This window comes from Pseudomonas sp. FME51 (assembly GCF_014897305.1).
In genome coordinates, this window is sequence record NZ_JABUYN010000003.1 from 229913 (window position 1) to 286083 (window position 56171).

Genomic DNA, 56171 nt, shown 5'->3' on the forward strand with positions numbered 1-56171 from the left:
ATCGAATGTCCGCAGCTGGATCGACAGATCTATCTGGGCCACGGTGTCACCACCCGCGCCGAGAACAAGAGCGCGATGTACGCTCTGCGTCCGGAAAAGGTCTTCGTCAGCACCGAGCAGCCCGAGCAGGCATACAACTGGGCCCACGGCCAGGTGCACGACATCGCCTATCTGGGCGGCCACTCGGTGTACTACATCAAGCTCGACAGCGGCAAGATGGTGCAGGCATTCTTCGCCAACTCCGAACGCCGCCTGCCGCGCCCAACCTGGGAAGACAAGGTCTACGTCAGCTGGGATGACGACGGCGGCGTGGTGCTGCAGTCATGAACTTCCTGCGTCGCCCCAGTGGCAAGGCGCTGGTGATCAGCATCCCCTACCTGTGGATGTTCCTGTTCTTCCTGCTGCCCTTTGTCATCGTCCTGAAGATCAGCTTCTCCCAAGCGGCGATCGCCATTCCGCCCTACGAGCGGGTGTTCCAGTATGCCGACCAGGCGCTGACCATTGCCCTGAACATGGGCAACTACATCTTCCTGAGCCAGGACAGCCTGTATTACGCGGCCTACCTGAGTTCACTGAAAATTGCTCTGGTCACCACCCTGGTCTGCCTCGGGCTGGGCTATCCGATGGCGCTGGCCATCGCCCGTGCACCCCGCGAGCGCCAGCTGGTCTACCTGTTGCTGATCATGATGCCGACCTGGACCGCATTGCTGATCCGCGTATACGCCTGGATGGGCATCCTCAGCGCCAACGGCCTGCTCAACAATGCCCTGCAGACGCTGGGCATCATCGACGTGCCGCTGCAGATCCTGAATACCAATACGGCGGTATACATCGGGCTGGTGTATGCCTACCTGCCATTCATGGTGCTGCCGCTGTACGCCAATCTGGTCAAGCATGATTCGGCCCTGCTGGAGGCCGCCACTGATCTGGGTGCCAGCCGCATCAAGGCATTCTGGAAGGTCACCGTACCGCTGTCGCGGGCCGGCATCATCGCCGGCAGCATGCTGGTGTTCATTCCGGTAGTCGGCGAGTTCGTCGTCCCCGAACTGCTCGGCGGTCCGGAAACCCTGATGATCGGCAAGGTGCTGTGGCAGGAGTTCTTCAATAACCGCGACTGGCCGGTGGCCTCGGCGCTGGCAATAGTGATGCTGGTCTTGCTGCTGATCCCCATCATCCTGTTCCACTACAACCAGGCTCGGGAAATGGAGAAGAAGGCATGAGACGTCCTGATTTCTCCAGCGTGGTCCTGTGGCTGGGCCTGCTGTTCATCTACTTGCCGATGGTCATTCTGGTCATCTACTCGTTCAACGCCTCGCGACTGGTCACCGTGTGGGGCGGCTGGTCGGTGCACTGGTACCTGGGCCTGCTGGACAACACCCAACTGATGGGTGCGGTCAAGCGCAGCCTGCAGATCGCTTTCTACACGGCTACTGCGGCGGTGGTGCTGGGTACCATGGCGGCTTTTGCCATGACCCGTATCAGCCAGTTCCGTGGGCGCACGCTGTTCTCCGGCATGGTCACCGCCCCGCTGGTGATGCCCGAGGTAATCACCGGTCTGTCGCTGCTGCTGCTGTTCGTGGCGCTGGCGCAGATTCTGGAGTCGCTGTTTGGCGTACTGTTCGATCGTGGCATGCTGACTATCTGGATCGCCCACACCACCTTCTCGGTAGCTTATGTCGCCATTGTCGTCAGCAGCCGCCTGGGCGAACTGGACCAGTCGATCGAAGAGGCCGCACTGGATCTCGGGGCGCCGCCATGGAAGACCTTTCTGCAGATCACCGTGCCCATGATCGCACCCTCCATCGTTGCCGGCTGGCTGCTGGCCTTCACCCTGTCACTGGATGACCTGGTATTGGCCAGCTTCGTATCCGGGCCCGGCTCAACCACCCTGCCGATGGAAATCTTTTCCGCCGTGCGCCTGGGCGTGAAACCGGAGATCAACGCCATTGCCAGCGTCATACTGCTTGCCGTATCGCTGTTCACCCTGCTGGTCTGGTTCATCTTCCGGCGCGCGGACCGCCGCAGCCGGATGCCGTTGCCGGATGAAACGCCGGCGCGCTGATAACGCTACCTGATGCCGGAGTCCGGCGTCAGGTGATCTCCCTGCCTCCTCCTGCCCAGCAAAGACCCTTGGCAAATATTCAGACTCGGGTTAAGCTGCAATCACGAATGAACATTCATTCGCATTGTAATGAGGCCTGAAACAAGGCGCCTGAGGAACGGCATGAAGCCGTTCCCTGTCGCTGTACAAACAGTCGGAAGCGGTTAGAATGCAGCGATGAACAATCATTCCAAAACCGCTGATAACAAGCCACAGCCCCTTGGCAGAACCGTCCGCCCCCGGATCAAGGACAAGCGCGCCGCCATATTACGCGCCGCACTCAAGGTGTTTGCCGAGGGCGGCATGAATGGCGTTCCGATGCCGGTACTGGCCCGACAGGCCAATGTCGGCACCGGCACCATCTACCGCTACTTCGAGAGCAAGGAATTGCTGGTCAATGAGCTGTTTCGCGAACAGAAGCTGGCTATCAATCAGCGATTGTACGCGGATCTGGACCTGCAACGCCCGGCTGACGAAGTATTCAGCGAGGTCTGGCGGCGCATGGTGCAGTTCACCCGCGAGGAGCCTGACGCCTATCGCTTCATGGAACTGCAGGATCACCGGCCTTATCTGGATGAGGCCAGCCGCACATTGGAACGTGAGGCACTGACGCCGATTCTGGCCCAGTACCGTGCGTTGCAGAAACGCGGGATCTTCCGCAGTGACATTCGCGCCGAGGTGTTGATGACGCTGGTGTGGGGAGCTTTCATCAATCTGATCAAGGCAGAGCGAGATGGCCATATCAGCCTTTCCGAGGAGGATATAGCCGCTGCCCGGGATGCCTGCTGGGGGTTGTGCACTGGTTGAACCGACTGTTCGTATTCATTCACCCGAGGAGAGACAGAATGCGAACACTGACTGCAACACTGGCCGCGCTTGGCCTGAGCGCCATGGTCCTGGGCCAGAGCCAGGCCGGAGAAGTGGAACAACAATGGCTGGACATGATTGCCAGCGGCAAGGCCTATCCGGCGACCACGCTGATGCCACTGTTCCAGCAGCTGGAAACGGTGGACACCGATTTCATGGTGGGTACCTGGAAGGGCGGCAAGTTTGATGGGGGTGCCGAGCCCGATCCGATCAACTGGTACGGCAAGCGCTTCACTTCGCCCGCCCATGTCGAACCGCTGCTGGTAACCAATACCGATGGCGAAGTGGTCACCTATGATCGGCTCGGCGCGGCACAGATGCGTAACATCGAGTTTGATGGCCAGGTCTCCGCCGCCCTGATCTACGATAGCCAGCCGATCATGGATTACTTTCGCAAGGTCAATGACAACCTGGTTATCGGTCTGGGTGATATCAAGGGCAAGCCTACCGACTTCTTTTTCTATCTGATACGCGAGTAAGCAAGCGGGCTTGCAATCGATGGGCAAAACCCGCGAGAGCAGCTCGCACTGGAGGGGCTGCAAACGTCACGCTGGAAACCGCAAGAAAGCGTGTGTGGGAGACTCCGACGTTCCCACACTCCGCGCGGGAGTGCCTACTGGGACGCTCTGCGTCCCGTTCCAGCGCTACTTCTGCTGCGCGATGATCTCTTCCATCTTCAACCCGGTCAGACCATGAATGGTCCGCCACAGGTAGAACAGGATCGCCATCATCATGAGCATTGAGGGAATGGCGATCATCGGGTAGCTGACCAGGGTCATGCGACCCAGTTCGGCATTGAACGCCTCGGTGCCGGCGGGACTGACCACTATCCACTTGGCGACCATGTAGTTCATGAGCGAGGAAAAGAAGAAGGTGCCGGCCAGGAAGTAGGTGGCCTTCAACAACCGCTGCTCGAATATATCGCCCAGCCCGCGCTCCTGCAGCCGCTCATCGACACGCTGCACATTCAGCACCTTGTCGTTGTACAACAGGGTGCGAATCAGCGGATAACGGGTACGGGTGGAAAACAGCACCGCCAGCCCGATGACACCGGGCACGGCGGCTTCCTTGATGGCCAGCCACTGCGGATCGAGCTCCAGCAGACCGATACCGCCTGTAAGAAAGACACTGATCACCCCGAGCACGGCGATGAAGTTGTATTTGCGATAGCGGATCAGCTCGAACAGTCCCCAACCCAGCGGGAACGCCAATGCCAGGATCAACGCCTTATGCGGGCCGAGGTGTGCCTCACCGCTGAATTTCATCAGTATCACCGACGGGAGGATGATACTGACCAGTAGGTCGACCATGGGCCGCGGTTTGTGTTGCGGGGTATCGCGCAGAGCTTCGTTCATGATGTCGGAGTAATTCCCAAAGGCGTTGCACACATGATACACGCAGCCGTCGCCAGGTCATCCCCGACTGACCAGCTGCATGCGACAGCCTCAGCCGGCTGCGTTCATCGCAGTCCATACCAGCAAGCCGGTATAACCACAGAAAGCCGTCAGCAGGCCGGCGCCTTCCAACCTATTGATGCGTCCCAGACGCCCGCGCCAGGCGATGCACATCAACAGCAACGCCAGCGTCAACGCCGCCATCAATGCCCAGTCGCGGGTCAGCACTTCCGGAGCCACCTCCATGGGCCGAATAATCGCGGCAATACCGACCACCGCGAGCGTATTGAACAGGCCCGAGCCGATGATATTGCCCAACGCCAGGTCATGCTCCTTCTTGCGGATCGCTGCCAGGGAAGATGCCAGCTCAGGCAGCGAAGTGCCCACCGCGACAATAGTCAGTCCGATGATCAGATCACTCACGCCCAGGCCGCTGGCGATGAAAACAGCTCCCCAGACCAGCAGGCGGGAGCTGACGACCAGCAGAACCAGCCCCAGTAGCAACCATATCAAGGCTCGCCCGAGCGGCATGGTGTCGGCCAGATATTCCTTGCGGATTTCATCGGACACCACATCGTCACGGCTGCGCATGCCATCGCGAACGGACCAGGCCATGAGCAGCGCAAAGACCACCAGCAGCACAATACCATCGGTGCGGCTGATCTCCCCGTCGAAAACCTGCCAGCCCGCCAAGGCGGTGATCCCCAGCAGAATCGGCATCTCTCGTCGAGCTACCCGGGCATGAGCAGTGATCGGACTGATCAACGCGACCAGGCCGATAATCAACGCAATATTGGTGATGTTCGAGCCCCAGGCATTGCCCAGAGCGATACCTGAGTTGCCTTGCAGAGAGGACAGAACAGATACCGACAGCTCCGGCGCGGAGGTACCGAAACCGATGATCAACATGCCGATCAGCAATGGCGGCACACCGCCGTGCACGGCAGCAGCAGAAGCGCCTTCCACGAACCGGTCAGCACTCCAGACCAGCAGAACCAGCCCGATCAGAATGGCAGCGAGGGCAAGCAACATAATATTCAGTTCCCATATCAAGAGGGCCGCAAGTATGGGTTAAAGTTTTTCCCGCCGCCAGCCGATACAACGCCCGATTCCTATAAAAACCACAGATACCTGCCACCATTTCATCGGCGACGGGCGGGTGTGTTTTTTTCATTTTTCATTTTTCATTCGAGGTTTGTGATGCTACTGAAGTCTTCCCTGCGCATGCAAAGCCTGGCGCTGCTCATTGGCAGCCTGGTGCTGATGCTGGTCGTCGCCTTGGCCGGCGTGCTCACTCTGGCTCAGGATCTGCGCAGCTACCGCCTGTTGATGGAGGGTCCGCAGACGACCGCCAACCTGATCAACGAGACCAATCTGACGTTCAAGACCCAGGTGCAGGAATGGAAGAACGTGCTCCTGCGCGGCAGCAAAGAGTCCGATCTTGATCGTTACTGGCAACAGTTCCAAGACAGCGAAAAGCAGGTGCAGGCGCTGTTGGGCAAGATCATCGAGCAGGACCTGTCAGGCACCTTCCGCGAGCGGCTCGTCTCATTACAAAGGGAGCACCGTGGGCTGGGTGAGAAGTACCGAGATGGCCTGCAACGCTTTATGGCCGCCGGTCGCGATCCCGTGGCGGGGGACAACATGGTGCGCGGTATCGATCGCGCGACCAGCGAACAACTGGAGCAACTGGTCACCGAGATCAATCAACAGGTCACCAGCGAGGTGCAGCACATCCGCACAGCCACCTTACGTACCGTCTGGCTCTCGGTTCTGGGCATGGTTGGTGCTGCACTGCTGATCGGCGGGCTCGCCAGCTGGCTGATCAGCAGGCAGCTGGTCAGTCCCATCACGCGTCTGATCCGGCAGATTGAACAGCTGAGCCAGGGGCGCTTCGATGAGCAGATCACCAGCCAGCGTCAGGATGAACTGGGTGTGCTGGCCCAGGCTGCCAACCAGCTGCGCAGCTTTCTTGCGGAAACCGCTGCCGGCCTGAGACACACCACTGATGAACTTGACCGCGCCAGCGGCGGACTGAATACCGTCGCCACCCGAATGACCCACGGCAGCCGCGAGCAGTTCAGTCGTACCGACCAGGTCGCCACCGCCATGCAGGAAATGTCCGCCACGGCAGCTGAAGTGGCGCGCTATGCCGCCGACGCATCCAGCGCCGCTGATGCCGCTGATACAAGCGCCCGCAACGGACGCCAGGTAATGACCGAGACCATAGATTCCATGCAGACACTGCTGCAGGAAATACAGCGTACCGCTGAGGTCATCCACCACCTGGAAGACGACAGCCGACGGATCGGCAAAGTACTGGAAGTCATTCAGAACATTGCCGACCAGACCAACCTGCTGGCCCTGAATGCCGCCATCGAGGCGGCCCGCGCCGGGGAAGCCGGGCGCGGCTTTGCGGTGGTTGCCGATGAAGTGCGCACCCTGGCGCAACGCACCAGCGAATCAACGGCAGAAATTCAGAGCATCATCAGCAGCGTGCAGAATGGTGCAGCGGAGGCCGGCAAGGCTATTGTGGCCGGCAAGAACCGCAGTGATACCAGCATGCAGCAGGTCACCCTGGCCGGCGACAACCTGCAACAGATCGCCATGGCAGTGGAATCGATCCGCGACATGAACCGACAGATCGCCACTGCCGCAGAGGAGCAGACCAGCGTCTCCGAAGATATCTCGCGCAACATCACCGAGATCACCGACATCGCCGCAACCAATCAACAGGAAGTGGAGCACACCGCCCAAGCCAGCGAAGGCCTGCAGTCGTTGTCGGCCGAGCTCAATCGGCTGGCAGGGCAACTGAAGGCGTAACCGGCAAAGCCTGAGTCAGGCCCCTGGAGCGGCGGCTCAGGCTGTCGCGCACGCCTGTTTCTGGCGTTCCTCCTCGACCAGTTCCTTCTTCGACAGCTTGCCCACTGGCGTGCGCGGCAATGCATCGCGAATCTCCATCGCCGCCAGGCGTTCATGCTTGCCCAGTCGGGTGGCCAGGAAACCTTGCAAGGTCGCAAAGTCGAAAGGCTGAGCGCCGGCGCGGAGTTTGATGAAGGCCTTGGGCGCTTGGCCGCGATAGGCATCTTCGATGCCGATCACTGACACCTCCTCGACCGCAGGATGCTCGTAAATGGCCTCCTCGATCATGCGCGGGTAGACGTTGTAGCCACTGCACAGGATCATGTCCTTGGTGCGATCAACGATATAAACCCACCCTTCTTCGTCCATATAGCCAATATCCCCGGTGCGCAAGAAACCATCGACCGTCATCGCTTCGACAGTGGCGTCTGGGCGCTGCCAGTAACCCGCAGTGACGTTCAGACCGGCAATACAGACCTCGCCATGCTCACCCGCCGGCAGAGCGCCCGGCGACCCATCCAGCGGGGCAATGCGAATCTGTGCGCCGGGTACCGGGATACCGCAGGAGCCAGGGCGTGGCGGCGCATCGCGCGGCGTGAAGGTGCCTGTGGTTGTCGTCTCGGTCATGCCCCAACCCTCACGCAGGGCGCAGCCGGCCACCTGTTGGTAACGCTGCTGCACTTCCAACGGCAAGGGCGCGCCGCCGGAGTTGCACAGTTTGAGCGACGTCAGATCCAGCTCAGCGGCCAGAGGGTGAGCCAGCAGACCGATGAACATGGTCGGTACGCCGGGGAAGGTGGTGATGCGGCTATGGTGAATTTCCTGCAGCACACTTTCGGCATCGAAGCGCGGATGCAGATAGACCTCGGCGGCCATGCGCAGACTGAACAGCATATTGATCATCAGCGCATAGATATGGAACGGCGGCAGCACCGCCAGCACCCGCTCCTGCCCCATCTGCAGCGACTCATCCAGAATCGCCTGCAATTGCGCGCAGCTGGCGGTGAGATTGGCATGAGTGAGCATTGCACCTTTGGGCGCGCCGGTGGTGCCACCAGTATATTGCAGCACGGCCAGGGTCTCGGCCGGATCGTTGATCGGCCAGGGGGTGAAGCTGCCATCGTTATCCAGCAGGCTGGCGAAGGAATGACAGGTCTGGTCGAATACCACTTCTACCGAGGGTCCGAGCTGCGCTGCCTGCACGTCGCTTGCACCGTCGCAGAACTCCAGGAAGCTACCCACTATCAAGGTCTGCAGGCCGCTGTTCTGGCACAGGCTGGCCATTTGCGGATACAGACTCGCCAGATCCAGCGTCACCATCAGCGTGGTCTGGCTGTCGTGGATCTTCTGTGTGAGGGTGCGTTCGGCGTCCAGCGGCGAGTAATTCACCACGGTCCCGCCGGCACGCAGTACACCGAGAAAAGCGATGAAATAATGTGGTGTATTCGGCAGGTACAGCCCCACATGAACACCCGGACGCACACCCAGCTGCTGAAACCCGCAGGCAGCGCGGCGCACCAGCGCATCCAGCTGACGGTAGTTGATCCTGCTACCGAGAAAATTGATTGCCGGATGCTCGGGGAAATCCGCAACCGCCTTGTCCAGCAACGCCCAGACCGGACCGGTTGCCAGGCTGGCATCCCAGTGCATGTTGTCGGGGTAGGAGTCCAGCCAACGTAATTCTGCATTCGCGCTCATGACACGCCTCCTGGGGGCTTCTTGTAATTATTGATCTCCTGACGTTAGTGCCGGACTGCTGTTCTGCAAAGGCAAATCCAGCCTGTATATACGAAGCTATAGATTGCGGCATGGCTGTCGAATGCGCAGGGAACGGACACGCGATTATGTGAACGCCCTCCCAGACTGAGCATTTCGAGCTCTGCAGCATCCGATCAGGCACGCATCAAAGAGTAATCAAATTGCAATAAGCCAAGCGGGTTGATAGATTTCCAATCGCTCCCAACCATGAAATGGAAAAACAAACATGAAACGTATACTGCTCGGTTCTCTGCTTGCTGCTGCCTCCCTCAATGCGTTCGCCACCGCACCGGGCGGTCCGGGCTGCGGCTGGGGCAACATGTTGTTCGAAGGCCAGCGCGGCCTGCCCTCCCATCTGGTGGCGTCCATCACCAACGGCACCTCCGGCAACGCCACCTTCGGTATGACCTCGGGTACCAACGGTTGCGATACCAGCGGTGCTCTGGCCTATAACGGCAAATCGATGATCGTGTTGAGCAGCATCATGAATGAGCTGTCCGAAGACATGGCGCGCGGTGAAGGTGAAGCCCTGACGACCTACGCTGTCGTGCTGGGTGTAGAAGCGCAGGACCGTGATCATTTTGCTGCCGTGACCAGCCAGCACTTCAATGACATCTTCAGCTCCGCCGACGTGACTGCCGAGCAGGTTCATGCAGCCACACTGGCCGTTCTGAAGAACGACGCAGTATTGGCGAAGTACGCCGAACAGGTCTGAGCCTGGCGTTGATCTCCGGGGCCGGCGTTCCGTCGGCTCCGGGCCTTTCCCTGCATCCTCTGGTGCCCTCGTCCTCCATCGCGGTCTCGCATGTCCATACGCTTGTTCCCCCTGTTGCTGAGCATGCTCGGCATTGCCGTACAGGCGGCTCCGCAATCCGATGCGGCCACCCTTGAGAAACTCGCCTCAGATCCGTACTGGGTCGCACTCGGTCACTACGAGCAGCAGACCTTCGGCGGCTGGCGCAGCTACGTTGATGATGCTGACTTCTTCCTGGCGGCCAATGGCGAACGCTCACCACTGGCCGAACTGACTGCCACCCTTGACGCTATCTATGCCGACCCGCAACAGGCCGACAGCCATCCGCAATGCCGCTTCCCATCGCGCACCCGCTGGCTGCGCCAGCAGCTGAAACTGGATGACCTGCCCGCAGTCACCTGCGCCGAATTCGATACCTGGTATGCCGACATCGATCCGCATACCACCGTACTGGTATTTCCTGATGCCTACCTGAACAGCCCATCATCCATGTTCGGGCACACCCTGCTGCGTATTGACTCAGCTGATGCAGCAGGCAGCGGCACCGCCCTGCTCAGCTATGCACTGAACTTCGGTGCCATGATTGAAGGCATGGACAACAGTATTCTCTATGCCTGGAAAGGCCTGGCCGGCGGCTATCCGGGGCAGTTTGCCTTGTTGCCGTACCGGGAAAAGATAAGTGAATACAGCAGCCTGGAAAACCGCGATCTGTGGGAATACCGCCTCGATCTGACACCCGAAGAAACCGGGCGCATGATCGAACACGTCTGGGAGTTGCGGCAGGTTCGCTTCGACTACTTCTTCTTTGACGAAAACTGCTCGTACCGCCTGCTCGAACTGCTGGAAATCGCCCGGCCCGGCCTGCAGCTGATCGACCAGTTTCCATTGACGGCCATTCCTGCTGATACCGTGCGCGCGGTGAAGGATGCCGGTCTGATACAGGACATAAACTACCGCCCATCGCGGGAAAAGGAGTTGCTGGCCCGCGCTGCGCCACTGCACCCTGCCGAATTGAGCTGGGCACAGGCACTCGCCGCCGATGATGAGGCTCTGCACGACACTGCTTTCGCGGCATTGCCCACGGAGCGCCAGTCGTTGATTCAGGAAACTGCCTACCGGTTGCTGCGCTATCAGGCAGCTGGTCAGGAGCGTGATGTCGACAGTGCTGCGCGCAGTTACCGGCTGCTGCAGGCCATCAATCAGAACCCGCCACCGCGCCTGGAAATCGATACTCCGGCGCTGCCGGAGGATGGCCACGAATCCCGCACCTGGCAGCTGGCCGCGGGCAGTCAGGAACACCGCGCCTTCGCCGAGTATGGGCTGCGCATGGCCTACCACGATCTGAACGACAACCTCTCCGGTTTCCCTCTGGGAGCGCAGATCGAACTGGGCAAGCTGAGGGTACGGCAGTACGAGGGCAATCATTGGCAGCTGGAGGAGCTGGGGCTGGTCGGTATTCGCTCGCTGACGCCAAGAACCCAACTGCTCAAGCCCTGGTCGTGGCAAGTCAGCGCCGGGCTGGAGCGAGTGTCTGGCGCGGAGGACGATCGGCCTTTGGTGGGCTATCTGGACGGTGGCGGTGGTTTTACCTGGCCACTGGGCAACAACCTGATGGCCTATGCGCTGGCCACGGTACGCATTGAGCAAAACGATAATTTTTCTGCAACGCTGAGCCCCGCCGCCGGGTTCGACAGCGGCCTGCTCTGGCGCAATGCAGCCGGTAACTTGTTACTGGAAGCCCAGGCAGACTACTTTCACAACGGTGAAGTGCGCCGCCAGCTGGCGCTGACCCAGCAACTGGAGCTGGGCCGCAACCTCGGTCTGCGCCTCAGCGCAGCACGGGACTTCAGTCACCTTGGCCCAGCGCAGAACGAAGTCAGCCTGCAGCTGCGCTGGTATCACTACTGACGCAGACGCTCGGCGGCATCACGCAGCAACTGCTCGGTGCCGGTCCAACCCAGGCAACCATCAGTAATAGATACCCCGTACTGCAAGTCACCGGACAATGGCTGACTGCCGTCGAACAGATGACTTTCCAGCATCACCGCGCGCAGGCTGCTGTCTCCCGCCAGACGCTGATCGATGACACTCTGCAGTACCGCAGGCTGACGCAGCGGATCCTTGCCGCTGTTGGCGTGGCTGCAGTCGACCATGATGCTGGGCTGGATGCCGGCTTTGCTCAGGGCGACCTTCGCCGCCGCAACACTGGCCGCATCGAAGTTGGGCCCCTGATTACCGCCACGCAGTACCAGATGGGTATCGGGGTTACCTGCCGTTTCCACCAATGCCGGACGACCAAGGTCGTCCATGCCGAAATGCTGATGGGGATGGGTCGCTGAGCGCATCGCATCAATGGCAATGCCCATGCTGCCGTCGGTGCCGTTCTTGAAACCGACCGCCATGTCCAACCCGCTGACCAGCTCCCGGTGCACCTGCGACTCGCTGGTGCGCGCACCAATGGCCGCCCAACCCAGCAGGTCATCCACGTAACCCGCGACCAACGGCTGCAACAATTCGCTGGCCAGTGGCAAACCCAGTTCGATCATCTGCAACATCAACCTGCGAGACAGCTCCAATCCAGCAGCCATATCACCACTGCCATCCAGCTGCGGGTCGTAGACCAGACCTTTCCAGCCAACCGTGGTGCGGGGCTTCTCGATATAGGCGCGCATCACCAGCAGCATTTGATCCTGCACCTGTGGCGCCAGCTCCGCCAACCGCCGGGCATAATCCAGCGCAGCGCCGGCATCATGAATCGAACAGGGGCCAACCACCACCAGCAGACGTGGGTCATAGCCATCAAGAATATGGCGGATAGCCTGGCGCTGCGCCTGAACCTGCTCGGCTTGCAATGCATTCAGTGGCAGACGCTGGCGTAGAACCGCTGGCGTCGGCAGCGGCCGGGTGCGGCGCTGGGTCGGCTGAGTGAGGTTGTGTGCCGGCTTGAGGCTGGGCACAAGGGAAAGCTGCAGGGCGGATACGGAAGAGTTCATCAATATGTCCTTAGCCGCGCGGTTCATGCCGCGCGGCGTTCTATCGTGTTAGTCGAAGTAATGTCTGGTTGTCCTGGGCACGACCACTAAATCGCCAGCTGCAGTAACGGTAGGAGTAGTTGAAGTCATTGTTCATGTCTGAATCCTCTGTATGTATAGGCCCTTGATGGCCAAAAAAACAAAACCCCCGATCGGATGGCCGACCGGGGGTTTCTGATTAGTGCGGTGGGCGGCCCGTTCTGAGTGGGCCGCCTGATAAGTATCAGGCTAGCCCGTGGCTAAACCAATACCCATAAAAATAAGCGGAAACACCCGAGCCCACTGAGCACGCAGCAGTCGCCACGGCATTTGCCGGGATGCGATGGTGCTGAATGGATGCGCTGATTGACATGGGTTTCTCCGTTGGAACTGTATTTAACTTACTGCATTCACTGACACTGTTCAACTCTGATCACTGCTTCACCGTGTCCAGCGTTTTGGTAATGGCCGCCACCGCTGCGCCAATGTTGCTCAGCTCCGCAGGCAGAATCATGGTGTTGTTGGTCTTAGCCAATTTGCCGAATTCAGTCACGTATTGTTCGGCTACGCGCAGGGCGACTGCGTCCTTGCCGCCATTGGTGGTAATGGCATCAGCTACCAGGCGCAGACCATCGGCGGTGGCCTGAGCTACCAGCTCGATCTGCCGTGCCTTGCCTTCGGCCTCATTGATCTGGCGTTGCTTGTCCGCTTCGGAGAGATTGATGGTTTCCTGCTTGATACCTTCGGAGACGTTGATCTTGGCTTCCCGCTCACCTTCAGACTGGGCCACCACTGCGCGGCGTTCCCGCTCTGCGCGCATCTGCTTTTCCAGTGCATCGAGGATGGTGGCAGGCAATTCGATATCCGCAATCTCATAGCGCATCACCTTCACACCCCAAGGCCGCGCCGCTTCATCCAGCGCCTGCACCACCTGAATATTGATGGCCTCGCGCTCCTCAAAAGTCTTGTCCAGATCAATCTTGCCGATCACCGAACGGAGTGTGGTCTGCGCCAGCTGAGTAGCGGCAAAACGGTAGTTGGTAATGCCGTAGCTCGCGGCCTTGGGATCCACCACCTGCAGATAGATCACCCCGTTGACCACCACCTGGATATTGTCCTTGGTGACACAGGCCTGACGATCCACGTCAATGGCCTCTTCCTTTGTGGTGTGACGGTAGGCAATGCGGTCCACAAAGGGAATCAGTAGATGAAAGCCCGCCTCCAGTGTTTTGGCATATTTACCCAGTCGCTCGACGACGAAGGCCGAGCGCTGCGGTACGATCTGCGCCGTTTTGGCGACGGTAATGACGATAAGCACCAGCAGCGCCAGTGACAGCATTGTTGCGACTTCCATTGCGACTTACTCCGTAATTGATAATCAGGTTCAGGAAGGTTGATAAGGGCGTGAGGCGCTGACGCGCAGCACTATACCGCTGATGCCAACCACCCAGGCGGTATCGCCGGTGCGCAGCGGCTCATTGGATTCGGCGTCCCATTTGGCACCATTGAGCTGCACGTCCCCGGTACCGTCAGTGAAATCGGTCATTACCGTCACCCGGTTACCCAGCACGCCGACATCATCCAGGTCGGTCTTGGCCCGTCCGCCGACACTGCCGCGCAGCCAACGCGTACACCGGCGGCGCAGACCAAACAGGGCAGCCAGGCTGAGCACACCGAAACACAGCAGTTGTACCGCCAGGCTTTCAATCACACCGACCAGCGTCAGCAGGCCGACCGCCAGTGCGCCCAACCCGAAGAAGACCGCGATCACCCCAGGCACGAATAATTCGGAGATCAGCAGTGCAAAACCGAGCAGGAGCCAGAAGGGATATCCGTTGAGAAAGCTGTTCAATAACATCGGCTTCATCCTTGTTGTGCCCGCGCCGGGGCTTCAGAACGCCAGACTAGCAGATCGGTCGCAGAAAGCGGTACGACCGGAAACGTTGTGACTCACAATCAATATAATAGCCACAAGCCATCAACCATACCGTTCGTCGGATAAGTGCAGTGAATAAAACGAGGCCAGAGCAGGTGACCACTGGGTCGACCTGCGGCTGCTCGGTCCGCCTGCAGCACCCCTCGCCGCCGCTCAGCATGGCAACTATGCTCAGCCGGTCTCTGTCAGGCATCTCTTGAATGTGCGGCCTCGGCTCGCTGCACATGCTCGAAGGCGCGCCTGCGCAGTCAGAGCCAACAATCACAAAAACAACAGGCCGAAGGTAACAACATGAAAAAGAATCGCCTCTCACTGGCGTTGGGGCTGGTCGCAGCGCTGGGCGCCGTCAGCCAGACACAAGCCTCCTGGTTCAGCTCCTCCGATTACACACGAACCCACTATCCCATCGTGCTGGCCCACGGCATGCTCGGCTGGGACAATATGCTGGGTATTGATTACTGGTATGGCATTCCCCAGGCTCTGCGCAAGGATGGCGCTAGCGTCTACATCACCGAGGTCAGCCAGCTGGACACCTCGGAGGCCCGGGGCGAGCAGTTGCTGGAGCAGGTCGAGGAAATCGTCGCCATCTCCGGCAAGGCCAAGGTCAACCTGTTCGGCCACAGTCATGGCGGCCCGACCATCCGCTATGTTGCCGCAGTACGACCCGACCTGGTCGCCTCGGTCACCAGTATAGGCGCACCGCACAAGGGCTCGGCATTGGGTGACTTCATTCGTCAGGTTCCCGAGAACTCTGCCGGCGAAGCGTTGCTGGCCAGCCTCGTGAATGCTGCCGGCAAGCTGATCAATGTCCTCTCCGATAGCCCGATCGACACGCCAATGAATTCGCTGGGTTCGCTGGAATCTCTGAACTCGGAAGGCGCAGCGCGCTTCAACGCCAAATTCCCCCAGGGCATTCCCACCAGCGCCTGCGGCGAGGGTGATTATCAGGTCAACGGCGTGCGCTACTACTCCTGGAGCGGTACCAGCCCTTCGACCAATATCCTCGATCCATCTGACCTCATGATGACCGTGGCCTCCATGACCTTCCCCAAAGGTGAGGCCAACGATGGCATGGTCGGCCGTTGCAGTTCGCGCCTGGGCATGGTCATTCGCGACAACTACCGGATGAACCATCTGGATGAAGTGAACCAGTTTTTCGGTCTGACCAGTATTTTCGAGACCGACCCAGTCACCGTGTACCGGCAGCAGGCCAACCGGCTGAAGAAGGCCGGTCTCTAGGATCTTTGGCGTTTCATCGCAAGTCGCACCGGCCCGCCAACGGGCCGGCATCATCCGTCTGACGGTAGCAGTTGAATGAAAGCACTCATCTATCTTCCCCTGCTGGGCAGCGCTCTGTTGCTTGGCTGGTATATCACTACGGACAGCGGCCCGGTAACAGCACCGCCGGTCCTCAGCAACAAAAGCGCGGAACCTGTCGCCCCCGTGGCGCAGCTGCGTCAGCGCACCGATTCATCCAAGCCCGGCTTGCCGCTCCCCGCCAGCGTGCGGGGCACCGAAGTGGACGGCCAACTGGGAGTGGATGCCGCTGGCAACCTGCTGATCAGCAGTCAGATCCGTCATCTGTTCGATTATTTCCTGAGCATGGCTGGCGAAGAAAACTCAACCGCCACGCAGCAGCGCATTCGCGATTACCTGACGCAACAGCTATCACCACCTGCCCAGGGGCAGGCGCTGGCGCTGCTGGATAATTACCTCGACTATCAGCAGCAGCTTGCCGAACTGGAAAGCCGTTTCCCGGAAACCGAGAGTCTGGATGATCTATTCGCCCGTGAACAGGCAGTCCAGCGCCTGCGCGCCACGCTGTTCGATCGCGAAACCCACGCTGCGTTCTTCGCTGGCGAGGAGATCTACAACAACTTCACGCTGGAACGGCTGGCGATCCACCGCGACAGCAGCCTGGATGAACAGCAGAAAGCCCTGGCCACAGAAACGCTACGGGAAAGCCTGCCGGAAGAAATGCAACAGCTGCTGGTACCGCAGATACATCAGGATCTGCGCCAGCAGACCCAGGCGTTGCTGGCGGCAGGAGCGGACCATGGCGAGATTCGTCAGCTGCGCATGCAGATGCTCGGGCCGGAAGCGACCGAGCGGCTGGGAGCCCTGGACCAGCGCCGTGCCCAATGGCAGCAGCGGGTGGCAAGCTTCAATCAGGAACGCGACGCCATCCTCGACCGGCCGGGGCTGGCGGACGTCGACAGGCAGGCTGCAGTGAATGCCCTGCTTGAAGAGCAGTTCACCGAGACCGAGCGACTGCGACTTGTACACTGACCGCTATTTTTTCATCCACACGTCGTTGATCATGATGTATTGCCCGGCAGGGGTGCGTTCCAGCGCCTTCTTGCCGGCCATGGATTCCACATCCCGCTGCTGAATATTGTTCTCCCTGGCCAAGCGCTGATACTCATCGCGGCGGGCCTGATTTATCTGTCGGGCGATCTCGACCGCATTGCCACCCGCTGCCACCACTCCCAGATAACCATCAGGCTGCTCACCCAGCTGGCCGGCGGCCTTGGCCGTCGGCAATGCCGACATCGCCTCGTTCAGGCTCAGCGCCAGCGCCGGAGCGCTCAGCAACAGTGCCAATAGCAGACCACCCATACGGATACTCATACGCATGTCATTTCTCTCCTAGAACAGCCCGCTGGATTCACTGAACAGCTCGTCCAGTTCCCTGTCGACCTTGATGTAGATCTCATGCTGGATCTTCACATTCAGGTTGATATTGATCGGTTCGCTGGGCGCTGCCAGCTGTACCGTCGGCGTGCAAGCAGTCAGTACCCCGACGGCCACCGCCATTATCACCAGACGCCAGTGCATATGTCTCTCCTGTCATGGGCTACGTCGCTGCAGATAATACTGCTCAACCCGTTTCCTGATGATCTCACTCACTTGTCCGCTCAACTGCAGACTGGTCAGCAAGGCCGGAATATCTTCTTCCAAACGTATATTCAGGTGCACCGGCCGTCCCTGCTGGAATGCCGGGTTGCTACCTTCCAGGCGCAACCCAAGAACCAGCACACCCTGCTCATCATAGGACAGGTCGCTGGCCAGCACCTGATAATGGAAATTGTCCAGCGCCAGTGCCAGCTGTTCCATACCGGGGTTAGTCGCAGCCAGGTCGCGCAACTGCTGCGCCTGATAGCGCAACACGCCGGGCTCGCGGGCCTGCAACCGACCACCCGCGATGACCAGATTGCCATCCACCAGACTGACGGGAAAACGCCCGTCCAGTGTGCCCTGTCCACTCAATCCTTCTGCGGGATAGACCTCGAAAAGGCGGGCCAGTTCGACGCCTTCCACCATCGCTACCAGGGTCTGCCGTGCCTGCCCCAGATCCACCCTGGCCGGCTCCAGCAGAATACGCCCATCCAACACACCGAGGCTGGCGCTGCGCAGCTCCAGTGCTCCGCTGGCGGGCTTGCTCAACTCGGCGGTGTAGGTGCCGCTGGCACGCAATGGTCCAAGCGGCAGGCCAGGATCAAGAGAGCTCAGATTCAATGCGTCAGTACCCAGCCGCAACGTCTCACCTTGCAGCGACACCGCCAGTGGCAGGGACAGGCCGCTGAAACTGGCTCTATCATAGATACCCTGGCCACCGCTAAGGGCCAGCTGCCCCCTGATCTGATCCAGACCGGTACGACCGGTCGCCTGCAAGGTACCGCTGATCCGACCACTGGAGAAACTCAGCAGCGCCGGCCAGTCAGCAAAGGTGGCAGCCAGGGGATCGGCAGCGCGCAGAAAGATTTCTCGCAGCGTCATGTCCAACCGCCACGCCTCACCGGTCGGCCAGTTCAGCTGCAGATCAGAATTCAGACCGCTGAGGGCGGCCAGGCTGCCGCTCAGCATCAGCCCGGCCGAGGACTGTTGCAGCCTGCCGCTCAGGTTCCAGCCCTGAGGCTTGAACGCAGCATGATTCAATCGACTCGCGCCAAGCTGCAGTGGTGCCTCCAGTTTCAATTGGTCAGGCGCAGAAAAAGGCAGGTGCAGCGTTGCTTCGCTCAAGTCTGCCCGCAACTCAGAGAGCTGCAGGCCAACATCTGCCGATGACAGGCTTTTCGCCGTCAGCAATGCGCCCTCGTTGAGTAACAGATTCAGTTGTTGCTGGTCGGCTTCAGCCTGAAACGGCCAATCGAGCTGCACGGTTTGCAACTGCATTCCCGCCAGCTCCAGCTTGTCTGCGTTCAGCTGCAAACGTCCCGCATGCAGCTGCACCTGCCAATGCGGCAGGTTATTCAACGCCAACTGCGCATCAACTTGCCCGGCCACCGCACCTTCGATTTGCAACTGCGTGGCCAACGGGATGCTTTCATGCCAGGTATTCAGGCTGCCGGCTTGCGGCGTAATGCGCACTGCCAGCGCCGACGGCCGCAGCTCCGACGGCAACACCGCCAGGGCACCCAGCTGTGGCTGCAGCAAACGCGCGTCTGCCTGACCGTCGCGCAGCAGCCATTGCCTACCCCGGCTTTCCAGGTCGACCCGCACCTTGCCACTGAGCTGACCGAGCCCCACCAGGTGCAGCGGGTACGGCAGTTCCAATCCAGCCTGCAGTCGATAGCCACCGGGCTCCTCACGCAACTGCAGCGAGCCACTCAGGCTCTGCTCATCAGCTTGCAGGTCGAGTTGCGCAACCAATGCCAACGGCTGCTGATCGGCCGCCAGTTGAAAGCCACCCTGCAATGTGCAGAAATCACCCTCGCAGGGTAGCTGAAGCTGCATGTGGCGCACTTCCAGTTCCCGCGGCAACCAGGACAGCGGTCCGGCGAACTGATCCAGCTCGGGCAGACTCCAGCTTTCATCAGTCGGCTCGCTCGGGGGCAGGTTATCGCGCGGCTCCCAGGCCAACTGCAGTTCCTCGACCATCAGCTGATCAATCCGCGGTCCGCCATCCCAGACAGGTCTCAGCCTGATGCCGCCCAGCCGGAAGCCCAATCTGCCCTGCTCGCTCACATTGGCTCCGTTGAGCTGCTCCACCTGCACCGCACCGTCTGACCAGCGCAACTGCTGCCAGTGAAGCTGCTCGAATCCGGCAGCCGTCAAGGTTCGCTGCACCCATAGGCCAGCCAGCAACGCAGTCAGCAGCACCAACAGCAACACTGCTCCTGCACTGATCGCAGCTTTGCGCATCGGCAACCTCTGAAGACAAGAAAGTGCATCAAGGTTAGCATGCAGGACGAATCGGAATATGAACTCAGCGGACAACTACATGGACATTCTCACTCGCATCAACCGCAGGAAGCGGCGCCGTCGGCCTTTGCGCATACTTATCGTTTTATTACTTATAGCGTGGCTCGCCTCAAGCCTGTTTCAGGCCTACCAACCAATGCCGGAGGGGCTGTCGACCAGCACGCCCTGGCGTCCGGCAGACAGTGTGCAGGTGCTACTGGATCAGACCTGGCAAACCGACACCGGCGAGCGCATCAGCGAACAACAGATCTTCGACGAGGTTCTGGCGATGATCAGCGGTGCGCGCAGGCTGGTGGTCCTGGACATGTTCCTGTTCAATGATTTTGCCGGGAAAAACAGTTTCCGTACCCTGTCTACCGAGGTGACAGCGGCGCTGATCGAAGCTCGGAAGCGGCAACCCGGCCTGCAAGCCGTGCTCATAACCGACCCGTTCAATACGCTCTATGGTGGCCTGGAAAATCCGGCACTACTGGCATTGCATCAGGCTGGCGTTGATGTGCTCATGACCCCGGTCGCAGCACTGCCTGCTTCGAACGCACTGTGGAGCGGCCTGTGGAATCTCTGCTGCCGCTTCGTCGGCAACAGCACCGATGGCGGCTGGCTGCCCAACCCGGTGGCCGAGGGCAAAGTCACCCTGCGCACATACCTGCACCTGGTCAACTTCCGCGCCAACCATCGCAAGACGATAGTGGCGGATTCCGGCGACAGCTGGACCGCATTGGTCACCTCAGCCAACCCGCATGACGCCAGCAGTCGCCACAGCAACCAGGCCCTGCGCTTCAGCGGCGCGGCTGCTCTGGATCTGCTGCAGACCGAAAGCACCGTGGCGCAACTGGCGGGTTTCAATACCGCAAACTGGCCTCGACCGCCGACCACGGCCACCATCGCCGACTCGGACAACCGTCTGCGGGTGATTACCGAGGGGGCCATCCGCGACGCCGTGTTGCAGATGATCGACAGCTCCCAGCCCGGAGACCAACTGGATATGGACATGTTCTACCTGTCCTACCGCCCACTGATCGAGGCACTGATTCAGGCGCAGCGACGCGGCGTCAGCATTCGCGTCCTGCTCGACCCGAATCGTGATGCCTTCGGCCGGGAGAAAAACGGCATACCCAACCGCCAGGCCGCCTGGGATCTGGAGCGGGCCGGCATCCCGCTGCGCTGGTGCGCTACCAGCGGCGAGCAGTGCCATCGCAAGTGGATCCGTATGGACCGGGCCGACGGCAGTAGCGAACTGATCAGCGGCTCGGCCAACTTCACCCGGCGCAATCTGGACGATCTGAATCTGGAAACCGATGTACAACTGATTGCTGCCCAGGACTATCCGGCCATGATGACCGCGCGCAACGCCTTTGAGCGGGTGTGGAGTAACGCAGACGGGATTGAGTACAGCCTGCCCTATGCTGAATTCACCGATCACAATGTCGGGCGGTATGTGTTGTATCGAATGATGGAAGCGACGGGGTTGTCGACGTTTTGAGCTCAGCCGTGGCAGGTAGCCATGCCGTACCGTTTTTCGGGGGTATAGCGCACCGGCGCTACACCTGCGGGCTCACTGGTACCGCACAATCCTGTCGTCGCGCGGGTGCGCGACAACCCGAAAAGCTACCCGCACCGGCGGATCAGATACCACCCAGACACAGGTATTTGATTTCCAGATACTCATCAATACCGTACTTCGAGCCTTCACGCCCCAGGCCCGAGGCTTTCATACCGCCAAAGGGCGCCACTTCGGTGGAGATCAGGCCGGTGTTGATACCCACCATGCCGTACTCCAGCGCCTCGGCGACACGGAACACCCGGCTCAGGTCGCGGGCATAGAAGTACGCGGCTAAACCAAACTCGGTGTCATTGGCCTGACGGATCACATCGGCCTCATCATCGAAGCGAAACAGCGGCGCCACGGGGCCGAAGGTTTCTTCGCGGGCAATCAGCATACTGCTGTCGACTCCAGTCAAGATGGTCGGCTCGAAGAACAGTCCGCCCAAGGCATGGGGCTTGCCACCGGCGAGCAGGGTCGCGCCGCCATCCAGCGCATCCTGCAGATGGCGTTGAATCTTGCTCACGGCTTCGGCATTGATCAGCGGTCCGGTGGTGACGCCTTCGCGCATGCCATCGCCCACTTCCAGCCGGCGCACCGCCGCAGCAAGCTTCTTGGCGAAGGCGTCATAAACCGCATCCTGCACGTAGATCCGGTTGGCGCACACGCAAGTCTGGCCGGCGTTGCGGTATTTGGAGATCATCGCGCCCTCCACCGCCTCGTCCAGATCGGCATCTTCGAAGACGATGAAGGGCGCGTTGCCGCCCAGTTCCAGCGACAGTTTCTTCAAGCTCGGCGCACACTGCTGCATCAGCTGAATACCCACAGCGGTGGAGCCGGTAAAGGACAGCTTGCGCACCACCGGATTAGCGCACAACTCGCCGCCCACCGCCCGCGCATTATCCACTCCAGCAGTGACAACACTTAACAAGCCCGCCGGCAAACCCGCCTGCTCTGCCAGTGCAACCAGCGCCAGCGCGGAGAAAGGCGTCTGTGGTGCGGGTTTCAGCACCATGGCGCAGCCTGCTGCCAGCGCCGGGCCGGCCTTGCGGGTGATCATCGCCGAGGGGAAGTTCCACGGCGTGATGGCCGCCGTCACACCGACCGGCTCCTTCTGCACCAGAATGCGCTTGTCGCCCTGATGGGCGGGGATCAGATCGCCATAGACCCGCTTGGCTTCCTCGGCGAACCACTCGATAAAGGAGGCGGCATAGGCAATCTCGCCGCGAGCCTCAGCCAGCGGTTTGCCCTGTTCGGCAGTCATGATCCGCGCCAGATCTTCCTGATGCTGCAGGATCAGTTCATACCAGCGGCGCAAAATGACCGCGCGCTCCTTGGCCGTACGCCGACGCCAGGTGGGTTGCGCCACCTGGGCCGCCGCGATGGCGCGGCGGGTTTCATCAGTGCCCATGTCAGGCACGCTGCCCAAGCGCTCACCGCTGGCCGGATTGAATATCTCGACACGCTGGCCGTGGTCGGCCTCGCACCAGCTACCGTCGATGAATGCCTGCTGGCGAAACAGCTCGAACGATTGCAGTTCCATGGAAGTTCTCCTGTCCAGAAATGGCGTCACGCATTTGCCACATCAGCGTTTGAAATTTCAAACATGCTAAAGCGGAAACGCTGTCCAGACAAGATGGGGTGGGCTTTGTGGGAGCAGCCTTGCCCTGACTATACCAGCGGCTCGTCATCCATCAGCACATGAGAAGATTGCTGCCCTTCCTCGAATAATCCGGCCACCCTCTGCAGGCTGGCCAGCAGCATCAACTGCTCCCAGTCGGCAAGTTTGCCGAAACGTTCGAGAAAGGCACCGGGCAACAGCGCCGGTTCGGCCTGGATCACTGCTTCACCCTTCTCGGTGAGGGCCAGGTGTACTTTGCGTTTGTCGCTCAGGCTGCGCACCCGCTTGAGCAACTCACGGTTTTCCAGACGGTCGATGATGGTGCTGAGGGTCGCCTGAGACACGCTGACCTGCTTGGCCAATGTGCCGAGCGTGCCTTCACCCATCGCCTGGATACTGTGCAGAATCAGCAGCTGGATCGGCGTCAGGCCGCTGTGACGGCCAAGGCGCTTGGCGTGAATCTCGGTGGCGCGCTGCAGCCGCCGAAGGGCCAGATACAAATCGTGCATCATGTTGTGTAGCTCCCGGCAGACAACGTCATCAGTGAGTATGCATTTTGCCATAAACCGCAGGGTGTGGACGAATCCTCACCCAATCCCTGCGCATCGCGGTCGCGACAGTACCCGCAGTCATTGCTTCCAGTCAAAAAACCTTTAAACCAAACCGTGTCAGTGGTTTCCAAGTAACTGACCGATAGAAATCTGCAAATAACTTCTACCTCAAACTATTGTTCATTGTAGGTCGCCCTGACGACCCAACCACAGAGAGGAGTAATCGATGTGTGGATTGGCGGGAGAATTTCGCTTTGACGGGCAAACTCCGGACCTGGCGGCACTGGCTCGGATAACCGGTCAGATGATCAATCGCGGCCCGGATGCCGCCGGCGTGTGGTCCGCCGGCCCGGTGGCGCTGAGTCATCGGCGTTTGAAGATCATGGATCTGGCCGATGCCTCTGGCCAGCCCATGATCGATCCGCAGCTGGGTCTGAGCCTGGTGTTCAACGGTGCCATCTACAACTACCCCGCTCTGCGCGGTGAACTGGAAGCGCTGGGTTACCGGTTTTTCTCCGATGGTGATACCGAAGTGGTGCTCAAGGCCTACCATGCCTGGGGCGAGCAGATGCTGGAGCGCTTCAACGGTATGTTCGCCCTGGCTATCTGGGAGCGCGACAGTCAGCGTCTGTTTCTGGCCCGTGATCGCCTCGGCATCAAGCCCCTCTATCTGTCTGCTACGGATAAACGGTTGCGCTTTGCCTCCAGCCTGCCGGCTTTGCTGCGCGGCGGCGATCTGGATACCAGCATCAATCCGGTGGCGCTCAATCATTATCTATCCTTTCACTCGGTGGTGCCGGCGCCGCTGACCATTCTCAACGGTGTGGAAAAGTTGCCGCCCGGCCATTGGCTGCGTATCGATGCCAAGGGCAATCGCGAGCAGCAACGCTGGTGGAGTCTGGAATACGGCACCCGCACCGATGAACATGACTTGCCCTTTCAAGTCTGGCAGGAGCGTGTGCTCGACAGCCTGCGTGCGGCGGTGAAGCGGCGCAACCTAGCGGCGGTGGATGTTGGCGTGCTGCTCTCCGGCGGGGTGGACTCCAGTCTGCTGGTCGGCTTGCTGGACGAAGCCGGCGCCCGCGACCTGCAGACGTTCTCCATCGGCTTTGCCGACGTCAACGGCGAGGCCGGTAATGAGTTTCTCTATTCCGACCTGATCGCCGACCATTACGCCACCGACCATCATCAACTGATGATTCCCGAGCAGGACATCATCAGCAACTTACCCGAGGCCCTGGCGGCCATGAGCGAACCCATGGTCAGCCATGACTGCATCGCCTTCTACCTCCTGTCCCGGGAGGTGTCCAAACATTGCCGAGTGGTACAGAGCGGTCAGGGTGCCGACGAGATCTTTGCCGGCTACCACTGGTATCCACCGGTCGATCAGGCGGAGGATCCGGTGGCCGCGTATAAACAGGCGTTCATGGATCGGGACTTCGCTGAGTACCGCAACACCGTGCAGCCGGGCTGGGCGCAGCAGGACTATGCTGGTGAGTTTGTCCGCGAGCACTTTGCCGGTCCCGGCGCCACACATGGTCTGGATAAGGCGCTACGGCTGGATACCACGGTGATGCTGGTGGAAGACCCGGTCAAACGGGTCGACAACATGACCATGGCCTGGGGGCTGGAAGCTCGGGTGCCCTTCCTCGACCATGAAGTGGTGGAGCTGGCCGCACGTATCCCCGGCCGCTTCAAGCTGCCCGGCGATGGCAAGTACGTACTCAAGGAGGCGGCGCGCAAGATCATTCCCGCTGCCGTGATCGACCGCCCCAAAGGCTATTTCCCGGTGCCCGGATTGAAGTATCTGCAGGGCAGCACGCTGGACTGGGTGCGCGAGAGTCTCACCGGTAGTCGCGCCCAGGCACGTGGACTTTTCAACAGTGATTACGTCGATACGTTGCTGCTCAAGCCCACGGAGCACATCACCCCGCTGCGCGGCTCCAAGCTGTGGCAGTTGGCGGTGCTGGACCTGTGGCTCGACGCCCAAGGGGTGTGATCATGAGTCGACAGATGCCACCGGAACAACAACGCCTCAAGCGCGGCCAGACGCCCACCTGGGAGCGGCTGCAGGCCGGTCATGCCCAGCAGGGCCAGCCCCCTGCCGAAGAGTTGCGCGATGTCACCCTCGACTGTGGCTGGGGTCGCTTGCTGATCGGGCATACCTTCAAGGACCCGCAACGGCTGGCCGATACGCTGCTGCAGGAAACGCCGGGCGAGCGTGATATCGCACTCTATGTTGCCGACCCACATGTGGTGCTGTCCTTCGCGCCGCAGCAACTGTTCCTTGACCCTTCCGACACCCTGCGCCTGTGGTTCAGCAATTACCGCCCAGCGCACAACGGCATGCGCGGCTTTCACATCCGCCGTCCGCAAAACGATGCGGACTGGCAGGCAATCAATACCCTGTATCTGTCCAATGGCATGGTCCAGGTCAACCCGCAGCGCCTGACGCCACGGGAGTCCGGAGGGCCGGACTTCTGGCTGGCCGAGGATGCCGACAGCGGTGAGATCATCGGTACGGTGATGGGCTTGAACCACGCCCGTGCCTATGACGACCCCGACAAGGGCTCCAGCCTCTGGTGTCTGGCCGCGGACAGCAAGACCCAGCGCTTCGGTGTCGGCGAGATGCTGGTGCGGCACCTGGTGGAATACTTCATGAGCCGCGGCAGTGCTTATCTGGACCTGTCGGTGCTGCATGACAATACTCAGGCCAAGACGCTGTACCACAAGCTCGGCTTCCGCCAATTGCGCACCTTCACCATCAAGCGCAAGAACAGCATCAATCAGGCATTGTTTCTCGGCCCGGAGCAGGACGAAGGGCTCAACCCCTATGCGCGCATCATCACTCGGGCAGCCCAGCGCCGAGGCATCGAAGTGACCGTCAATGATGCCGAAGCTGGACTGTTCACCCTGACCCAGGGCGGCCGCAACATCCGCTGTCGCGAATCCCTGAGCGATCTGACCACGGCCGTCAGCATGACTCTGTGCCAACAGAAGCAGCTCACCCATCGCTGCCTGCAACGCCACGGCTTGCACACACCGGTCTACCGTCTGGCTGCCGACCCGGAAGCCAACGCCGTCTTCCTCGAAGAGCATGGTGCGCTGGTGGTCAAGCCGGATAACGGCGAGCAGGGCAACGGCGTGGCAGTGAACATCCGCGACCCGGAAACCCTGGAGCAGGCCATCGAGGCGGCCCGCCGTTTTGACAGTCGTGTGTTGCTGGAAAGCTTCCACGAGGGTGAAGACCTGCGGGTGGTGGTGATCAATTATCAGGTGGTCGCTGCCGCCATTCGTCGGCCGGCCCAGATCTGCGGCGACGGCGGTAAAACTGTCCGTGAGCTGATCGAAAAACAAAGCCGCCGCCGACAGGCCAGCACCGACGGTGAAAGCCGCATCCCGCTGGATGAAGAAACCTGCCGCACCGTGGAAGCCGAAGGCTTCACCCTGGACAGCGTACTGCCCGCCGGCCAGCACCTGCAGGTGCGCCGCACCGCCAATCTGCATACCGGCGGTACGCTGGTGGACGTCACCGACGAACTGCACCCGACTCTGCGCGACAGCGCCATCGCCGCCGCCCGCGCGCTGGACATCCCCATGGTCGGCATGGACCTGCTGGTTCCCGCCGTCGACCAACCCGACTACGTCATCATCGAAGCTAACGAGCGCCCCGGCCTGGCCAACCATGAGCCACGCCCGACAGCCGAATGTTTCATTGATATGCTGTTTCCGCTCAGTCAGCCCTGACATACACAAAGGAGGACTCATGCAACCCAGCCACGGACCCGATATGCAGTACCTGCAACAGGTACTGCTGGAAATGCTTGCCATCCCCTGTCCCACCGGTTTCACCGACGGCATAGTGCGTTATGTCGCCGAACATCTTGACGCCATGGGCGTGCCCTATGAGCTCACCCGGCGCGGCACCATCCGCGCCACGCTCAGGGGCCGCCAGGGCTCACCCGACCGCGCCATCGCAAGCCATCTGGACACGATCGGCGCCATGGTCAGTCATATAAAAGACAATGGCCGCCTGAAACTGACGCCCATCGGCTGCTGGTCCAGCCGCTTCGCTGAGGGCAGCCGAGTCAGCCTGTTCACCGAACAGGGCTGCTTTCGGGGCAGCGTACTGCCGCTGATGGCATCCGGACACGCCTTCAATACCGAGGTCGATACCCTGCCAGTGAACTGGGACACCATCGAGCTGCGCCTGGATATCCACAGCACCAGCCGGGCCGAGACTGAAGCCGAAGGCATAGCGGTCGGTGATTTTGTCGCCTTCGATCCACTGCAGGAATTCACTGACAACGGCTATATCAGTGCCCGCCACCTGGACAACAAGGCCGGCGCAGCCGCCTTGCTCACTGCAATCAAACACATTGTGGAAAGTGGCGAGCCCTTGCCGCTGGATTGTCATCCGCTGTTTACCATCACCGAGGAGACCGGCTCGGGCGCCGCAGGCGCTCTGCCCTGGGATGTCAGTGAATTCGTTGGCGTGGACATTGCCCCAGTGGCACCGGGTCAGACCTCCACCGAGCACACCGTGACCCTGTGCATGCAGGATTCAAGCGGACCTTATGATTATCACCTGACCCGCCATCTGCTGAATCTGTGCGCCCGTGACGAGATCCCGGTGCGACGGGATATCTTCCGCTATTACCACAGTGACGCAGAATCGGCGGTGCGTGCCGGTAACGATACCCGCGTGGCGCTGATCGCCTTTGGCACCGACGCCACCCACGGTTACGAGCGTACCCACCGCGACAGCCTGGAAGCCCTCACGCGCCTGATGCTCGCCTATATGTTCAGCCCACCGGTGTTCGAACACGATGATCGCGACAGTGCGCCGCTGGAAAACTTCCATCTACAGACCGACGCCGATATGCCGCTCACAGGCGAAACGCCATTGCCCCCACTGGAGCAGATATTTGCCTGTGACAAAGAACAGGATTAGGTTGCTGGTACCGTCAGAGGACGGCTTCTGACAAGGCCTCATGCACGTATCAGAAGCCTCTTCGTGCGAGAACACCCTAGTCTAAACGTGACCATCGGGTTACATTCCTCGTCTGCCTATGCAATCAAACCCAATTCGATGCCTGCTGGTCTTTTGGCGCTACTCTTATATGTAGTCGTCAGGATTTTCAGCCCGCTCCGGCCCAGTAAGCGCCAGAGCCCATGCAGCGAAACAGCGAGGAGTCTTGCTTGATGTCGCGTTTACCAGTCATTGTCGGTTTCGGTGGATATAACGCCGCCGGCCGCAGTTCGTTTCATCATGGCTTTCGGCGTACCGTGATCGAATCTCTGCCCGCTGCCGAGCGTCAGGAAACGCTGGCTGGTCTGGCCGTGCTGATGAATCTGGTACGTGCAGAGAATGATCATTATCTGGACGAGGCTGGCCGACAGCTGACCCCAGCGGAGATCGAGCAGCGCTTCGGCCAGCAGATACTCGACGGCACTCTGGTGCGCCGTATCGAAAAACGCCACCTGGATGTGGATGCTGCGCATTGGCACAAGGTTTTGCCCGTAGGTCTGGAAACAGGCCATCCCTTGTCCTTCATCACCCTGGCCAAACAATTGCCAGAACCGCTTCCTGCCGGCTGGAGTATCGACGTGCTGGAGGGCGGTGAAGTGCGTGTCACCATCGCCAGTGACTGCGAACTGAAAGTCGACAGTTATCGTTCCATGGCGGTCAAGTCCGCCGGCCAGTTGCCTACCGGCTTCGAGCCCGGTGAACAATACAACTCGCGCTTCCATCCACGCGGCCTGCAGATGTCCATCGTCGCAGCGGCTGACGCACTGCATTCCACCGGTCTGCCCTGGCAGCACATTCTCGATCATGTCGAGCCAGATGAAATTGCCGTCTTTGCCAGCAGCATCATGAGCCAGCTGGATGAATACAGCTTCGGCGGCCTGATGCAATCGCGCCTCAAAGGCCACCGGGTCAGTGCTAAACAGCTGGCGCTGGGGCTTAACAGCATGCCCGCCGACTTCATCAACGCCTACGTGCTGGGCAGTGTCGGCACCACCGGCGCCATCACCGGCGCCTGTGCCAGCTTCCTGTACAACCTGCAGAAAGGCATCGAAATGATTGGCAGCGGCCGCGCCCGCGTGGTGCTGGTCGGCAGCAGCGAAGCGCCGATTACCCAGGAGTGCATTGAGGGCTACGGCGCCATGAGCGCGCTGGCTACCGAGGAAGGACTGCGCAATATCGAAGGCCGCGACGATGTGGACTTCCGCCGCGCCAGTCGCCCATTCAGCCAGAACTGCGGTTTCACTCTGGCCGAATCCGGTCAGTTCTTCATGCTCATGGATGATGAGCTGGCAATGGAGTTGGGTGCTGATATTCATGGCGCCGTGCCCGATGTATTTGTCGGCGCTGATGGTTTCAAGAAATCCATTTCAGCTCCCGGCCCAGGCAACTACCTGACCATGGCCAAGTCTGTGCACAGCGCCATGCAGATCCTCGGTCCCGACGCTGTACGCCAACGTAGCTTCGTACACGCCCATGGCTCCAGCACCCCGGCCAATCGGGTAACCGAGTCAGTGTTGATTGATGAAGTGGCTGCCGCCTTCGGCATCGATGAGCTGCCGGTGGCTGCGGTCAAAGCGTTCGTCGGCCATTCCCTGGCCAGCGCCAGTGCCGACCAGTTGGCTTCTGCCCTAGGCACCTTCAAATACCAGATCCTGCCGGGCATCAAGACCATCGACAGCATTGCCGATGATGTCCATCAGAAACATCTGCGCTTCAGCACCACCGACGTGCCTCGCGGCGATAACCCGCTGGAGGTATGCTTCATCAACTCCAAGGGGTTTGGTGGCAACAACTCCAGCGCGGTGGTGCTGGGGCCACAGCCGGTCGAGCGCATGTTGCGCAAGCGGTACGGCGAAGAACGCTTCGCCGATTATGAAATTCGCCGCGAAGAAACCCGCAAAGTCGCCGCTGCCTACGAGCAGCGCGCACTGCAGGGGCAACTGGATGTGATCTACAACTTCGGCAAGGACATGATCGACGAGAGCGATATCGAGATCAGCGCCGAGCAGATGCGCATCCCGGGATTCAGTCAGCCGCTGATATTCAAGAAGGATCAGCGCTTCTCGGACATGCTGGACTGAGTTTTTTCCGGCCTTTGCCCGGAGCAGCTTTTGCGCAACTTGTGGCGCAGCGCTCTGTGGATAACTCTGTTGATACTGTCCTGTATCCCTTGGTTGAAAAGGGCTACAGGCATATGCGCAAGAACTTGCACAGCACTGCGCAACTTCTTGCGCAATTTAATGTGACGTACATCACAGCAGCGCGACCCATTGAGTTCATAACTCACATAACCGGCTGATTCAAAACGGTTTATACATTCCTGGCACGCCCCTTGTACTGATACTGGTTCCCGGATCGCTGCGATCCACTCAATCCAGGCAAGGAGAGCATCATGCCAACACCCGCGTATCTGACTATCGAAGGCACCAAACAAGGCCTCATCACCGCCGGCACCTTCACTGAAGACTCCGTCGGCAACATCTTCCAGGAAGGTCACGAAGACCAGATCCTGGTTCAGGCCTTCGATCATCAGGTCATCATCCCCCGCGATCCGCAATCCGGCCAGCCGACAGGGCAGCGCGTTCACAAACCGCTGATGATCACCAAGGTCTTCGACAAGTCCTCACCGCTGCTTTTCAACTCGCTGACCTCCGGTGAGCGCCTGAACAAATGCCGTCTGGAGTGGTACCGCACTTCCTCCACTGGCACTCAGGAGCACTACTTCACCATCGAGCTGCATGACGCCATCATCGTTGACGTGCAATCACGCATGCCGAACTGCCAGGATCCCAACCTGTCGCACTTCACCCACCTGGAAGACGTCTACTTCACCTACCGCAAGATCGTCTGGACCCACGAAGTGTCCGGCACCTCCGGTTCTGACGACTGGCGCACCCCGATCTCTGCATAAGCACCTGCAGGGATTGATGGTCAGCGGCCGGTTGTTTCCGGCCGCTGGCTTTTTCGTATCAAATGAAAGGACTCTCTGGAAAACGTAGCGAGTAAAGCGATGACGGGGCGGGGCGGGATCCAAGCTCCTGCTTACTTACCCTGCCCAGACATGGCCGCAATAAAGGCCGCCATTTCCGCCTTCTTGTCCGCTTCGATACGCTGCACGTTGGGGTTCTGGCTCAGCAGTTCAAGCAAGGCCTGCGCCTCTGGCCAGTCGCCCAGCAGGTCGATACCGAGCAGTTTCTTACCCACGGCCTGTGCCAGGTCGATGCTGAAGAGGAACAGGATGTCGGCGATGGTCATCTCGCTGCCGGCAACGTAGGGAGAAAAACTGCCATGCCGGCGCAGGGCGGCGATACCGGCTTGCAGTTCCACTTTGGCCTTGTCCTTCACGTTCTGTTCTACCTTGCCGCCGAAGAAGACTTCGGGGTAACAGCTGCGGGCCGGCAGCTCGATATACAGCTCAACTTCCTTGGCCAGTGCCCGAACGGTAGCCCGTGCGAAAGGATCGCTCGGCAACAGTGATTTTCCGCCCTGGGTCTCTTCGATGTATTCGAGGATGACGTTGGTTTCGCTGATGAAGCCCTGCTCGGTTTCCAGGAACGGCACCTTGCCGCGGGGGCTCATGGCCAGAAATTCGGCGTCCTGACTGCCGCGCACCGTATTGATTTCAAAATCCACGCCTTTTTCCAGCAGCGCTAATTTGGCCATATTGAAGTAGTTGCTGACTGCAAAACCGTGAAGTCTGAGCATTATTTTTTATCCGTCTTGTTTTTGAAGAGCGTCAGTTTCAATCAGAAAGCGAGGATACGTCCAGTACATCACCGCCGTGAATTTCGCCGGGGTGGATGGTCGCATTGCCACCCTGACACCGCGTGGTTAGACTGCGAGAGTAGTTTACCGTCTATCAGAAAAGGTACTGCCCATGTCACTGACTCCCGAAGAAATCGACGATATCAATCTGCTGGCTCAGTACAATCTCGCCAATACACAGGCGGGGCTCAAGATTCATCAACAGGAAGCGTCAGCCGCTACGGTGGAAACTGCCGCGCGACTGTATCAGCGAGGGCTCACTACCATGGATGATGGCGGGTATTTGACCAGCCTCGGACTGGAAGCCGCCGAACATGCTCAGGCGCTGGTGACCATTCTGCGCGCCAAGTAAATCAGTAAAGAAACAACCTCAATGGACTGCCGCTCGATTTCATGAGCGGCCATGCCACCACAGCGGTAGTGGTACAAGCATCAGTCGTCCAGATCCAGTTCGATTTCATCGCCTGTAAGATCGCCCAACACCTGCTGCAGCACCGTGCTCAGCGGCTCGCCATCGCTGTCATAGATCCAGCCCTGCGTTGAATGGTAGCCAAAGTGCAGCGTGCCGTCCGGTGTCGCTACCCATAGTTCTCGTGAGGCCGGTTGCCGGCCGATCACCAACCGCGGGCCTGCCGCGAGCATCAGTATCAGTGATCCTTCAGCCTGTTCCATCTCCAGATCCAGATCGGCAGCGTCCAGCGCTTGCTCGATGCGATCCTGAATCAGATCAACCTGGTGGTTGAATTCGCTTTCACTCAAGTCTTGCATTGCCTTGTTCATCCTACTTCTGCCGCGAGGTGCGCCGGACTGCCGGGCTGGGTATACTGCCGGATATTGTCCGTTTATCAACTGGGATTCCATCATGAAAAGATCCATAGCGGCATTCTTCATGCTTCTCATGCTCGCCGGCTGTGGCCAGAAGGGCCCTCTGTACATGCCTGAAGAGACAGCCGGCCAGCCGGTCGATCCGGCCCGCGAAGAACTGAACCAGCAACCTACCGGAAACTGAAATATTTCATGAGTGAATTCGAATACCAGAACGGCGAACTGCATGCCGAAGCCGTTGCCCTGTCCGCTATCGCTGCGCAGTATGGCACACCCTGCTACGTCTATTCGCGCCGCGCCATCGAGCAGGCCTTTCTTGCCTGGGATACTGCACTGGCCGGCCAACCTCATCTGGTCTGCTTTGCAGTAAAAGCCAATTCCAATCTGGCGGTGCTCAATGTGCTGGCTCGCCTCGGTGCCGGGTTCGATATTGTGTCCGGCGGTGAGCTGGAGCGGGTATTGGCTGCCGGTGGCGATCCGGCGCGGGTAGTGTTTTCGGGGCTTGGCAAAACCGAAGAGGAAATGCGCCGCGCGCTGCAGGTCGGTATCAAATGCTTCAACGTGGAATCAACCGCCGAGCTGGAGCGTCTGCAGAAGGTCGCCGCCGAAATGGGTGTGAAAGCGCCGGTATCCCTGCGGGTCAACCCGGACGTAGATGCTCGTACTCACCCCTACATTTCCACCGGCCTGAAAGAAAACAAATTCGGTATCGACATCACCATGGCCCCCACCGTGTACCGTCGGGCGGCGGAGCTGCCGAACCTGGAAGTGCATGGTGTGGATTGTCATATCGGCTCCCAATTGACCGATGACACCCCCCTGATTGATGCGCTGGATCGCATGTTGCTGCTGGTCGATGATCTGGCCGCCGAAGGCATCCAGGTCCGCCACCTGGATCTGGGTGGTGGTCTGGGTGTGACCTATGACGATGAGATCCCACCGACGCCGGGCGAGTATCTGGCCAAGGTGCGCGAGAAAGTCGCCGGCCGAGACCTGACCCTGCTGTTCGAGCCAGGCCGTTCGATTGTAGCCAATGCCGGTCTGCTGCTGACCCAGGTCAACCTGCTGAAACCAACCGAGCACAAGAACTTCGCCATCATCGATGCGGCTATGAACGATCTGATTCGTCCAGCCCTGTATAGCGCCTGGATGGGTATCGATGCCGTGCAGCCGCGTACCGACGTGCCAGCTCTGGCATGGGACATGGTTGGTCCCGTCTGCGAAACCGGCGACTTTCTCGGCAAGGATCGGCAACTGGCACTCGCCGAGGGCGACCTGCTGGCGGTACGTTCCGCCGGGGCCTATGGCTTTGTCATGAGTTCCAATTACAACACCCGTCCGCGGGCGGCTGAAGTGATGGTGGATGGTGCTGCAACGCACCTGATCCGCCGTCGTGAAACGGTCAGCGAGCTGTTCGCAGGCGAGTCGCTGCTGCCCGAGGCCTGACATGCTGCTGCGATTCACCAAGATGCACGGACTGGGCAATGACTTCATGGTCATCGACCTGGTAACCCAGCACGCACAGCTGTCACCGAAGCTGATCCGCCAGTGGAGCGATCGCTACTTGGGCATAGGGTTTGATCAGCTGCTGGTGGTGGAACCGCCGAGCAATCCCGATGTGGATTTCCGTTATCGCATCTATAACGCCGACGGCAGCGAAGTGGAACAGTGCGGCAATGGCGCCCGCTGTTTCGCCCGCTTCGTGCAGGACAAGCGACTGACAGCCAAATCGGAAATTCAGGTCGAAACTGCAGGCGGTCTGATCACTCTGCAGGTCCGCCGCGATGGTCAGGTGACAGTGAACATGGGCGCGCCCCGTTTCACGCCGTCAGAGATTCCCTTTACTGCCGACCGCGAAGCCGTGAGCTATCCACTGGAGGTCAATGGCCAGACGCTGGACATCTCAGCGCTGTCCATGGGCAACCCGCACTGTATAACCCTGGTGGATGATCTGGATACCTATCCGGTAGGTGAGTTGGGCCCGCTGATCGAGCACCACCCCCGCTTTGCCAATCGGGTGAATGCAGGCTTCATGCAGCTGGTGGATCAGCACCAGGCCCGGCTGCGCGTACATGAGCGCGGCGTGGGTGAAACCCAGGCCTGCGGCACGGGTGCCTGTGCCGCAGCAGTGGCGGGTATTCAGCTCGGGCATCTGACGTCGCCGGTGACCATACGTCTGCCCGGCGGCTACCTGAAAATCGAATGGGCCGGTCCCGGCCAGCCGGTCATGATGACCGGCCCCGCCAGTCGGGTTTATGAAGGACACATACGCATATGAGCGAAACGCCTCTGCCGCCAGCTCCTGAGCTGGACTCCACTGTTGTGGCTGACTATCTGCGTCGACATCCGGCGTTCTTCGTCGAACACGACGAGCTGCTGCCTGACCTGTTCATTCCCCATCAGTCCGGGCAAGCCGTGTCTCTTGTGGAGCGTCAGGTCAAGCTGCTGCGCGAGCGTAACATCGACGTGCGTCACCGCCTGAGCCAACTGATGGAAGTGGCCCGGGAGAATGACCGGCTGTTCGAGAAAAGCCGCCGCTTGATCCTCAGCCTGCTGGAATCGCACGATGTGGAAGAGGTGATCGCCAGCATCGAAGACAGCCTGCGCGACGATTTTCAGGTGCCTTTTGTCAGTCTGATCCTGTTCAGTGAAACCCAGCGTATCTGCAACACGCGCAGCGTCAGCCACGCCGCCGCTCGCGATGCCATCGGTCACCTGCTGGATAGCGGCAAGACCCTCAGTGGCGTCCTGCGCAGCGATGAACTGACCTTTCTGTTCGGGGATAAAGGGACCGAGGTTGCCTCCACCGCCTTGGCGCCTATCCAACATCAGGGTCTGCATGGCGTGTTGGCACTGGGCAGCCGTGATCCGCAGCAGTACCGCAGTGCGACCGGGACGCTGTTTCTCAGTTATATCGCCGATGCGCTGGCCCGGGTCCTGCTGCGTCAGCGTCCGCTGAGTAGCGAGCCCCGGAGCCTGTAGTGGCTGGCGCGCCGCTGCTGGCGGAGCTGGAAAGCTTCATCGGCCACCTGCGCAATGAGCGGCAGTTATCGCCCCGTACACTGGATGCCTACCAGCACGATCTGGACAGCCTGTGCCGCTTTCTGACCGAACATCAGGTCAGCGACTGGAACGCCGTCGATACCGCCCTGTTACGCCTGTATATTGCCAGTCGCCACCAGTCCGGTCTGTCGGGTCGCAGTCTGCAGCGCGAACTGAGTGCGGTGCGCAGTCTGTACCGTTATCTGTTGCGCGAACGCCGCTGCCGTCATAACCCGGCACTGGATCTGCGCGCACCCAAATCCCCCCGTAAACTTCCGCGCGCTCTGGATGCCGATCTGGCAGCGCAGCTGCTCAACAATGGTGATGAAGACGATTGGTTGGCCGTTCGCGACCACGCCATGCTGGAGCTGCTCTACTCCTCCGGCCTGCGGCTGTCGGAATTGGCCACACTGAACATGGACCGACTCGACCTGGATGCTGGCGAGGTGCGGGTGATCGGCAAGGGCGACAAGACCCGTATTCTGCCGGTCGGCCGCATGGCACGCCAGGCGCTGCGCAGCTGGTTCAACGTCCGCCCGGTGGTCAATGACCCTGCACAGCCGATGTTTGTCGGCATGCAGGGCCGGCGCCTGACGCCAAGGGCCATTCAGCTGCGCGTGCGCCGCTACGGCGCCGAGCATATCGGCCAGCATCTGCACCCGCACATGCTTCGACATTCCTTTGCCAGCCACCTGCTAGAGTCGTCCGGAGACCTGCGCGCCGTTCAGGAGTTGTTGGGGCATGCCGATATCAGCACCACACAGGTGTACACTCATCTGGACTTTCAGCACTTGGCTGAGGTGTACGACAGCGCCCATCCCCGCGCCAAACGCAAATCTGATGACTGATCAACGAGCCTGAACCCATGTTTCAACTGCTGACATTCGACCTGGACAACACCCTGTGGGAAACCGAGTCGGTGGTGGCCGCCGCCGAGCAGGCGCTGCTGGAATGGCTGGACCAGCACGCCCCCCTATTCACTCAACGCCTGGATCAGGAGGCCCGACGCGCCGTGCGTAACGAGGTACTGGCAAGTGACCCTGCGCTGCGTCATCGCGTTACCGCGCTGCGCATTGCCATTCTCGAGCGCGGGCTGCGCAAGGCCGGCTATACCCCCGAGCAGGCGGCAGAGCTGTCACTGGCGGGGTTTGAAGTGTTTCTCGAAGCACGCCACGCGCTGACCTTCTTCCCTCACTGTGAGCCGCTGCTGGAAGAGCTGGCCAAGCATTACCAGTTGGCGACGATTTCCAACGGCAACGCCGACGTGCGCCGGCTGGGATTGGAGAAGTATTTCAAGATCATCGTCTCCGCCGATGAAGTCGGCCTGAGCAAACCCGATCCCGCGCCCTTTCTCGCCGCACTGGAACGCGCCGGTGTCGAGCCGCATCAGGCACTGCATATCGGCGATCACCCGGTAGATGACATCCAGGGCGCCCGTGAAGTCGGGTTACATACGCTGTGGTTCAATCGGCTGGGGCTGGAATGGACGGACCTGGAACGGCCCCATGGCGAGGTGCGCTGCCTGAGCGAAATCCCCGACTGGTTGCGCAATTATCGAGGCTGAAAGCCCGACGTAAATGCAACGAGCCCGCAGCGACGGGCTCGTCAAAACCACGACATGTCAGATCGGCCGGCTGCCGTATTTCCCGTCGGGCTTCTTCGGTGGATCACGCAGTGCGTTGTTGTCGACCTCCTGAACCTTGCCGCCACGGGCCAGAAACTCTTCCATCTGCCGCGCCAGCATATCTCGCTCACGCGCCTTGGCTTCCGGTGACAGCCCTTCCAGCGGGTCTTCCCGGGCTGCAGCTTTCTTCCGCGGCTTTACTTCAGGCTCTTCATCAGCCTCCATTTCATCGGCTTCATCAACATTACTGTTGTCCACTTCTTCGTCCTGCAGGTCATCATCTTCGATATCGTCTTCGCTCATGGCATTCCTCCGCTTGAAACTTGGCTATATATAGCGCAACAGAGGGATTTGACCAGAGGTAGATGCAAATTCTTTTGTTATCGATGTGATAATTCAGTCAATCAAAGATCCTGCAGGCGTCCGCATTGTTCGGCCAGGCGGCGGGTTTCGCCTTCCTCCAGCGCCAGCATACTGTTCATCAGCTCCGCAGCCGCTGGTATGGGCGCCCGGCCGGTCATGGAGGTATACACTTCGATCAGCTGATCGTGCAGCTTGAACAGCTGCTCATTGATTTCATTGAAGTCCTTGCCGACAAAGCTCAATTCCCAGTCTGCGCGGGGTGGCAGGTCCTCACCGATATGCTCATACAACCAGGTTCGGCTTTCCGCTTTGCCCGCCTGCGCGCGAAACTGGTCCACGGTCCGGGCGATATCACGCTCGTGCCCGGCCACGTATTCCATCAGCCAACGGCTGCGCTGATCGACATCGGCAGTCAGAGCCTCCTCCATACGTTCGGCGATGATGGTGTGCAGTGCACTGGTCCATTCCAGCAAGTAATCGTACGTCTCAGCTTTCATGCAGATCTCCCTTGGCGAACTGATTAGGGTCTTCGCGTTGGACTGCAGTGGAGCCGGCAAGTTTGCTGTTTTCTCATGGTGGTGCCCGCAAGCGGCTTGGAAACACCGTCAGAAATTGGCTTCCCATAGGCAGGCAGGGCGCCCGGTTACCTGCGGCGCCCTGCGTTAAAAAACGAGTCGTGTTGAATATCCCGCGTTGGCAGATCACTTATTGCTGGTGAACTCGGGGTAGGCTTCCATACCGCATTCGGAGATATCCACCCCCTCGTATTCTTCCGCCGCCGATACCCGGATGCCCATCACTGCCTTGATGATGCCCCAGACAATCAGACTGGCAATGAATACCCAGCTGAAGATCGCCACCACACCCAACAGTTGCCCGCCAAAGGTGGCGTCCGCATTGGTCAGCGGGACCGCCAGCACACCCCAGATACCTGCCGATCCGTGGGCGGAGATAGCACCTGCCGGGTCATCGATCTTCACCCGATCCAGCGCCAATACGCTGAAAACCACGATCACTCCACCCACAGCCCCTACCAGCACGGCACTCAAGGCGTTGGGTGACAGTGGATCGGCGGTAATGGACACCAGGCCGGCCAGCGCACCATTGAGCAGCATGGTCAGGTCCGTCTTGCCGAACAACAGACGCGATACGATCATCGCCCCGATCAGCCCACCCGCTGCTGCCAGGTTGGTATTGACCATCACCTGCGCCACGTTATTGGCCGATTCGATGTCGGAAATTTTCAGCTCGGAGCCGCCATTGAAGCCGAACCACCCCATCCATAGGATGAAAATACCCAGTGTCGACAGGGTCAGGTTACAGCCGGGAATGGCATTGATCTGTCCATTGGGTCCATATTTGCCCTTACGCGCACCCAGCAGTATAACGCCGGCCAGTGCCGCCGTTGCGCCCGCCATGTGCACGATGCCCGAACCCGCGTAATCGGAGTAACCGATCTCGCTCAACCAACCACCACCCCAGCTCCAGGCCCCCTGAATGGGGTAGATAAAGCCGGTCATGATGACCGCGAACAACAGGAATGCCCACAGCTTCATCCGCTCGGCAACTGCCCCCGAGACGATTGACATACAGGCCCCAGCAAACACGATCTGAAAGAAGAAGTCCGCTCGGCTGGAGTAATAAGGTGCATCATCGCCACCCGCCATTACCGCCTCAGCCGTGTTTTCATTACCAATCAGCATACCCAGGCTTGGGAAAACGGAGCCATCTGATGAGTACATGATGTAGTAGCCCACCAGCAGATACATGATCGACGCAATAGCGAAAAGCGCGATGTTCTTGGCGAGAATTTCAGTCGTACTCTTGGTGCGTACCAGACCAGCCTCGAGCATGGCAAAACCACATGCCATCCACATCACCAGCACAGCACACACCAGAAAGTAGAACGTATCCAACGCGTACTTGAGTTGTACGATGTCGTTCATAATCAAGCCCCCCAGATAGGCTTTATTACTGCATACAGCGAAACGAAGCGTTAGATGGCGTCAGTGCCGGTCTCGCCTGTTCTGATACGAATGGCCTGCTCCAGCGCCACAACGAAGATCTTGCCATCGCCGATCTTGCCGGTATTGGCCGCCTTGGTGATGGCTTCGATGACGCGGTCCAGCATGTCTTCACCAATGGCCACTTCAATCTTGACCTTGGGCAGGAAGTCCACCACGTATTCCGCGCCGCGATACAGCTCGGTGTGGCCCTTCTGCCGGCCAAACCCTTTTACCTCGGTCACGGTAATGCCCTGAACGCCGATCTCGGAAAGCGACTCCCGAACGTCGTCCAGCTTGAATGGCTTGATAACAGCCGTTACTAATTTCATGTTCATACTCACTCCCGTTAGATGGACTGCCCTGGGGGACAGGACAAGTCTATGCCGAGTTAAGGCCTTTTAAAATCGGACTTTGCATGGATGTGCGGATAAACCACCTAATCAGCTGCTCCGCGAGGCAACTGAATGGACATTCCCCTCCCACACCGTGCGCCGAATCACATTTCCGACACTGCCCTGTTTCGGTCACAAGCAGGATCCGGCTACCCTGATCAGTGCAGAAACCCTGCCATGTTTTGATTTTCCATATTTATCAATTAGTTACTTTCCAGCGGTGCGAATCTGGAGACTCTGGGAACGGTGATTGCACCAACAAGAAGCATGCAACCCACAAAAGTGCGCCAAGGCTGGGCAATGTCTCGCTTATCGGCATTTGGGACGCAAGGGGCCTGATGTTAGACTCGACACAGCAAAACCGGTCGAGACCGGCCCTTATTCAGTTATCGAAAACGGAAGCGCCCATGCTGCATAAAGTCTTGTTTGATACCGTAGGCAACCAGGCTGCCCGCCTGCTGATGAGCGACGGCGCGCGGCCCACCGCCGAACTGGAAAGCCAATTCAAAGCCTTGGTGCAAAGCGCGCTGGCCAAGCTGGACGTAGTCAGCCGGGAAGAATTTGAAACCCAGCAAGCGGTATTGCTGCGCACCCGGGAACGTCTTGAAGCGCTGGAGAAGCGGGTCGCGGAGCTGGAACAGAAACCCTAACGGAACCGCTGCCTCCCAAGGGAGGCGATCAAGGAGTGATCAATGTCCCTGGCGATTGTTCACAGCCGCGCCAAACTGGGTGTTCAGGCCCCCGCTGTCACTGTTGAAGTACACCTGGCCAACGGCATGCCGGGCCTGGCGCTGGTGGGGCTACCGGAAACCGCCGTGCGGGAAAGCAAGGATCGGGTGCGCAGCGCTCTGCAGAATGCCCGACTGGAGTTTCCCAGCCTGAAACGCATCACCATCAACCTGGCCCCTGCCGATCTACCCAAGGAAGGCGGACGCTTCGATCTGGCTATCGCCCTTGGCCTGCTGGTAGCCAGCGGGCAAATACCCGCCGCCAGCCTGGTGCATTGCGAAGTACTGGGTGAACTCGCGCTATCGGGTGAACTGCGACCGGTACAGGGCGCTCTGCCAGCCGCACTGGCCTGCCGGGACAACCAACGTACTTTGCTGCTGCCGCGCGCTAATGCCGCAGAAGCTGCGCTGGTGCGCGGCGTTACCATCATCGCCGCCGACCATCTGCTGGAACTCTGCGAGCATCTGCGCGGCGAGCAATTGTTGTCACCCGTGGAGTGCAATGCCAGCCCGTCCACCACCGATAGCCTGCCCGACCTGCGCGACGTGCAAGGCCAGGCTCAAGCAAAGCGCGCACTGATCATCGCCGCCGCCGGGTCGCACAACTTACTGCTGTTCGGCCCACCGGGCACCGGCAAAACGCTGCTCGCCAGCCGTCTGCCGGGCATTCTGCCAGCATTGGAGGAAGATGAAGCACTGGAAGTGGCAGCGATTCAATCGGTGTGCGGCCGCGATATGTTGCAGCATTGGCCGACCCGCCCTTTTCGTGCGCCTCATCATGGCGCATCGGCAGCAGCACTGGTCGGCGGTGGCAGCCAACCGCGACCAGGGGAGATAAGCCAAGCTCACCATGGCGTTCTTTTTCTTGATGAGCTGCCGGAATTTGATCGCAAGGTGCTGGAGATGCTCCGCGAGCCCATGGAATCTGGCGAAATCCACATCGCTCGCGCCCGCGAACAACTGACCTTTCCAGCACGTTTTCAGCTCATCGCCGCCATGAACCCCTGCCCCTGCGGCTATCAGGGGGACCCTTCGGGCCGCTGCCGCTGCTCACCGGAACAGGTGGAACGCTACCGCAGCAAACTATCCGGTCCATTGCTTGACCGTATCGATCTGCACCTGGGCATGCACAATGAAGCCTTCAGCCTTACCGGCGAGGCCTACGGCAAACCCGACAGCACCGAAGCTGCCACCTGGGTAGCGGCAGCCCGGGACCAGCAGCTCAAGCGTCAGGGCTGCCTGAATGCACATCTCGACTTGGCCGGTGTACGGCAACATTGTGCGCTGCAACAGGCCGACGCTGCATGGCTGGAACAGGCAGTGGAACAACTGGGGTTATCGCGACGAGCCAGTCATCGCGCCATGAAGGTGGCGCGGACCCTAGCGGATCTGGAGCAGACCGCAAAAATCGGTCGACCGCATCTGGCGGAGGCCCTGCAGTATCGGCAGCTGGACCGTCAGCCGCAGAGTGGACTGCCTTAGAGGGATCGGCCCCAGGACCGTCTCACTCGCAAGTGACAGGTCTGGCAGGCCGGCTCAGGATATCGCTTCGCCCTGTGCCATAAGCCTCAGCGAAGTAGCACAGCTCGTCAAAGGGCAGCGCCGGGCTGATGAAGAATCCCTGAATCTGGTCGCAACCCAATCCGCGGAGAACGTCCATCTGAGTACGTAGCTCCACGCCTTCGGCGACCACTTCGAGTCCGAGGTTGTGCCCCATTTCGATCATCGCCATCACCAGCTGCCGGTCCGCTGGTCGATCAGCAATGCCCCTCACAAAGCTCCTGTCGAGCTTGAGCAGGTTGATCGGTAATTTGTGAAGGTGCACGAAGGAGGAGAATCCGGTACCGAAATCATCCAGGGAAAACCGCACGCCAAGCCCGGTCATGCCGTTCATGGCCAGCGCCACTTGATCAGGACGCTGCATGATGGCTGTTTCAGTCAACTCGAATTCGAGCAGCCTCGCATCGATACCGGTTTCCTCTATCAGGCGCTCAACAGTCGCCAGCAGGCGGCTGTCGAGAAACTGCCGAAACGACATGTTGACCGCAACATTCAGGCCGATACCTCGGCGCTGCAGAATCCTCAGATCATGACAAGCGCGGGCGATGACCCAATAGCCCATAGGTACGATCAACCCATTCTCTTCAGCCAACGGAATGAATTCATTCGGTCCCAGCAAACCACGCTGGGGATGGCGCCAGCGAATGAGCCCCTCCACACCGATGATCTTGCCGCTGCTCAGCTCCACGCGGGGCTGGTAGTGCAATTCCAGCTCATTACTGCGCAGCGCTCGGCGCAGCTGTACCTCCAATTCAATCTGACGGGGGGTCTGCAGACTGATGCCGTCTTGCAATATCTGCGAGGCATTCGCGGCCCGGATCAGCGCGGATTGCAGCTGGTGTCGCTCGCTGGCGTAGCGCAGGCAACGGAGCAGCTCGCTGGCGCCAGCCTGTTCCCCGATGCTGTCGGCAATGCCATCCGGCAAAGCGTCCGCGTGCTCGGCAAGCAGCACCACGGGAACATCATATTGATCGGGCACGGGCAGGAAAGACGCGCGCACCAACAGCACGCATAGCTGTCCGGGCGTCAGCAGAGTAGAAATCTGCTCCCAGCCCGGCGCAATGACGACCTCAGGTGCTCCCGCGGATATCAGACGACTGACCAGCTGTTCAGCGGCTTCCGTGTCATCCAGCACTACAATCCGTTGCAAAGATCTATCCGAAGACAAAATACCCTCTCGTCTCAACATGCTATTAAATCGCAGCGTGCCCCAGCGTAGCTTTTGGCCATCATGATGTCGAGCTTTTCCCGCCGAGCGGGTAGCATACCCTATGCTAGAATCGCGCACCCAACCTAGCGTGAGGTCAATGTGTCGCAACTCAATCCCCGTCAACAGGAAGCAGTCCACTACATCGGTGGTCCCATGCTTGTGCTGGCCGGCGCCGGAAGCGGCAAGACCAGCGTGATCACACGCAAGATCGCCTACCTGATCAAGGAATGCGGCTTACGCGCGCAGAATATCGTCGCGGTCACCTTCACCAACAAGGCTGCCCGGGAAATGAAGGAACGCGTCAGCTCCCTGTTGCGCGGCTCGGAGGGTCGTGGCCTGACCGTCTCCACCTTCCACAACCTGGGCCTGAACATCATCCGCAAGGAGCATCAGCGGCTGGGCTACAAGCCGGGATTCTCCATCTTTGACCAGAACGACGCCCAGGCGCTGATCAACGATCTGATGCAGAAAGATTACGGCGCCGATGACGGTGCGGAAGGCATCCAGTCACAGATCTCTTCCTGGAAGAACGACCTGATCACCCCGGAGGAAGCACTCGCCGCGGCCAAAACGCCGCAGCAGCAAACGGCCGCCAGCGTCTACACGCACTACAACCGCACTCTAAAGGCCTACAACGCGGTCGATTTTGACGATCTCATTCTGATCCCGGTGCTGCTGTTTCAGAACCACCCTGATGTACTGGAAAAATGGCAGTTTCGCATCCGCTACATGCTGGTCGACGAGTATCAGGACACCAATGCCAGTCAGTACCTGCTGGTAAAGATGCTGGTCGGCAATCAGGCGCGCTTCACCGTGGTGGGGGATGACGACCAGTCGATCTACGCCTGGCGCGGCGCCCGCCCCGAAAACCTCGCGCAACTGAAAGAAGACTTCCCGGCATTGAAAGTGGTCATGCTGGAGCAGAACTACCGCTCCACCAGCCGCATTCTGAAAGCCGCCAACACCCTGATCGCCAACAATCCGCACGTATTCGAGAAACAACTGTGGAGCGAGCTGGGTTATGGCGACCCGATCCGCGTCATCCGCTGCCGCAACGAAGACGCCGAGGCCGAGCGTGTCGCCACCGATATCCAGAACCTGCACCTGAAGCACCGGATCCCCTGGAAGGACATCGCCATTCTCTACCGTGGCAACCATCAGTCACGGCTGATCGAACTCAAACTGCAACATCACCAGATTCCTTATCACCTGTCTGGCGGCACCAGCTTTTTCGGGCGCCAGGAGGTCAAGGATCTGATGTCCTACTTCCGCCTGCTGGTCAACCCGGACGACGACAATGCCCTGCTGCGGGTGATCAACGTGCCACGCCGTGAAATCGGCCCAGCCACCCTGGAAAAGCTCAGCACCTATGCCAAACAGCGTGATGTCAGCCTGTTTGCCGCCTGCACCGAGATGGGCCTGGCCGAGCACATGGAACCACGCTACTGCGAGCGCTTACAGCGTTTCGGCCACTGGCTGGAAAACGTACGAAAACAATGCGCGCAGAATGAACCCATCGCCGCGCTGCGCAGCATGGTCATGGACCTGGATTATGAGAACTGGCTGCGCCAGAACTGCTCCAGCGACGAGATCGCCGCCAAGCGCATGGGCAACGTCTGGTTCCTGATGGACTCGCTGAAGAACACCATGGACCGCGACGAAACCGGCGAAACCACCTTCGAAGACGCCATCGCCAAACTGGTGCTGCGTGACATGCTTGAGCGTCAGGAAGAGGAAGAAGACGCCGACCGCGTGCAGCTGATGACCATGCACGCCTCCAAGGGCCTGGAGTATCCGCACGTGTACGTACTCGGCATGGAAGAAGAGATCCTGCCGCACCGCTCCAGCATCGAAGCCGACAGCGTCGACGAAGAGCGCCGCCTGGCCTACGTCGCCATCACCCGCGCCAAGCGCAACCTGACCTTCACCTTCGCCGCCCGCCGCCGCCAGTTCGGTGAAATCATCGATTGTCTGCCCAGCCGCTTTCTGGATGAGCTGCCCAGCGAAGATCTGGAATGGGAAGGCACCGAAGACGTCCCCGTGGAACAGAAGCAGGCACGTGGCAACAGCGCGCTGTCAGACATCCGCAGTATGCTCGGCCGTTAGAAACAGAAAAACCACCGCAATGGGTGGTTTTTCTTTACAGCCTGACTCAACTCAGTTGAGGGACAGAATCCACTCAGCCAGAGCAGCGGCTTCTTCATCATTGACTGCGTTCGGTGGCATAGGGATAGGGCCCCAGTTGCCAGTGGAACCGTTCTTGATGCTGGCAATGATGTGGTCCGCATCACCGGCGTATTTGGCAGCCACTTCCTTCAGCGCCGGACCAACCACCTTGTTGTCCACGCTATGGCAAGCGACGCAAGCCTTGGCGCTAAACAGGGACTCGCCCTGGGAAGTACCACCGGCAGCAGCTTCACTACCAGCAGCCGGTGCTGCAGCTACTGCTTCAGCGCATGGATCGCCTACGACACAGACGCTACCGTAGGGCTTCACGCGCTCGGCGATCGCCTCGTCGGTAGTCGCAAAAGAGTTGCCGGCAACAAGGGCAAGCGTGGCGGCGGAGGCAGCCAGTAATTTTTTCACAATCGTCACTTATACATCCTCATCATGGCTATAGGTATGAGCCCAAGTACGGTGCCCGGACAATGAGCGCGAGTATACCGGTAAACCCTTATGCGGCAAAACAGCAACATCTCTCAGCGACAAGCCGCCGCACCCGGGACCCAACCGGCAACACGCCGAACATTGTACCGAAACCATGGACGAACGGTGGATCTATGCGTATCATGGCGGCCCTTACGCACCCGTAGCTCAGCTGGATAGAGTACTGCCCTCCGAAGGCAGGGGTCACTGGTTCGAATCCAGTCGGGTGCGCCATATTCCTTTAGAATCAAGAATTTAATCTCGCAGCAGTCCATTTTCTTGTGCCCGAATCTGTGGTCACAGAAAAAAGTACTCATTTTTTCGTTCCTATCAGAACAGTCCTAATGACACCTGCCCTCGGCTAATAAAAATCAGCTGAAAAAGCCCTGTGCCCAGAATGTGCCCAAACCGTGCCCACCAGATTTTCTGCATTTTCAGATCAGTTGGATTTTGAGTACTGCCTCCCGAGCCATATCTCTGTTCCAGTCGATGCATTGCACCTCTCGAGCAAGCAGTCAAAGCGATTACAGCCCAATGTCGTTTGACCTAAGATCGAATACTGTCATGCGAGCTGGGCATCCCCGTTTCGCTAATTGCCAACCACTCGGAGCAAATGGACAGGCGCATCGCTCCAAAGCTTGTCGAGATCAGCGTCCTCGCTAGTTGGCTGCTGGCTACTTGACTACCTGAATAAGCAAAGCCGTACCTGTAGCTATGCAGCACCCTTGCGAGAGGTGAGGGTTGTCGACTGTGGACTTGTGGCTGCTGTAGTAATGCTTCGCGAACCGTAGCGGAAGAACTTTCTCAACCTCGTTATCGCAGTGGCCCATTGAGGTGACAGTAAGCACGCGCTCATCCGTAAGCGCTCCATAAACCCCGCCTTGCAACGGGATCAGTAAATAGCGACCTGCCCGCAGTTCCAAGGCAGCAGCGCTTCCAGTTCTTCGGCGTTACTGGCCAGCGGCAGCCGTTCCAACACATACCGCAGCCAAGCATAGGGCTCCTGTCCATTGGCCTTGGCGGTTTCGACCAGACTGTAGATCAGGGCGCTGGCGTGAGCACCCTTCGGCGTATCGCTGAACAGCCAGTTTTTACGACCGATGACGAATGGGCGGATGGCGCGCTCGGCAGGGTTATTGTCGATCGGTAGGTGCCCAGCCTCGGTGTAGCGGATCAGTTTGCTCCAGTTGCTGGCCAGATAGCCGACTGCTTTACCCAGTGCACTTTGCGGCGTTACCTGGCCATGCGTCTTGTCCAGCCAGGCTTTGAGCTGAGTCAGTACCGGTTCACCTTTCTGCTGGCGCAGCAGCAGGCGCTGCCCGGCGTTTACATCCTTGCCTTCACGCTCGATGCCGTACAGCTTGTTGATCAGGCTCAGCGCCATATCGGCGCGCCCGGTCTTACCTTTGGGCTGCGCTTTTTGTGCTTCGATGAACTTGCGTCGGGCATGCGCCCAGCAGCCCAGGCGCTCAATACCGTCCTGTTCAGCCACCGCGTTGTAGCCCGCATAGTCATCGGTCATCAGGTAACCCCGATAACCTTCAAGCAAGCGCAAGGGTACATCCTGGGCACGGTTGGATGTGTAATCAAACAGCACAACCGGATGATCGGGCGGCCCGCCCGTCTGCACCCACATCCAGGATTGACTGGTCGGATCACGATCCGGTTCTTTCAGTACTTGCAGGCGAGTTTCATCACAGTGGATCAGTGGGCCTTCCAGTAACCGGTCACGCAGCAGGTTAACCAGCGGTTGCAGGTGCTCGCCGCATTGGATGACCCAGCGAGCCAGTGTTTGCCTGGACAGTTCGATGCCGTGGCGACTCAGCACTTTCTCGAAGCGGTGCAGTGGCAACCCGTCGACATACTTGGTGGTCAGCAACATGGCCAGGACGCTGGGACTGGCCATGCTCTTTTCAATTAACTGGGCGGGCTTGTCAGCCGTGACCGGTGCCGTTTCGCAACCCTTGCAGGCGTAGACCTTGCGGATGTGTTTGATCACCCGGATCTGCATCGGGATGATTTCCAGCTGCTCGCTGGTTTCTTCACCGATGGCCTGCTTACGGCAACCGCAGTCACAGGTCAGTTCATGCTCGGGCAGCTCATGTATCACTTCAATGCGCGGCAGTTCTGCTGGTAGCGGCTTACGCTTGCCACGCTTCTTCACCGATACGGGAGCAACTGTTTCTTCGTCATCTTCAGCGGGTGTTTCATTGGCCAGGCTTTCGGCTTCGTTGAACATGCCCAGCTGCGGAGAACTCGGATCAGCACTTTGCTCTGATTTGCGCCCGAATAGACGCTGACGCAGCAGCGTGTTTTCTTCCTGCAACTGCGATACGCGAGATTGCATCTGCATCAGCAAATGCTTGAGCTGATCCGGGTCGTTCGGCAGGATGTCGGGGAGCGAAATCATGCCGTGGATTATACCAGCGTCAGGCTACATAGCGCGGTCTCAACACCTTGTGTGGCCGGTTGCGCCACAGGTCAAAACCATCGAGCATCCAGTTCAACTCCTCTGCGGTCAGCTCGATAGCATCGTCCCGGATATCCGGTGGCGCCTTGAACCGTTCAGCCTCCAGACGCTTGAGCCAGAGACAGAAACCGTTGCGCTCCCAATACAGGATCTTCACCCTGTTGCGCGCCCGGTTGAGAAACACAAACAGCACCGGGTCGAACACCGCCGCCTTTATATCCAGCTCGACCAGGGCTGACAGCCCGCCGATGGACTTTCTGAAGTCCACCGGCTTCGGGTACAGGTAGACTTTTTTAACCTTGGCACCTGGGCGCATCATGAGAAAAACCTCCAGAGGGAATACGGGAGGTCAGCATGGCGCGAACAGAACGTTGGTTGTAGGTGGGGTTTATGGAGCGGTTACGCTCATCCGGAGGCACATCTAAAATTGACAACACCTTGCAAGTTGACGCGCCGCCTAGCTGGGCGAAACCAAGCTCTTGAGCATCCGGCTTTACTATGATCGGTTCGATATGCAATGCATACTCAGGACCATCGGTATCGACAAAGTTTCTACTAAACATACCTTTACCACTCCAAACATTGACCCTTTGACTACTTGTGTGCAATAAAAGCACAAATCAACCAATTAATAGGTTAGCTATAAATGCGTACATGGCTCATAACAGGCGCGAATAGAGGTCTTGGCTGGCATATAGCTAACGCCGCCATTGCAGCAGGTGACAATGTAGTAGTAACCGGACGAAACTTGGAGAAAATCGCTGAAGCGTTCAGCGGCTATGATGCTCAAAAGGTCGTTACCCTTGCCCTCAATGTCGCCGTAGAAGATCAGATCAGAAATGTAGTGCAATCCACCGTCGCCACTTTTGGGAAAATCGACATCCTGGTTAATAACGCTGGCTACGGTCAGCTGGGTCCTTTTGAGAACAACAGCGCTACCGATATAGAGAATCAATTCTCCACTAATGTATTTGGCATGTTCAACATGTGCAGGGCAGTACTACCAATAATGCGCGGAGGAACTGAGGGGCACATATTTAACATTGCTTCGATTGCCGGGCTTGTCGGAATGCCAGGTGCTAGCGTGTACTGCGCTTCAAAATTTGCGGTAGTGGGTTTCTCAGAATCACTGGCACAGGAAGTTGCAGGTTTTGGCATCAAGGTTACCGTGGTATCGCCCGGCTCCTTCCGTACCGACTTTCTCGATGCCAGTTCTGCTCGTTTTGGCAGCGCGGATATTTCGGAATACGCCGATTTTTCTAGGAAAATACGGGACTCATCCGATAAAAACAATCATGCTCAACAAGGAGATCCAGCGAAGCTTGGCAGTGCTATTGAGCAATTGGCGCTTCACCCGCAGGCACCGACTCACTTCGTCGTCGGTTCCGACGCCGTCGAGCTCTCAGCCAGCAGACTGGATATCAGACAGCAAGAGCTTGAAACCTGGCACGAGCTCGCAACGTCTACCGATACCGATGAATAAATTCCCCGAGAGCGAATACGAATAAACGATCCTAACGCCCGATCAGCTGCAGAAACTCCTGGCGTGTATTACCAGATTCACGGAATGCACCAAGCATCACCGAGGTATACATGCTGGAGTTCTGCTTCTCCACTCCCCGCATCATCATACACATGTGTTTGGCTTCAATAACTACCGCGACACCACCAGCATCGGTCACCTCTTGTATGGCCTCGGCAATCTGACGGGTCAAGTTTTCCTGTATCTGCAATCGACGGGCAAACATATCGACGATACGTGCGATCTTGGATAGTCCTATTACTTTACCTGTCGGTATATAGGCTACATGGGCTTTGCCTATAAAGGGCAACATGTGGTGCTCACAGAGTGAATAAAGCTCGATATCCTTGACGATGACCATCTCGTCACTATCAGCGTCGAACAACGCATTGTTGACTATTTCATCAAGGGACTGATCATAGCCCCGGCAAAGAAACTGCATGGCTTTTGCTGCTCTTAGCGGGGTACCCAGCAAACCACCACGCTGTGGGTTTTCGCCAAGATTCAACAGTATCGACTCATAGCTGTGTGTCAGGTTTTCAATACTCATCAATATTTTCTCTTACGCAAATTTCAGCATGCCGCCGCCGTTCAAGTCCAGACAAGTACCCGTTACATAAGGATTGTCCATAAGGTAACGAATTGCCTGATAAACAATCTCTGGGCCTGGCTCAATGCCAAGCGCAGAGCGGGAAAGGATTTTTTCCTTGAATGCCGGGCTGTCATCTTCGTTGAACATGATCAAGGCGGGAGCAATGCTGTTGACTTTGATGGCAGGGGAAAAACGCGCAGCGAAGGAGCGTGTCATGTTTTCCAGGCCTGCCTTGGTGGCAAGGTAGGCCACGTGATCAGGGCTGCCGCCGAGCGCATCGTGGTCAGTGATATGGATGATATCGGCAGGGCCTTGCCCGAACCAGTTCGCGCAGGCCATATTGATCAGATAAGGGGCCTGCATATGCACCATGTACATGCTTTGGAAGCTCTCGGCCGTTAACCCGTCATCGCCCAGCCAGAGAGACGCATTGTGAACGATTGCACGCAAGCCAAGCACTTTTTCAGCCAGGGTTTCGATAAATTGGGTTATGCCTGGCGCGCTGGCAAAGTCGGCCACGATAACCTCAATATCTTCCTCCTCCTGCCAATCCTGCCTAAGCCAGCGACAAGTGACGAGGACATGAAAGCCGTCCTCTACCAGGCGACGTGCACAATGCAGGCCTACCCGTTGGGCGCCGCCAGTGATGAGCACCGTCGGTTTGGCCTCGGGTCCGATACCTCTGGGCATATCAATCACCGCTTACTCCGCCCAGGTAGTACCCTACCGCCACGATGTAATTTCCCCTGGTTTTGAACAAAGTGACCTTCTGCTCGTTTTTGCGAGTTACGGGGTTGGGCCACAGGTAGGTAATGTCGCCAACGCCATTCTTTGCCGCAGCATCGAGAATCTGTTGGCCGATCGGATGATCATCCGCCGAGTGCAACTTGCGAAAATCGCTGCTGACCAGTCTTAGATTGTATCCGTGGGCAACGAACCGCTGGGTGTCACGATCAATGACAAAGGCATAGAGGTCGTCCTTGAGGAACGCGGCATCCAGCTCATTGATACGCTCGAACGCCTGCTGAGGGTTTTCAGCGACAGCATCGGAAACATGATCCAGCAGTGTTTTGGCTTCCTCAATGCTTGAACGCTGTATGTAATAGCCAACCGAAAATATTTTGTCGTCCACTCGCTGATAAAACACGCGCTTGCGCTCTTCCCTGCCGTCCTGCCAGCTCAACCAGCGGTAATCGGCATGATGAATCTCATCGCTTTCCGGCAACGCCAGCGCCGCCTTGAATCCCTTGTTCAGGTCATCATTCAATGCGCCGCTGACATCCCGCCCAATGAGATTGGCCGAAGGCCCGCCGCTGGCGAGCATGATGCCCTGGGTATCAATCACATAAACGTAAAACTGGTCTTCGATAAACGCGCCCTGGCGGCTGAAAGCAGCAAGAGCACGGTCGCCATTTTTTTGATAGTAGTCGACAGCCTTGCGCAAAAGCGACTTCGCGCGATCCGCCTCTTCGACGTAGCGATCTTCCGGGATGCCCTGGCCAAATACATTGGCCACCAGGAACATAGCGGCAACCAGAACGACATTTCGACAGATCAATAACATAGCCTATCTCCTACTTGTTGTTTTAGGCGGCGAGGCCAGAACTACCCAACCCTCGTCAAAGATTCCTGCTGATAATCTCTTTCATGATCTCCGACGTTCCACCGTAGATCCGCGCAACGCGAGCATCAACCCAGGCGCGTCCTATCTTGTACTCGCTCATGAAACCGTAGCCACCGTGAAGCTGGAGCAACTCGTCCAGCATTTTTCCCTGCATTTCCGAGCCGAGCAATTTCGCCATTGCCGCCACATCGGCGCTCAGCTCGCCCGCCATGACCTTTTCCAGACAATCATCCACGAATACCCGCAACATGGTCGCCTGAGCTTTCACCTCAGCCAGCTTGAACCGGGTATTCTGGAAATCAAACACGGTGTTGCCAAAGACCTTACGCTCACGCGTATAGGTAATTGTTTCTTCGAGCAAGGTTTCAATCGACTGTGCCGCGCGCAACGCGATGATCAATCTTTCCCAAGCAAGCTGATGGGTGAGGTACTTGAATCCCCGGTTTTCCTCGCCGAGCCGGTTGCTCACCGGTACACGCACGTCGTCGAAAAACAGCTCGGCAGTGTCCTGGCCTTTCAGACCGATCTTGTCGAGCAACCTGCCCTTGGAGAATCCGGCCCGGTCAGCCTCCACACACACCAACGTAAGATCCTTGCCGGCAGGGTCCAGCTTGGTAGCCGTCACCACCAGATCTGCGTTACCGCCATTGGTGATAAAGGTTTTCTGACCAGACACTACATAGTCATCACCTTCTTGGCGCAGTACGGTGCGCATGGAGCGCAGGTCGCTGCCGATTCCCGGCTCGCTCATCGCAATCACGCCCACCATCTCGCCACTGACCATTTTGGGCAGCCATTTGTGCTTTTGCTCTTCAGAACCGTAGGCGATCAGATAAGGTGCGACGATTTCCGAATGGGTGGTGAAACCCACGGCTGTGGCATTGGCGCGTGCGAGTTCTTCGATCATCACCGCCGAGTGCCCAAAATCCCCACCCGCACCGCCGTATTCCTCAGGCACGGTTGAACACAGCAAGCCCATTTCGCCGGCTTTCAGCCATACTTCCTTGGGAACGATGCCGGCCTTTTCCCATTCATGCAGATTCGGAACGATTTCGCGCTCGACAAAGCGACGGGCCTGTTCCCTGAACATGTTGTGGTCTTCACGGAATACGCTACGCATCATGATGGTCCCCTTTGAGCAGACTCATTATTTGTCTTTGAAATTTGGTTCGCGTTTCTCTACAAACGCACTGACCGCTTCGCGGTGATCTTCAGTGTGGTGAGCCAGTGACTGGTAAGCAGCCGACAGCTCGAGCAGCGAATCCAGGCGCATGTGCTGTCCTTCGCGCAGCAGGCGCTTGCATAGGCGCAGAGCGTGCCCGGGGTTCCGCGCGATGCGCTCCGCCAGCGCCAAAGCTTCAGACTCCAGTGCCTCGGGGGTGCAGACCTGCTCAACCAGGCCCCACTCCAGCGCCTTCGCCGCATCGATGGTGTCCCCCGTGAAAGCCATCAGGCTGGCTTTGGGAATGCCGATAATGCGTGGTAGCAACCAGGCGCCGCCGTCACCCGGCACAATCCCGAGTTTCACAAAGCTTTCGGCGAACAGAGCCTTGTCGCTCGCGATGCGGATATCACACATGCACGCCAGATCGAGCCCTGCGCCAATAGCGGGTCCGTTCACCGCAGCGATAATCGGAATATCCAGTTCGTAGAGCGCCAACGGAATCTGCTGGATGCCGTTGCGGTAGGTATCGCGCAGTTCATACGGCGAGCCGGCAAAAATGCCCTCGCGATTCTGCATGTCTTTGATGTTACCGCCCGCACAAAAGGCCTTGCCGTTACCGGTCAGGACCATGACTCTGATATTTTGGTCGCGTCGCAGATCGCGGCAGAGATCAACAAACTCCTGCATCTGGGACGGTTCAGACAGGGCGTTGCGTGTGTCAGGACTATTCATCCTGACCACCGCTACTCCGCCGTTGCGTTGTATCTGTAGAAACTCGCTCATGGATGTGATCCTTGTGTAGGGACGATCAGCTCTTGCTGCTGCGCGTGAGTAATGGCAGGCCAGAAGTTCTGGGCGCCGGCCTTGCACACATGCGCGCCGAGCAGCTTGCTCCAGAATGTCGACGATCCGTATTCACCCCGCCATGCCCAAAGGCGACGGGTAAGCAGCTGCAGCGTGTACTCCTGAGTAAAGCCAATCGCGCCATGCACCGAGTGACCAATCCCCGCTCCGAGACTCGCCGCCTCGGCGGTGCTTATCTTGGCAGCAGCGATACTAAAGGCAGCCAGGTGGTCATTGGATTCGACGAAAGCGGCTTCGGCTGCGATGTTCGCTGCCGCCGTCTGCTCTGCCAGTACAGCCAACTGCTGCTGGATCGCCTGGAATGCCGCAATGGGCCGCCCAAACTGCTTGCGATCCGCCGCGTAGCCGGAGGTGAGTTCCATCAATGCGGTCAGCGCGCCAGCCATCTGGGCTGAGCGCAACATGGCGCCACCGGTAAGCAAGACCGAACCGGAGAGCCCGGCGGGCAAAGATGCCGATGCCATAACGTTCGCCGCAGCGAACTGGAGCGTATCGCGAGGTTCACCGGCAATATTGGTTCCCTGTACGATATTTTTCGCTGCAGCCGGTTCCAGCAAGACGACAGTGCTTTCGGCGCCCTCCCTTACCACCGCAACCACCAGCTCAGCGTGTCGTCCCCATGGAACCTGACGCAGTTCGCCGGAAATCCTGTCACCGTTCCAGTGCAAGGCTGAGTCGGTTGCGATCGTCAACACACCGCTGCGGGCACCAATGCCGGCTTTCTCCAATAACCAATTGCCTAGCAACATTTCAACCAGCGGAACGGGTGCCGCAAACCGGCCTGCGGCACGGGCGATAACGAACAGCTCGGACCAACTGGCCTCTGCGCCACCGGCAGCTTCTGGCGCTCCTGCCAGCAGGATGCCGTTATCTTCCAGGGCGCTCCAGAGATCCGCGGACCAGGCACCGGACTCAGCCGCGCGGGTGTATTCGGGCGTGGCGATGTCGCCCAGCAAGCGTTCTATTGTCGATTCAAAAAGTTTTCGCATTATCTGAGCCCCAATCCACGTGCAATGATCCCGCGAAGGATCTCGCGAGTGCCCCCCCGCAATGAGAAAGACGGCGCCATCTGAGTCAGGTAGGCAAGCACCTGGGCATGATCCGACCCACCGTCCACCTGGGGCTGCTCCTCAACCAG

The 56171-nt window shown here is 59.0% G+C and carries 55 protein-coding genes, 1 tRNA gene and 2 pseudogenes (2 of these 58 running past the window's edge); 29 read left to right on the forward strand and 29 right to left on the reverse strand.

The features are described from left to right. The 5 genes from potA to INT39_RS07640 form a co-directional block, all read left to right on the forward strand. Nucleotides 1-327: the 3' portion of a polyamine ABC transporter ATP-binding protein gene (gene potA, locus INT39_RS07620; protein ID WP_193073365.1), read on the forward strand. Its footprint begins 810 nt before the window's first position; the window shows 327 of its 1137 coding nt (coding positions 811-1137); its start codon lies beyond the left edge, outside the window; the stop codon is at nucleotides 325-327. Beyond that, the gene (locus tag INT39_RS07625; protein ID WP_193073366.1) at nucleotides 324-1220 is read left to right on the forward strand and encodes an ABC transporter permease subunit; all 897 of its coding nucleotides are present in this window, start codon (nucleotides 324-326) and stop codon (nucleotides 1218-1220) included. Before potA ends, INT39_RS07625 begins: the two co-directional genes overlap by 4 nt. Continuing rightward, nucleotides 1217-2062 carry an ABC transporter permease subunit gene (locus tag INT39_RS07630; protein WP_193073367.1) on the forward strand — a complete coding sequence of 282 codons (846 nt, stop codon included), beginning with the start codon at nucleotides 1217-1219 and terminating at the stop codon, nucleotides 2060-2062. The genes INT39_RS07625 and INT39_RS07630 overlap by 4 nt, the downstream gene beginning before the upstream one ends. Before the next feature lie 216 nt (nucleotides 2063-2278). After that, nucleotides 2279-2908 carry a TetR/AcrR family transcriptional regulator gene (locus INT39_RS07635; protein WP_193073368.1) on the forward strand — a complete coding sequence of 210 codons (630 nt, stop codon included), beginning with the start codon at nucleotides 2279-2281 and terminating at the stop codon, nucleotides 2906-2908. A gap of 38 nt (nucleotides 2909-2946) precedes the next feature. Further along, the gene (locus INT39_RS07640; protein ID WP_226944607.1) at nucleotides 2947-3447 is read left to right on the forward strand and encodes a DUF4334 domain-containing protein; all 501 of its coding nucleotides are present in this window, start codon (nucleotides 2947-2949) and stop codon (nucleotides 3445-3447) included. 165 nt (nucleotides 3448-3612) lie between these two features. Here INT39_RS07640 and INT39_RS07645 read toward each other — a convergent pair whose 3' ends face one another. Then, nucleotides 3613-4323 carry a VC0807 family protein gene (locus INT39_RS07645; protein WP_193073369.1) on the reverse strand — a complete coding sequence of 237 codons (711 nt, stop codon included), beginning with the start codon at nucleotides 4321-4323 and terminating at the stop codon, nucleotides 3613-3615. Between the two features lie 90 nt (nucleotides 4324-4413). Then, nucleotides 4414-5394: a calcium/sodium antiporter gene (locus INT39_RS07650; protein WP_193073370.1), complete on the reverse strand. Its 981-nt coding sequence runs from the start codon at nucleotides 5392-5394 to the stop codon at nucleotides 4414-4416. 747 nt (nucleotides 5395-6141) lie between these two features. Here INT39_RS07650 and INT39_RS22965 point away from each other — a divergent pair. Together INT39_RS22965 and INT39_RS22970 are read left to right on the forward strand one after the other, a co-directional pair. Further along, nucleotides 6142-6261, forward strand: a pseudogene (locus INT39_RS22965) (hypothetical protein); the annotation flags it as partial. A gap of 219 nt (nucleotides 6262-6480) precedes the next feature. Further along, complete coding sequence (locus tag INT39_RS22970) at nucleotides 6481-7185, forward strand: methyl-accepting chemotaxis protein (RefSeq protein WP_413468910.1); 705 nt, start codon at nucleotides 6481-6483, stop codon at nucleotides 7183-7185. Between the two features lie 36 nt (nucleotides 7186-7221). On the opposite strand, the gene INT39_RS07660 is transcribed toward INT39_RS22970, so the two are convergent. Beyond that, nucleotides 7222-8922 (reverse strand): long-chain-fatty-acid--CoA ligase, encoded by a 1701-nt coding sequence (locus tag INT39_RS07660; protein ID WP_193073372.1) that lies wholly within the window; start codon nucleotides 8920-8922, stop codon nucleotides 7222-7224. A gap of 286 nt (nucleotides 8923-9208) precedes the next feature. On the opposite strand from INT39_RS07660, the gene INT39_RS07665 reads away from it, so the two are divergent. Together INT39_RS07665 and INT39_RS07670 are read left to right on the forward strand one after the other, a co-directional pair. Further along, nucleotides 9209-9697, forward strand: a complete 489-nt coding sequence (locus INT39_RS07665) for a DUF3015 domain-containing protein (RefSeq protein WP_193073373.1) — start codon at nucleotides 9209-9211, stop codon at nucleotides 9695-9697. A gap of 90 nt (nucleotides 9698-9787) precedes the next feature. Further along, the gene (locus INT39_RS07670; protein ID WP_193073374.1) at nucleotides 9788-11644 is read left to right on the forward strand and encodes a DUF4105 domain-containing protein; all 1857 of its coding nucleotides are present in this window, start codon (nucleotides 9788-9790) and stop codon (nucleotides 11642-11644) included. Here INT39_RS07670 and INT39_RS07675 read toward each other — a convergent pair. The 3 genes from INT39_RS07675 to INT39_RS07685 form a co-directional block, all read right to left on the reverse strand. After that, nucleotides 11638-12729, reverse strand: a complete 1092-nt coding sequence (locus INT39_RS07675) for a 3-deoxy-7-phosphoheptulonate synthase (RefSeq protein WP_193073375.1) — start codon at nucleotides 12727-12729, stop codon at nucleotides 11638-11640. The two genes, INT39_RS07670 and INT39_RS07675, sit on opposite strands and share 7 nt — an antisense overlap. Before the next feature lie 451 nt (nucleotides 12730-13180). Next, nucleotides 13181-14101, reverse strand: coding sequence for an SPFH domain-containing protein (locus INT39_RS07680; protein ID WP_193073376.1), 921 nt, complete (start codon nucleotides 14099-14101; stop codon nucleotides 13181-13183). Nucleotides 14102-14131: 30 nt separating this feature from the next. Next, nucleotides 14132-14605: an NfeD family protein gene (locus tag INT39_RS07685; RefSeq protein WP_193073377.1), complete on the reverse strand. Its 474-nt coding sequence runs from the start codon at nucleotides 14603-14605 to the stop codon at nucleotides 14132-14134. Between the two features lie 369 nt (nucleotides 14606-14974). Here INT39_RS07685 and INT39_RS07690 point away from each other — a divergent pair, with 369 nt between their 5' ends. Together INT39_RS07690 and INT39_RS07695 are read left to right on the forward strand one after the other, a co-directional pair. Then, nucleotides 14975-15922 carry a triacylglycerol lipase gene (locus tag INT39_RS07690; RefSeq protein ID WP_193073378.1) on the forward strand — a complete coding sequence of 316 codons (948 nt, stop codon included), beginning with the start codon at nucleotides 14975-14977 and terminating at the stop codon, nucleotides 15920-15922. 75 nt (nucleotides 15923-15997) lie between these two features. After that, nucleotides 15998-16972 (forward strand): lipase secretion chaperone, encoded by a 975-nt coding sequence (locus INT39_RS07695; protein WP_193073379.1) that lies wholly within the window; start codon nucleotides 15998-16000, stop codon nucleotides 16970-16972. A gap of 3 nt (nucleotides 16973-16975) precedes the next feature. Here the strand turns inward: INT39_RS07695 and INT39_RS07700 are convergent, their stop codons facing one another. Genes INT39_RS07700 through INT39_RS07710 form a run of 3 tightly spaced genes read right to left on the reverse strand, consistent with a single transcriptional unit; the run spans nucleotide 16976 to nucleotide 19828 of the window. Continuing rightward, nucleotides 16976-17320 (reverse strand): YdbL family protein, encoded by a 345-nt coding sequence (locus tag INT39_RS07700; RefSeq protein ID WP_193073380.1) that lies wholly within the window; start codon nucleotides 17318-17320, stop codon nucleotides 16976-16978. Between the two features lie 12 nt (nucleotides 17321-17332). Then, entirely contained in the window at nucleotides 17333-17521 is a 189-nt protein-coding gene (locus tag INT39_RS07705) for a YnbE family lipoprotein (RefSeq protein ID WP_090274718.1), read from the reverse strand. A 12-nt stretch (nucleotides 17522-17533) separates the two neighbouring features. After that, complete coding sequence (locus tag INT39_RS07710) at nucleotides 17534-19828, reverse strand: YdbH domain-containing protein (RefSeq protein ID WP_193073381.1); 2295 nt, start codon at nucleotides 19826-19828, stop codon at nucleotides 17534-17536. Nucleotides 19829-19907: 79 nt separating this feature from the next. On the opposite strand from INT39_RS07710, the gene INT39_RS07715 reads away from it, so the two are divergent. Continuing rightward, on the forward strand, nucleotides 19908-21371 hold the full coding sequence (locus INT39_RS07715; RefSeq protein WP_193073382.1) for a phospholipase D-like domain-containing protein: 1464 nt from the start codon (nucleotides 19908-19910) through the stop codon (nucleotides 21369-21371). Nucleotides 21372-21513: 142 nt separating this feature from the next. Here the strand turns inward: INT39_RS07715 and gabD are convergent, their stop codons facing one another. After that, nucleotides 21514-22974, reverse strand: coding sequence for an NADP-dependent succinate-semialdehyde dehydrogenase (gene gabD, locus INT39_RS07720; protein ID WP_193073383.1), 1461 nt, complete (start codon nucleotides 22972-22974; stop codon nucleotides 21514-21516). A 128-nt stretch (nucleotides 22975-23102) separates the two neighbouring features. Continuing rightward, nucleotides 23103-23564 carry a MarR family winged helix-turn-helix transcriptional regulator gene (locus tag INT39_RS07725; RefSeq protein ID WP_193073384.1) on the reverse strand — a complete coding sequence of 154 codons (462 nt, stop codon included), beginning with the start codon at nucleotides 23562-23564 and terminating at the stop codon, nucleotides 23103-23105. A gap of 265 nt (nucleotides 23565-23829) precedes the next feature. Between INT39_RS07725 and INT39_RS07730 the strand changes: the two genes are divergently transcribed. From INT39_RS07730 to INT39_RS07750, 5 genes are all read left to right on the forward strand, one after another. Next, nucleotides 23830-25602, forward strand: a complete 1773-nt coding sequence (locus INT39_RS07730; RefSeq protein ID WP_193073385.1) for an N-acetylglutaminylglutamine amidotransferase — start codon at nucleotides 23830-23832, stop codon at nucleotides 25600-25602. Nucleotides 25603-25604: 2 nt separating this feature from the next. Further along, nucleotides 25605-27350, forward strand: coding sequence for an N-acetylglutaminylglutamine synthetase (gene ngg, locus INT39_RS07735; protein ID WP_226944608.1), 1746 nt, complete (start codon nucleotides 25605-25607; stop codon nucleotides 27348-27350). A gap of 19 nt (nucleotides 27351-27369) precedes the next feature. Continuing rightward, nucleotides 27370-28557 carry an osmoprotectant NAGGN system M42 family peptidase gene (locus INT39_RS07740; protein ID WP_193073386.1) on the forward strand — a complete coding sequence of 396 codons (1188 nt, stop codon included), beginning with the start codon at nucleotides 27370-27372 and terminating at the stop codon, nucleotides 28555-28557. Nucleotides 28558-28808: 251 nt separating this feature from the next. Beyond that, on the forward strand, nucleotides 28809-30716 hold the full coding sequence (locus INT39_RS07745; protein ID WP_193073387.1) for a beta-ketoacyl synthase: 1908 nt from the start codon (nucleotides 28809-28811) through the stop codon (nucleotides 30714-30716). A 311-nt stretch (nucleotides 30717-31027) separates the two neighbouring features. Then, nucleotides 31028-31546 (forward strand): Hcp family type VI secretion system effector, encoded by a 519-nt coding sequence (locus INT39_RS07750; RefSeq protein ID WP_193073388.1) that lies wholly within the window; start codon nucleotides 31028-31030, stop codon nucleotides 31544-31546. Between the two features lie 131 nt (nucleotides 31547-31677). On the opposite strand, the gene INT39_RS07755 is transcribed toward INT39_RS07750, so the two are convergent. Beyond that, on the reverse strand, nucleotides 31678-32340 hold the full coding sequence (locus INT39_RS07755; RefSeq protein WP_193073389.1) for a glutathione S-transferase family protein: 663 nt from the start codon (nucleotides 32338-32340) through the stop codon (nucleotides 31678-31680). A gap of 172 nt (nucleotides 32341-32512) precedes the next feature. Here INT39_RS07755 and INT39_RS07760 point away from each other — a divergent pair, with 172 nt between their 5' ends. Next, nucleotides 32513-32752 carry a TIGR02647 family protein gene (locus INT39_RS07760; protein WP_193073390.1) on the forward strand — a complete coding sequence of 80 codons (240 nt, stop codon included), beginning with the start codon at nucleotides 32513-32515 and terminating at the stop codon, nucleotides 32750-32752. An 80-nt stretch (nucleotides 32753-32832) separates the two neighbouring features. Here INT39_RS07760 and cyaY read toward each other — a convergent pair whose 3' ends face one another. Continuing rightward, complete coding sequence (gene cyaY, locus INT39_RS07765) at nucleotides 32833-33168, reverse strand: iron donor protein CyaY (protein ID WP_193073391.1); 336 nt, start codon at nucleotides 33166-33168, stop codon at nucleotides 32833-32835. Between the two features lie 94 nt (nucleotides 33169-33262). On the opposite strand from cyaY, the gene lptM reads away from it, so the two are divergent. Genes lptM through INT39_RS07795 form a run of 6 tightly spaced genes read left to right on the forward strand, consistent with a single transcriptional unit; the run spans nucleotide 33263 to nucleotide 37831 of the window. After that, complete coding sequence (gene lptM / locus INT39_RS07770; protein ID WP_193073392.1) at nucleotides 33263-33409, forward strand: LPS translocon maturation chaperone LptM; 147 nt, start codon at nucleotides 33263-33265, stop codon at nucleotides 33407-33409. 8 nt (nucleotides 33410-33417) lie between these two features. Beyond that, nucleotides 33418-34671 (forward strand): diaminopimelate decarboxylase, encoded by a 1254-nt coding sequence (lysA, locus tag INT39_RS07775; RefSeq protein WP_193073393.1) that lies wholly within the window; start codon nucleotides 33418-33420, stop codon nucleotides 34669-34671. 1 nt (nucleotide 34672) lies between these two features. After that, nucleotides 34673-35503: a diaminopimelate epimerase gene (gene dapF / locus INT39_RS07780; protein ID WP_193073394.1), complete on the forward strand. Its 831-nt coding sequence runs from the start codon at nucleotides 34673-34675 to the stop codon at nucleotides 35501-35503. Continuing rightward, the gene (locus INT39_RS07785; protein WP_193073395.1) at nucleotides 35500-36207 is read left to right on the forward strand and encodes a DUF484 family protein; all 708 of its coding nucleotides are present in this window, start codon (nucleotides 35500-35502) and stop codon (nucleotides 36205-36207) included. The genes dapF and INT39_RS07785 overlap by 4 nt, the downstream gene beginning before the upstream one ends. A 14-nt stretch (nucleotides 36208-36221) precedes the next feature. After that, nucleotides 36222-37115, forward strand: coding sequence for a tyrosine recombinase XerC (gene xerC / locus INT39_RS07790; protein ID WP_193073456.1), 894 nt, complete (start codon nucleotides 36222-36224; stop codon nucleotides 37113-37115). A 17-nt stretch (nucleotides 37116-37132) separates the two neighbouring features. Then, nucleotides 37133-37831, forward strand: a complete 699-nt coding sequence (locus tag INT39_RS07795; RefSeq protein ID WP_193073396.1) for an HAD family hydrolase — start codon at nucleotides 37133-37135, stop codon at nucleotides 37829-37831. Between the two features lie 57 nt (nucleotides 37832-37888). On the opposite strand, the gene INT39_RS07800 is transcribed toward INT39_RS07795, so the two are convergent. The 4 genes from INT39_RS07800 to glnK all read right to left on the reverse strand — a co-directional run bounded on the left by INT39_RS07800 (nucleotide 37889) and on the right by glnK (nucleotide 40589). After that, nucleotides 37889-38194 carry a hypothetical protein gene (locus INT39_RS07800; RefSeq protein ID WP_193073397.1) on the reverse strand — a complete coding sequence of 102 codons (306 nt, stop codon included), beginning with the start codon at nucleotides 38192-38194 and terminating at the stop codon, nucleotides 37889-37891. 101 nt (nucleotides 38195-38295) lie between these two features. Then, nucleotides 38296-38751, reverse strand: a complete 456-nt coding sequence (locus tag INT39_RS07805; RefSeq protein WP_193073398.1) for a hypothetical protein — start codon at nucleotides 38749-38751, stop codon at nucleotides 38296-38298. A gap of 204 nt (nucleotides 38752-38955) precedes the next feature. Then, nucleotides 38956-40200: an ammonium transporter gene (locus tag INT39_RS07810; protein ID WP_193073399.1), complete on the reverse strand. Its 1245-nt coding sequence runs from the start codon at nucleotides 40198-40200 to the stop codon at nucleotides 38956-38958. 50 nt (nucleotides 40201-40250) lie between these two features. After that, nucleotides 40251-40589, reverse strand: coding sequence for a P-II family nitrogen regulator (glnK, locus tag INT39_RS07815; RefSeq protein ID WP_193073457.1), 339 nt, complete (start codon nucleotides 40587-40589; stop codon nucleotides 40251-40253). 470 nt (nucleotides 40590-41059) lie between these two features. Between glnK and INT39_RS07820 the strand changes: the two genes are divergently transcribed. Next, nucleotides 41060-41302, forward strand: coding sequence for an accessory factor UbiK family protein (locus tag INT39_RS07820; protein WP_193073400.1), 243 nt, complete (start codon nucleotides 41060-41062; stop codon nucleotides 41300-41302). Nucleotides 41303-41344: 42 nt separating this feature from the next. Next, a complete protein-coding gene (locus tag INT39_RS07825; protein ID WP_193073401.1) occupies nucleotides 41345-42862 on the forward strand; it encodes a YifB family Mg chelatase-like AAA ATPase in 1518 nt (505 codons plus the stop codon). Nucleotides 42863-42884: 22 nt separating this feature from the next. Here the strand turns inward: INT39_RS07825 and INT39_RS07830 are convergent. Then, a pseudogene (locus INT39_RS07830) lies at nucleotides 42885-43775 on the reverse strand (putative bifunctional diguanylate cyclase/phosphodiesterase); the annotation flags it as partial. Between the two features lie 474 nt (nucleotides 43776-44249). On the opposite strand from INT39_RS07830, the gene rep reads away from it, so the two are divergent. Next, nucleotides 44250-46256, forward strand: coding sequence for a DNA helicase Rep (gene rep, locus INT39_RS07835; RefSeq protein ID WP_193073403.1), 2007 nt, complete (start codon nucleotides 44250-44252; stop codon nucleotides 46254-46256). Nucleotides 46257-46307: 51 nt separating this feature from the next. Here the strand turns inward: rep and INT39_RS07840 are convergent, their stop codons facing one another. After that, the gene (locus INT39_RS07840; RefSeq protein ID WP_193073458.1) at nucleotides 46308-46646 is read right to left on the reverse strand and encodes a c-type cytochrome; all 339 of its coding nucleotides are present in this window, start codon (nucleotides 46644-46646) and stop codon (nucleotides 46308-46310) included. A 307-nt stretch (nucleotides 46647-46953) separates the two neighbouring features. Here INT39_RS07840 and INT39_RS07845 point away from each other — a divergent pair. Then, nucleotides 46954-47030 (forward strand) — tRNA-Arg (locus tag INT39_RS07845). A gap of 658 nt (nucleotides 47031-47688) precedes the next feature. On the opposite strand, the gene tnpC is transcribed toward INT39_RS07845, so the two are convergent. Genes tnpC through INT39_RS07860 form a run of 3 tightly spaced genes read right to left on the reverse strand, consistent with a single transcriptional unit; the run spans nucleotide 47689 to nucleotide 49829 of the window. Continuing rightward, entirely contained in the window at nucleotides 47689-49206 is a 1518-nt protein-coding gene (tnpC, locus tag INT39_RS07850; RefSeq protein WP_090271536.1) for an IS66 family transposase, read from the reverse strand. A gap of 19 nt (nucleotides 49207-49225) precedes the next feature. After that, the gene (gene tnpB, locus INT39_RS07855; RefSeq protein WP_226944610.1) at nucleotides 49226-49585 is read right to left on the reverse strand and encodes an IS66 family insertion sequence element accessory protein TnpB; all 360 of its coding nucleotides are present in this window, start codon (nucleotides 49583-49585) and stop codon (nucleotides 49226-49228) included. Continuing rightward, nucleotides 49560-49829, reverse strand: coding sequence for a hypothetical protein (locus tag INT39_RS07860; RefSeq protein WP_172828695.1), 270 nt, complete (start codon nucleotides 49827-49829; stop codon nucleotides 49560-49562). Before INT39_RS07860 ends, tnpB begins: the two co-directional genes overlap by 26 nt. Before the next feature lie 83 nt (nucleotides 49830-49912). Here INT39_RS07860 and INT39_RS07865 point away from each other — a divergent pair, with 83 nt between their 5' ends. Beyond that, entirely contained in the window at nucleotides 49913-50749 is an 837-nt protein-coding gene (locus tag INT39_RS07865) for an SDR family NAD(P)-dependent oxidoreductase (protein ID WP_090274772.1), read from the forward strand. A gap of 31 nt (nucleotides 50750-50780) precedes the next feature. Here the strand turns inward: INT39_RS07865 and folE are convergent, their stop codons facing one another. The 7 genes in view from folE to INT39_RS07900 are tightly spaced (at most 55 nt apart) and all read right to left on the reverse strand, a layout consistent with a single transcriptional unit that may run on beyond the window. After that, nucleotides 50781-51338 (reverse strand): GTP cyclohydrolase I FolE, encoded by a 558-nt coding sequence (folE, locus tag INT39_RS07870; RefSeq protein WP_090276554.1) that lies wholly within the window; start codon nucleotides 51336-51338, stop codon nucleotides 50781-50783. Between the two features lie 12 nt (nucleotides 51339-51350). Continuing rightward, nucleotides 51351-52070: a dihydromonapterin reductase gene (folM, locus tag INT39_RS07875; protein WP_090276556.1), complete on the reverse strand. Its 720-nt coding sequence runs from the start codon at nucleotides 52068-52070 to the stop codon at nucleotides 51351-51353. A 1-nt stretch (nucleotide 52071) separates the two neighbouring features. Beyond that, nucleotides 52072-52944, reverse strand: a complete 873-nt coding sequence (locus tag INT39_RS07880; RefSeq protein ID WP_090274774.1) for a cache domain-containing protein — start codon at nucleotides 52942-52944, stop codon at nucleotides 52072-52074. Nucleotides 52945-52999: 55 nt separating this feature from the next. Next, nucleotides 53000-54124: an acyl-CoA dehydrogenase family protein gene (locus INT39_RS07885; protein WP_090276558.1), complete on the reverse strand. Its 1125-nt coding sequence runs from the start codon at nucleotides 54122-54124 to the stop codon at nucleotides 53000-53002. 27 nt (nucleotides 54125-54151) lie between these two features. Beyond that, nucleotides 54152-54952, reverse strand: a complete 801-nt coding sequence (locus tag INT39_RS07890) for a crotonase/enoyl-CoA hydratase family protein (RefSeq protein WP_090274776.1) — start codon at nucleotides 54950-54952, stop codon at nucleotides 54152-54154. Further along, on the reverse strand, nucleotides 54949-56022 hold the full coding sequence (locus INT39_RS07895; RefSeq protein ID WP_090274778.1) for an acyl-CoA dehydrogenase family protein: 1074 nt from the start codon (nucleotides 56020-56022) through the stop codon (nucleotides 54949-54951). Before INT39_RS07895 ends, INT39_RS07890 begins: the two co-directional genes overlap by 4 nt. Further along, a protein-coding gene (locus INT39_RS07900; protein ID WP_090274780.1) for an acyl-CoA dehydrogenase family protein crosses the window boundary here: on the reverse strand, nucleotides 56022-56171 show its 3' portion. 1002 nt of this gene lie beyond the right edge of the window; the window shows 150 of its 1152 coding nt (coding positions 1003-1152); its start codon lies off the right edge, out of view — the gene reads right to left on this strand; it ends in the stop codon at nucleotides 56022-56024. Before INT39_RS07900 ends, INT39_RS07895 begins: the two co-directional genes overlap by 1 nt.

Coding starts and splice junctions, on each gene's coding strand:
- INT39_RS07625 (WP_193073366.1), top strand. CDS start 324: ATGAACTTCCTGCGTCGCCCCAGTGGCAAGGCGCTGGTGATCAGCATC.
- INT39_RS07630 (WP_193073367.1), top strand. CDS start 1,217: ATGAGACGTCCTGATTTCTCCAGCGTGGTCCTGTGGCTGGGCCTGCTG.
- INT39_RS07635 (WP_193073368.1), top strand. CDS start 2,279: ATGAACAATCATTCCAAAACCGCTGATAACAAGCCACAGCCCCTTGGC.
- INT39_RS07640 (WP_226944607.1), top strand. CDS start 2,947: ATGCGAACACTGACTGCAACACTGGCCGCGCTTGGCCTGAGCGCCATG.
- INT39_RS07645 (WP_193073369.1), bottom strand. CDS start 4,323: ATGAACGAAGCTCTGCGCGATACCCCGCAACACAAACCGCGGCCCATG.
- INT39_RS07650 (WP_193073370.1), bottom strand. CDS start 5,394: ATGTTGCTTGCCCTCGCTGCCATTCTGATCGGGCTGGTTCTGCTGGTC.
- INT39_RS22970 (WP_413468910.1), top strand. CDS start 6,481: ATGTCCGCCACGGCAGCTGAAGTGGCGCGCTATGCCGCCGACGCATCC.
- INT39_RS07660 (WP_193073372.1), bottom strand. CDS start 8,922: ATGAGCGCGAATGCAGAATTACGTTGGCTGGACTCCTACCCCGACAAC.
- INT39_RS07665 (WP_193073373.1), top strand. CDS start 9,209: ATGAAACGTATACTGCTCGGTTCTCTGCTTGCTGCTGCCTCCCTCAAT.
- INT39_RS07670 (WP_193073374.1), top strand. CDS start 9,788: ATGTCCATACGCTTGTTCCCCCTGTTGCTGAGCATGCTCGGCATTGCC.
- INT39_RS07675 (WP_193073375.1), bottom strand. CDS start 12,729: ATGAACTCTTCCGTATCCGCCCTGCAGCTTTCCCTTGTGCCCAGCCTC.
- INT39_RS07680 (WP_193073376.1), bottom strand. CDS start 14,101: ATGGAAGTCGCAACAATGCTGTCACTGGCGCTGCTGGTGCTTATCGTC.
- INT39_RS07685 (WP_193073377.1), bottom strand. CDS start 14,605: ATGTTATTGAACAGCTTTCTCAACGGATATCCCTTCTGGCTCCTGCTC.
- INT39_RS07690 (WP_193073378.1), top strand. CDS start 14,975: ATGAAAAAGAATCGCCTCTCACTGGCGTTGGGGCTGGTCGCAGCGCTG.
- INT39_RS07695 (WP_193073379.1), top strand. CDS start 15,998: ATGAAAGCACTCATCTATCTTCCCCTGCTGGGCAGCGCTCTGTTGCTT.
- INT39_RS07700 (WP_193073380.1), bottom strand. CDS start 17,320: ATGCGTATGAGTATCCGTATGGGTGGTCTGCTATTGGCACTGTTGCTG.
- INT39_RS07705 (WP_090274718.1), bottom strand. CDS start 17,521: ATGCACTGGCGTCTGGTGATAATGGCGGTGGCCGTCGGGGTACTGACT.
- INT39_RS07710 (WP_193073381.1), bottom strand. CDS start 19,828: ATGCGCAAAGCTGCGATCAGTGCAGGAGCAGTGTTGCTGTTGGTGCTG.
- INT39_RS07715 (WP_193073382.1), top strand. CDS start 19,908: ATGGACATTCTCACTCGCATCAACCGCAGGAAGCGGCGCCGTCGGCCT.
- gabD (WP_193073383.1), bottom strand. CDS start 22,974: ATGGAACTGCAATCGTTCGAGCTGTTTCGCCAGCAGGCATTCATCGAC.
- INT39_RS07725 (WP_193073384.1), bottom strand. CDS start 23,564: ATGATGCACGATTTGTATCTGGCCCTTCGGCGGCTGCAGCGCGCCACC.
- INT39_RS07730 (WP_193073385.1), top strand. CDS start 23,830: ATGTGTGGATTGGCGGGAGAATTTCGCTTTGACGGGCAAACTCCGGAC.
- ngg (WP_226944608.1), top strand. CDS start 25,605: ATGAGTCGACAGATGCCACCGGAACAACAACGCCTCAAGCGCGGCCAG.
- INT39_RS07740 (WP_193073386.1), top strand. CDS start 27,370: ATGCAACCCAGCCACGGACCCGATATGCAGTACCTGCAACAGGTACTG.
- INT39_RS07745 (WP_193073387.1), top strand. CDS start 28,809: ATGTCGCGTTTACCAGTCATTGTCGGTTTCGGTGGATATAACGCCGCC.
- INT39_RS07750 (WP_193073388.1), top strand. CDS start 31,028: ATGCCAACACCCGCGTATCTGACTATCGAAGGCACCAAACAAGGCCTC.
- INT39_RS07755 (WP_193073389.1), bottom strand. CDS start 32,340: ATGCTCAGACTTCACGGTTTTGCAGTCAGCAACTACTTCAATATGGCC.
- INT39_RS07760 (WP_193073390.1), top strand. CDS start 32,513: ATGTCACTGACTCCCGAAGAAATCGACGATATCAATCTGCTGGCTCAG.
- cyaY (WP_193073391.1), bottom strand. CDS start 33,168: ATGCAAGACTTGAGTGAAAGCGAATTCAACCACCAGGTTGATCTGATT.
- lptM (WP_193073392.1), top strand. CDS start 33,263: ATGAAAAGATCCATAGCGGCATTCTTCATGCTTCTCATGCTCGCCGGC.
- lysA (WP_193073393.1), top strand. CDS start 33,418: ATGAGTGAATTCGAATACCAGAACGGCGAACTGCATGCCGAAGCCGTT.
- dapF (WP_193073394.1), top strand. CDS start 34,673: ATGCTGCTGCGATTCACCAAGATGCACGGACTGGGCAATGACTTCATG.
- INT39_RS07785 (WP_193073395.1), top strand. CDS start 35,500: ATGAGCGAAACGCCTCTGCCGCCAGCTCCTGAGCTGGACTCCACTGTT.
- INT39_RS07795 (WP_193073396.1), top strand. CDS start 37,133: ATGTTTCAACTGCTGACATTCGACCTGGACAACACCCTGTGGGAAACC.
- INT39_RS07800 (WP_193073397.1), bottom strand. CDS start 38,194: ATGAGCGAAGACGATATCGAAGATGATGACCTGCAGGACGAAGAAGTG.
- INT39_RS07805 (WP_193073398.1), bottom strand. CDS start 38,751: ATGAAAGCTGAGACGTACGATTACTTGCTGGAATGGACCAGTGCACTG.
- INT39_RS07810 (WP_193073399.1), bottom strand. CDS start 40,200: ATGAACGACATCGTACAACTCAAGTACGCGTTGGATACGTTCTACTTT.
- glnK (WP_193073457.1), bottom strand. CDS start 40,589: ATGAAATTAGTAACGGCTGTTATCAAGCCATTCAAGCTGGACGACGTT.
- INT39_RS07820 (WP_193073400.1), top strand. CDS start 41,060: ATGCTGCATAAAGTCTTGTTTGATACCGTAGGCAACCAGGCTGCCCGC.
- INT39_RS07825 (WP_193073401.1), top strand. CDS start 41,345: ATGTCCCTGGCGATTGTTCACAGCCGCGCCAAACTGGGTGTTCAGGCC.
- tnpC (WP_090271536.1), bottom strand. CDS start 49,206: ATGATTTCGCTCCCCGACATCCTGCCGAACGACCCGGATCAGCTCAAG.
- tnpB (WP_226944610.1), bottom strand. CDS start 49,585: ATGATGCGCCCAGGTGCCAAGGTTAAAAAAGTCTACCTGTACCCGAAG.
- INT39_RS07860 (WP_172828695.1), bottom strand. CDS start 49,829: ATGTTTAGTAGAAACTTTGTCGATACCGATGGTCCTGAGTATGCATTG.
- INT39_RS07865 (WP_090274772.1), top strand. CDS start 49,913: ATGCGTACATGGCTCATAACAGGCGCGAATAGAGGTCTTGGCTGGCAT.
- folE (WP_090276554.1), bottom strand. CDS start 51,338: ATGAGTATTGAAAACCTGACACACAGCTATGAGTCGATACTGTTGAAT.
- folM (WP_090276556.1), bottom strand. CDS start 52,070: ATGCCCAGAGGTATCGGACCCGAGGCCAAACCGACGGTGCTCATCACT.
- INT39_RS07880 (WP_090274774.1), bottom strand. CDS start 52,944: ATGTTATTGATCTGTCGAAATGTCGTTCTGGTTGCCGCTATGTTCCTG.
- INT39_RS07885 (WP_090276558.1), bottom strand. CDS start 54,124: ATGCGTAGCGTATTCCGTGAAGACCACAACATGTTCAGGGAACAGGCC.
- INT39_RS07890 (WP_090274776.1), bottom strand. CDS start 54,952: ATGAGCGAGTTTCTACAGATACAACGCAACGGCGGAGTAGCGGTGGTC.
- INT39_RS07895 (WP_090274778.1), bottom strand. CDS start 56,022: ATGCGAAAACTTTTTGAATCGACAATAGAACGCTTGCTGGGCGACATC.